The organism is Agarivorans sp. 1_MG-2023 (genome assembly GCF_030548385.1).
Taxonomy (GTDB): domain Bacteria; phylum Pseudomonadota; class Gammaproteobacteria; order Enterobacterales; family Celerinatantimonadaceae; genus Agarivorans.
The window spans coordinates 1-57671 of record NZ_JAUOSJ010000005.1 but is presented as its reverse complement, the minus strand read 5'-3'; the positions used below and the strand labels follow the sequence as shown (position 1 = coordinate 57671).

45 protein-coding genes (1 of these 45 running past the window's edge) are annotated in these 57671 nt (G+C 43.2%); 14 read left to right on the top strand and 31 right to left on the bottom strand.

Annotation, left to right across the window (positions count from 1 at the left end; all coding sequences use genetic code 11):
* On the bottom strand, positions 1-1300 hold the 5' portion of the coding sequence (gene cysI, locus Q4592_RS08510) for an assimilatory sulfite reductase (NADPH) hemoprotein subunit (protein WP_303511944.1). 404 nt of this gene lie to the left of the window's left edge; only the first 1300 of its 1704 coding nucleotides appear in the window; it begins with the start codon at positions 1298-1300; the stop codon falls past the left edge of the window.
* Positions 1300-3090 (bottom strand): assimilatory sulfite reductase (NADPH) flavoprotein subunit, encoded by a 1791-nt coding sequence (locus Q4592_RS08505; RefSeq protein WP_303511942.1) that lies wholly within the window; start codon positions 3088-3090, stop codon positions 1300-1302. Before Q4592_RS08505 ends, cysI begins: the two co-directional genes overlap by 1 nt.
* 215 nt (positions 3091-3305) lie before the next feature.
* On the opposite strand from Q4592_RS08505, the gene Q4592_RS08500 reads away from it, so the two are divergent.
* The 5 genes from Q4592_RS08500 (at position 3306) to Q4592_RS08480 (ending at position 9683) form a co-directional block, all read left to right on the top strand.
* Positions 3306-5111, top strand: a complete 1806-nt coding sequence (locus Q4592_RS08500; protein WP_303511940.1) for an ATP-binding protein — start codon at positions 3306-3308, stop codon at positions 5109-5111.
* A gap of 12 nt (positions 5112-5123) precedes the next feature.
* Positions 5124-6464 carry a sigma-54 dependent transcriptional regulator gene (locus Q4592_RS08495; protein ID WP_303511938.1) on the top strand — a complete coding sequence of 447 codons (1341 nt, stop codon included), beginning with the start codon at positions 5124-5126 and terminating at the stop codon, positions 6462-6464.
* A 199-nt stretch (positions 6465-6663) separates the two neighbouring features.
* The gene (locus Q4592_RS08490; RefSeq protein WP_303511936.1) at positions 6664-7644 is read left to right on the top strand and encodes a TRAP transporter substrate-binding protein; all 981 of its coding nucleotides are present in this window, start codon (positions 6664-6666) and stop codon (positions 7642-7644) included.
* A gap of 80 nt (positions 7645-7724) precedes the next feature.
* On the top strand, positions 7725-8261 hold the full coding sequence (locus tag Q4592_RS08485; RefSeq protein WP_303511934.1) for a TRAP transporter small permease: 537 nt from the start codon (positions 7725-7727) through the stop codon (positions 8259-8261).
* Positions 8262-8285: 24 nt separating this feature from the next.
* Positions 8286-9683, top strand: a complete 1398-nt coding sequence (locus Q4592_RS08480) for a TRAP transporter large permease (RefSeq protein ID WP_303511933.1) — start codon at positions 8286-8288, stop codon at positions 9681-9683.
* Between the two features lie 67 nt (positions 9684-9750).
* On the opposite strand, the gene Q4592_RS08475 is transcribed toward Q4592_RS08480, so the two are convergent.
* The 8 genes from Q4592_RS08475 to Q4592_RS08440 all read right to left on the bottom strand — a co-directional run bounded on the left by Q4592_RS08475 (position 9751) and on the right by Q4592_RS08440 (position 19375).
* Positions 9751-10197, bottom strand: a complete 447-nt coding sequence (locus Q4592_RS08475; RefSeq protein ID WP_303511931.1) for an acyl-CoA thioesterase — start codon at positions 10195-10197, stop codon at positions 9751-9753.
* A 67-nt stretch (positions 10198-10264) separates the two neighbouring features.
* Positions 10265-11611: a PEP-CTERM-box response regulator transcription factor gene (prsR, locus tag Q4592_RS08470; RefSeq protein WP_137673938.1), complete on the bottom strand. Its 1347-nt coding sequence runs from the start codon at positions 11609-11611 to the stop codon at positions 10265-10267.
* 41 nt (positions 11612-11652) lie between these two features.
* Positions 11653-13692, bottom strand: coding sequence for an XrtA/PEP-CTERM system histidine kinase PrsK (gene prsK, locus Q4592_RS08465; protein WP_303511929.1), 2040 nt, complete (start codon positions 13690-13692; stop codon positions 11653-11655).
* 54 nt (positions 13693-13746) lie between these two features.
* Positions 13747-14817, bottom strand: a complete 1071-nt coding sequence (locus Q4592_RS08460; RefSeq protein WP_303511928.1) for an XrtA/PEP-CTERM system-associated ATPase — start codon at positions 14815-14817, stop codon at positions 13747-13749.
* A 2-nt stretch (positions 14818-14819) separates the two neighbouring features.
* The gene (locus Q4592_RS08455; protein WP_303511926.1) at positions 14820-16289 is read right to left on the bottom strand and encodes a TIGR03016 family PEP-CTERM system-associated outer membrane protein; all 1470 of its coding nucleotides are present in this window, start codon (positions 16287-16289) and stop codon (positions 14820-14822) included.
* Positions 16261-17157 (bottom strand): XrtA-associated tyrosine autokinase, encoded by an 897-nt coding sequence (locus Q4592_RS08450; protein WP_303511924.1) that lies wholly within the window; start codon positions 17155-17157, stop codon positions 16261-16263. The genes Q4592_RS08455 and Q4592_RS08450 overlap by 29 nt, the downstream gene beginning before the upstream one ends.
* Positions 17154-18716 carry an XrtA system polysaccharide chain length determinant gene (locus Q4592_RS08445; protein WP_137673933.1) on the bottom strand — a complete coding sequence of 521 codons (1563 nt, stop codon included), beginning with the start codon at positions 18714-18716 and terminating at the stop codon, positions 17154-17156. Before Q4592_RS08445 ends, Q4592_RS08450 begins: the two co-directional genes overlap by 4 nt.
* Before the next feature lie 17 nt (positions 18717-18733).
* Positions 18734-19375 (bottom strand): XrtA/PEP-CTERM system exopolysaccharide export protein, encoded by a 642-nt coding sequence (locus Q4592_RS08440; protein WP_303511922.1) that lies wholly within the window; start codon positions 19373-19375, stop codon positions 18734-18736.
* A 280-nt stretch (positions 19376-19655) separates the two neighbouring features.
* Here Q4592_RS08440 and Q4592_RS08435 point away from each other — a divergent pair, with 280 nt between their 5' ends.
* Together Q4592_RS08435 and xrt are read left to right on the top strand one after the other, a co-directional pair.
* Complete coding sequence (locus tag Q4592_RS08435) at positions 19656-21059, top strand: TIGR03013 family XrtA/PEP-CTERM system glycosyltransferase (protein WP_137673931.1); 1404 nt, start codon at positions 19656-19658, stop codon at positions 21057-21059.
* 3 nt (positions 21060-21062) lie between these two features.
* The gene (gene xrt / locus Q4592_RS08430; RefSeq protein WP_303511919.1) at positions 21063-22499 is read left to right on the top strand and encodes an exosortase; all 1437 of its coding nucleotides are present in this window, start codon (positions 21063-21065) and stop codon (positions 22497-22499) included.
* On the opposite strand, the gene Q4592_RS08425 is transcribed toward xrt, so the two are convergent.
* The 9 genes from Q4592_RS08425 to Q4592_RS08385 all read right to left on the bottom strand — a co-directional run bounded on the left by Q4592_RS08425 (position 22476) and on the right by Q4592_RS08385 (position 32397).
* Complete coding sequence (locus Q4592_RS08425) at positions 22476-24014, bottom strand: hypothetical protein (RefSeq protein ID WP_303511917.1); 1539 nt, start codon at positions 24012-24014, stop codon at positions 22476-22478. The two genes, xrt and Q4592_RS08425, sit on opposite strands and share 24 nt — an antisense overlap.
* 92 nt (positions 24015-24106) lie before the next feature.
* Positions 24107-25114 carry a polysaccharide deacetylase family protein gene (locus tag Q4592_RS08420; RefSeq protein ID WP_303511915.1) on the bottom strand — a complete coding sequence of 336 codons (1008 nt, stop codon included), beginning with the start codon at positions 25112-25114 and terminating at the stop codon, positions 24107-24109.
* On the bottom strand, positions 25104-26312 hold the full coding sequence (locus Q4592_RS08415) for a hypothetical protein (RefSeq protein WP_303511914.1): 1209 nt from the start codon (positions 26310-26312) through the stop codon (positions 25104-25106). Before Q4592_RS08415 ends, Q4592_RS08420 begins: the two co-directional genes overlap by 11 nt.
* Positions 26291-27463: a glycosyltransferase family 2 protein gene (locus tag Q4592_RS08410; protein WP_303511913.1), complete on the bottom strand. Its 1173-nt coding sequence runs from the start codon at positions 27461-27463 to the stop codon at positions 26291-26293. The genes Q4592_RS08415 and Q4592_RS08410 overlap by 22 nt, the downstream gene beginning before the upstream one ends.
* Positions 27464-27465: 2 nt before the next feature.
* Positions 27466-27990 carry a serine O-acetyltransferase gene (locus Q4592_RS08405; RefSeq protein ID WP_303511912.1) on the bottom strand — a complete coding sequence of 175 codons (525 nt, stop codon included), beginning with the start codon at positions 27988-27990 and terminating at the stop codon, positions 27466-27468.
* Complete coding sequence (locus tag Q4592_RS08400; protein ID WP_303511910.1) at positions 27990-29195, bottom strand: glycosyltransferase family 4 protein; 1206 nt, start codon at positions 29193-29195, stop codon at positions 27990-27992. Before Q4592_RS08400 ends, Q4592_RS08405 begins: the two co-directional genes overlap by 1 nt.
* Before the next feature lie 6 nt (positions 29196-29201).
* A complete protein-coding gene (locus Q4592_RS08395) occupies positions 29202-29777 on the bottom strand; it encodes a polysaccharide deacetylase family protein (RefSeq protein ID WP_303511908.1) in 576 nt (191 codons plus the stop codon).
* A 156-nt stretch (positions 29778-29933) separates the two neighbouring features.
* Positions 29934-31061 (bottom strand): glycosyltransferase, encoded by a 1128-nt coding sequence (locus Q4592_RS08390; RefSeq protein ID WP_303511906.1) that lies wholly within the window; start codon positions 31059-31061, stop codon positions 29934-29936.
* Positions 31051-32397, bottom strand: coding sequence for a phenylacetate--CoA ligase family protein (locus tag Q4592_RS08385; protein WP_303511904.1), 1347 nt, complete (start codon positions 32395-32397; stop codon positions 31051-31053). The genes Q4592_RS08390 and Q4592_RS08385 overlap by 11 nt, the downstream gene beginning before the upstream one ends.
* A 293-nt stretch (positions 32398-32690) precedes the next feature.
* On the opposite strand from Q4592_RS08385, the gene Q4592_RS08380 reads away from it, so the two are divergent.
* A complete protein-coding gene (locus Q4592_RS08380) occupies positions 32691-33893 on the top strand; it encodes a hypothetical protein (RefSeq protein WP_303511902.1) in 1203 nt (400 codons plus the stop codon).
* A 30-nt stretch (positions 33894-33923) separates the two neighbouring features.
* Positions 33924-35369 (top strand): oligosaccharide flippase family protein, encoded by a 1446-nt coding sequence (locus tag Q4592_RS08375; protein WP_303511901.1) that lies wholly within the window; start codon positions 33924-33926, stop codon positions 35367-35369.
* Positions 35370-35376: 7 nt separating this feature from the next.
* On the opposite strand, the gene Q4592_RS08370 is transcribed toward Q4592_RS08375, so the two are convergent.
* The 6 genes from Q4592_RS08370 to tviB form a co-directional block, all read right to left on the bottom strand.
* A complete protein-coding gene (locus Q4592_RS08370; protein ID WP_303511899.1) occupies positions 35377-36282 on the bottom strand; it encodes a glycosyltransferase in 906 nt (301 codons plus the stop codon).
* 20 nt (positions 36283-36302) lie between these two features.
* Complete coding sequence (locus tag Q4592_RS08365; RefSeq protein WP_303511897.1) at positions 36303-37193, bottom strand: polysaccharide pyruvyl transferase family protein; 891 nt, start codon at positions 37191-37193, stop codon at positions 36303-36305.
* A gap of 34 nt (positions 37194-37227) precedes the next feature.
* A complete protein-coding gene (locus Q4592_RS08360; protein WP_303511896.1) occupies positions 37228-38637 on the bottom strand; it encodes an O-antigen ligase in 1410 nt (469 codons plus the stop codon).
* Positions 38595-39647 (bottom strand): GNAT family N-acetyltransferase, encoded by a 1053-nt coding sequence (locus tag Q4592_RS08355; protein ID WP_303511894.1) that lies wholly within the window; start codon positions 39645-39647, stop codon positions 38595-38597. The genes Q4592_RS08360 and Q4592_RS08355 overlap by 43 nt, the downstream gene beginning before the upstream one ends.
* A 198-nt stretch (positions 39648-39845) precedes the next feature.
* Positions 39846-40868, bottom strand: a complete 1023-nt coding sequence (locus Q4592_RS08350) for an SDR family oxidoreductase (RefSeq protein ID WP_303511893.1) — start codon at positions 40866-40868, stop codon at positions 39846-39848.
* 13 nt (positions 40869-40881) lie between these two features.
* Positions 40882-42150, bottom strand: a complete 1269-nt coding sequence (gene tviB, locus Q4592_RS08345; protein WP_303511892.1) for a Vi polysaccharide biosynthesis UDP-N-acetylglucosamine C-6 dehydrogenase TviB — start codon at positions 42148-42150, stop codon at positions 40882-40884.
* A 176-nt stretch (positions 42151-42326) separates the two neighbouring features.
* On the opposite strand from tviB, the gene prsT reads away from it, so the two are divergent.
* Both prsT and Q4592_RS08335 read left to right on the top strand, forming a co-directional pair.
* Positions 42327-44534 (top strand): XrtA/PEP-CTERM system TPR-repeat protein PrsT, encoded by a 2208-nt coding sequence (gene prsT, locus Q4592_RS08340; RefSeq protein ID WP_303511890.1) that lies wholly within the window; start codon positions 42327-42329, stop codon positions 44532-44534.
* Between the two features lie 87 nt (positions 44535-44621).
* Complete coding sequence (locus Q4592_RS08335) at positions 44622-45086, top strand: tetratricopeptide repeat protein (RefSeq protein ID WP_303511888.1); 465 nt, start codon at positions 44622-44624, stop codon at positions 45084-45086.
* 28 nt (positions 45087-45114) lie between these two features.
* On the opposite strand, the gene Q4592_RS08330 is transcribed toward Q4592_RS08335, so the two are convergent.
* From Q4592_RS08330 to Q4592_RS08315, 4 genes are all read right to left on the bottom strand, one after another.
* Entirely contained in the window at positions 45115-46074 is a 960-nt protein-coding gene (locus Q4592_RS08330; RefSeq protein WP_303511887.1) for a PEP-CTERM/exosortase system-associated acyltransferase, read from the bottom strand.
* A gap of 155 nt (positions 46075-46229) precedes the next feature.
* A complete protein-coding gene (locus tag Q4592_RS08325) occupies positions 46230-47150 on the bottom strand; it encodes a THxN family PEP-CTERM protein (RefSeq protein WP_303511886.1) in 921 nt (306 codons plus the stop codon).
* Between the two features lie 453 nt (positions 47151-47603).
* Positions 47604-48506 (bottom strand): THxN family PEP-CTERM protein, encoded by a 903-nt coding sequence (locus Q4592_RS08320; RefSeq protein WP_137673912.1) that lies wholly within the window; start codon positions 48504-48506, stop codon positions 47604-47606.
* A 154-nt stretch (positions 48507-48660) separates the two neighbouring features.
* A complete protein-coding gene (locus Q4592_RS08315) occupies positions 48661-49530 on the bottom strand; it encodes a ThiF family adenylyltransferase (RefSeq protein ID WP_303512481.1) in 870 nt (289 codons plus the stop codon).
* Between the two features lie 120 nt (positions 49531-49650).
* Between Q4592_RS08315 and Q4592_RS08310 the strand changes: the two genes are divergently transcribed.
* Positions 49651-50403 (top strand): serine protease, encoded by a 753-nt coding sequence (locus tag Q4592_RS08310; RefSeq protein ID WP_303511883.1) that lies wholly within the window; start codon positions 49651-49653, stop codon positions 50401-50403.
* Between the two features lie 76 nt (positions 50404-50479).
* Here the strand turns inward: Q4592_RS08310 and Q4592_RS08305 are convergent, their stop codons facing one another.
* Entirely contained in the window at positions 50480-51094 is a 615-nt protein-coding gene (locus tag Q4592_RS08305; protein ID WP_137675451.1) for a single-stranded DNA-binding protein, read from the bottom strand.
* Between the two features lie 52 nt (positions 51095-51146).
* A complete protein-coding gene (locus Q4592_RS08300) occupies positions 51147-52517 on the bottom strand; it encodes an MFS transporter (RefSeq protein ID WP_303511879.1) in 1371 nt (456 codons plus the stop codon).
* Between the two features lie 165 nt (positions 52518-52682).
* On the opposite strand from Q4592_RS08300, the gene uvrA reads away from it, so the two are divergent.
* Positions 52683-55511 carry an excinuclease ABC subunit UvrA gene (uvrA, locus tag Q4592_RS08295; protein WP_303511877.1) on the top strand — a complete coding sequence of 943 codons (2829 nt, stop codon included), beginning with the start codon at positions 52683-52685 and terminating at the stop codon, positions 55509-55511.
* A 45-nt stretch (positions 55512-55556) separates the two neighbouring features.
* Entirely contained in the window at positions 55557-57458 is a 1902-nt protein-coding gene (locus Q4592_RS08290; protein WP_303511875.1) for a PglL family O-oligosaccharyltransferase, read from the top strand.
* The last annotated feature ends 213 nt before the right edge of the window (positions 57459-57671 follow it).

Below are 57671 nucleotides of genomic sequence, written 5' to 3'. Positions count from 1 at the left end.
ATGCCACACAAGCCATTGAGTTGAAACGCTGAGGGCTATGACCATCGTCAATTAAACCATGTTGGCGAGCCAGTTTTTCAACTTTGGCTTTATCTTTAGCCGCAACGCCGGCCACAACCAAATTTTGGTTAGCGGTCATGCGGAAATCCCCTTTATGGATCTCAGCAATTTTCGCTACGCCTGTTTTTAAGGCTTTTTCTGGATAATCTAACAAGCGACCATTTTCAATAAATAGGGTTAAATGGTGTTTACCATCAATGCCTTCTACCCAACCAATACGATCACCACGAGAAGTAAACTCATAAGCACGGCTTTCTTCAAAGGTTATCCCGGCGCGCTTCTCCACTTCTTGCTTGAAGGTATCAATGCCTACTCTATCAAGGGTGTACTTGGTTTTAGCATTTTTACGGTTAACTCGGTTACCCCAGTCACGCTGAGTCGTCACTACTGCAGCAGCTACCTCTAAGGTTTTGTTTAAAGGCACAAAACCAAAATCATCAGCACGGCGCGGGTAAGTAGACTTATCGCCATGAGTCATGGCTAAGCCACCACCCACCAGCACGTTAAAGCCAACTAATTTACCATTGTCGGCAATGGCCACAAAGTTAAGATCGTTTGCGTGTACATCAATATCATTACTCGGCGGAATTACTACCGTGGTTTTAAATTTACGCGGTAAGTAATTCGAACCTAAAATTGGTTCTTCTTCGCCACCTTCTACTTTTTCGCCGTCTAACCAAATCTCTGCATAAGCGCGAGTTTTAGGCAATAAGTGCTCACTAATTTTAGTGGCCCACTCGTAAGCTTCTTGGTGCAGCTCAGACTCAACAGGGTTGCTGGTACATAGTACGTTTCGGTTAACATCACCGGCAGTAGCGATAGAATCAATGCCAATGCTGTTCAGCGTTTGGTGCATCAATTTAATGTTTGGCTTTAACACGCCGTGAAACTGAAAAGTTTGACGGGTGGTTAAGCGAATACTGCCATACATGGTGTGATCAGCGGCGAACTTATCAATCGCTAACCATTGTTTTGGCTGAATAATGCCACCCGGCATACGAGCCCGTAACATGACATTATGCAGCGGCTCTAATTTTTGTTTAGTACGCTCTGCTCGAATATCACGGTCATCTTGTTGGTACATGCCGTGAAAACGAATTAACTGGAAGTTATCAGCGGTGAATCCACCGGTAATGCGATCTCCAAGATCTGCTTCAATAGTGCCACGCAAAAGGTTACTTTCTCGCTTTAGGCGCTCATTATCTGACAACTTGCCTTCAACAATTAGATCCGAACTCATTAGTAAACATCCTTTTGGTAACGCTTAGCACTACGTAACTGTTTTAAATACTCTTCTGCTTGCTCTGGGCTTTTAGCACCCTGCTCTGCAATAATCTCTAAGAGGGCTTGGTGAACATCTTTCGCCATGCGATTTGCATCACCACAAATGTAGAGGTGCGCCCCCTCTTCTAGCCATTGATAAACCTCAACGGCATTTTCTTTCAAGCGGTCTTGAACGTAAACTTTCTCAGCTTGGTCACGCGAGAACGCCACATCTAACTTGGTTAACAAGCCAGACTTTAAGTAACCCTGCCATTCTGTTTGATACAAGAAATCTTGAGTAAAGGTTTGGTCACCAAACAACAACCAGTTTTTGCCTTCAGCATCGCTGGCGTCACGTTGTTGTAAAAATGCGCGGAACGGTGCAATACCTGTACCAGGCCCCACCATAATCACTGGGGTATCTGAGTTGCTCGGCAGGCGGAAGTTGTCATTGTGTTCAACAAACACTTTTACCTGTGCGCCTTCTTCTGCACGGGCGCCTAAAAAGCCTGATGCTCCGCCTAAGCGCTGCTCATCACCTTTTTGGTAGCTCACTACGCCCACCGTTAAATGTACTTCTTCTTCCACTTCGGCTTGGGCCGATGCAATAGAATACAAACGTGGCGTTAACTTGCGTAGCGCGTCTACAAAATCTTGAGCACTTACCTTGGCTTTTTTCTCTAGCAATACATCAATTACTTGATGATTAGCCGCATACTCACGTAGCTTATCTTTATCAGCAATCACTGTTTGCAATTTCTTGCTAGCAGACCAATTGGCCCATGCTTCTACAAAAGCACCGCTAGTTTGGGTAATTTCTAGTTTCTCAGCCAAGGCCTCAACCAGTGTGAGTTGCTGGTCATCAAGGCTAACCGTTTCATCGGCCGCCAAGCCAAGGCGAGCAATAATTTGTTCAACTAACAACTTATCATTTTCAAACCATACACCAAGTGCATCACCCGCTTGATATTGGATTCCTGACTCGCCCAAATCAATTTCTACATGGCGAACATCTTTAGCTGAATCTCTGCCAGTAATTTTTTGGCTTAAGCTTAACTCTGCGGCATAAGGATTCTTTTTATTGAACTGGCTGGCTGCAGGTGCATTCACAGGCAAACTAACTACCGAACCACTTGGCTCTGCACTTAAGGTTTGCTTAATCTCATCTAATGCTTTTAAGGTCCAAGCGTCGGCATCTTTGTCGTAATCAACATCACAATCAACACGCTCAGCGACACGCTCGGCACCTAAGGCGGCTAAACGTTCGTCAAAATCTTTACCGGTTTGGCAGAAAAACTCGTAACTAGAGTCACCTAACGCTAAAACGCTGTATTTTAGGTTATCTAGTTTTGGCGCTTTTTTAGAAGCTAAGAACTCATGAAACTCAATCGCGTCATCAGGTGGCTCGCCTTCGCCATTGGTGCTGGCAACAATCAATAAGTGAGTTTCATTTTTCAAGCTTTTCGCTTTGTAGTCAGCCACGTTAACTAGTTCAGCATTAATGTCTTTTGCTAGTGCAGCTGCCTTTAACTCTTCAGCAACACCTTTGGCATTACCCGTTTGCGAAGCATACAAAATAGTGAGTTTGCCAGCTGGTTGTGCTGAGGCCAACGGCGCAATTTGCCCGGCTGTTTGTCCAACACCGGCAAGGTAACCACTTACCCATGCCAGCTGAGTTACCGATAGCTCTGCCGTAGCCTGTTGCAGCAGGCTAACCTGTTGCTCAGACAGTGGGCTAGCCAATGACGAAAGTTCCTTTAACAACATTTTTTATCGCACCCTAGAATCACAATTGCAGCTAGTCTACCCAAGCTTGAGTCACCACAATAAAGAATAAAACGGGATTTTTTATAACCGTAGGTAATATACGGCCTTATTCAGCTGCCATTTTCGCTCACAATTTACACTATGTGACTGAACAATCAGCATTATGCTGAAATCTTTTATAAGCTAATGTTATTGAATGAGTGGATTGGCTTGCTATGGAACAGCGTCTGAAAAACGAACTCTCCTTAGGACAAAAGCTAGTATTGTTACTAGGCTGGCTAACCCTTATGCTGCTTGCTGGTGTTGCCGCTCAGTATCAAGCGAAACAACAACAGCAACGCCAATTACTCGAAGAAAGCCAGCGTTTGCAACGTAGTATTCAACACGAACTGGACCGTTTTAGAAACTTCCCTAAAGTACTTGCCATACAACAGCAGCTTATTGAGCCGCTAAGCCTTAATTTGAGTAGCCAACGCCGCCACGCTCTTAACCTTTATTTACAGCAGGTTAATCAGCTGCAAGGCAGCGATGTCACCTACTTATTAGACACTTCCGGTACCACGTTAGCCTCTAGCAACTGGCAAAGTGCCCGTTCTTTTGTGGGCAGTAGTTATAGCTACCGACCCTATTTTCAAACCGCTATTTTAGGCAAGTACGGTCAGTATTTTGCGCTTGGCTCTCGCTCTGGCGTACGTGGGTACTACTTCTCTGCACCGGTCATGCTTAAGCAGCGGGTCATTGGCGTATTGGTTGTGAAGGTCGCCCTCAATATCATTGATAAGAGTTGGCGAGACCCTAATTTCGAATACTTGCTTACCGACAAACACGGCGTGGTGTTTTATGCCTCCCAAACTCATTGGTTATACAACAGCATAAAACCGTTGCCGGAATCACTGCGCCAACAGCTTATTAACTCACGCCAGTACGGTGATAATAAGCTGCCAAACATGGCCGAGAGCTTACATGAAAACAGTATTAACTTGCCGGACTACAGCGGCCAACGGATAGACTACAACAGTATTACTCGAGTATTACCCACGGCCGGCTGGCGCTTATATGCCTTGTCGGAAGATAGAGGCTATAGCAGCGACATTGGCGAAGCACTGTTCTTAAGTTCGCTATTCTATTTGGGTTTGGTATTGCTTTATTTATACTGGCGTCAGCTGCAAGCTAGGCGCCAGTTACAAACTGAAATAAATCAAGAATTAGAAACCCGCGTTCAGCTTCGCACTGCAGAGCTCACCAGCAGTAACCGCCAATTACAACAGGCCATTGACGATTATCAACGCACCGCTAGCACGCTCAAGAAAACCGAAGATGAACTGGTGCAAGCGGCTAAGTTAGCTACCTTGGGAGAGCTTTCGGCGGGTATTAATCATGAATTAAACCAGCCACTCACCGCTATGCAAAGTTACGCCGAAAATGCTTTGCGCTTTCAAGAAAAACAGCAGCATCAGCAAGTCACCAACAATCTACAAGATATTCTTAAGCTCACCTTAATGATGAGCAAAATGATTGCTAAGTTTAAGATTTTCTCCCGTAAATCCCAAGGCCAAACCAGCGCAGTGTCTAGTGCGGTTTCCATTAACGCGGCCTTATCCATTTTGGCCAACCGAATTGTTTCCAATCAAATAAAAATTGAATTTAGCGGCCAAGACCAACAGTGGGTTAAAGCCGACGCCATTCAATTAGAGCAGGTGCTTATCAACCTCATCAACAATGCCATCGACGCCTTAGAAAATATTCAGCAGGCGCGCTTGGGGATCCGCCAATATCAAGAAGGTGACTGGCAATGCATTGCTATTTGGGACAATGGTCCAATGCTAAGCCATGAGCAACTCAAACGAATTTTTGAGCCTTTTTTCACCACCAAAAAGCAAGGCCTGGGTTTAGGCATGGCTATATCGAAACGATTAATTGAATCTTTTGATGGTGAGCTTAGCGTGCGTAACATACCAGGTATAGGCCCCGAGTTTGTCATCCGTTTGCGCGTTCAAACGCCGCCAGCTACTAATCAATAATAAGAGGTGAGAGTGTATACCCCAGTCATAATTATCGATGATGACCCAGATATTTTACGCTCGTTAAAGCAAACCTTAGAGCTAGAAGACTACGAATGCTTAAGCTTTGAAAGTGCCGAACAAGCACTAAGGCAAATAAAGCGTACTTGGCCAGGGGTTATTATCTCCGACATAAATATGCCTGGTTTGAGTGGGCTAGAGATGATGCAACGGGCTCATCAAATAGATGCCGATTTACCGATCATTTTGCTCACCGGTCATGGCGATATATCAATGGCTATCAAAGCCATACGTGATGGTGCCTACGACTTTTTAGAAAAACCCTTCTCCACTAGCCACCTATTAGAGGTGCTGCAACGGGCCCTAGAAAAACGCCGACTGACCCTAGAGAACCGCGAACTAAAAGCGGAGCTAGATGCGCAAAGTGGTCCAGGCCCGCGCATTTTGGGCTCTACCCCCTCGATAGTTCGGCTGCGTAAAATACTCAGTCATATTAAAGATACGCCCGCAGACGTATTAATTAATGGCGAAACAGGTACCGGCAAAGAGTTAATTGCGCGTTTTTTACATGACCACAGCGTTAGAGCCAAACACCCTTTTGTGGCCATTAACTGCGGGGCGATTCCCGAAACCATGATCGAAAGTGAGTTGTTTGGCCATGAAGCGGGGGCATTTACGGGCGCTCAAAAGAAACGGATAGGTAAGATTGCCTTTGCCAATAACGGCACGCTATTTCTCGACGAAATAGAAAGCATGCCAATGGCCTTGCAGATAAAGCTATTACGAGTGCTAGAAGAACGTAGTGTAGAGCCACTGGGCAGTAATCAAGCAACTCAGCTTAACTTGCGAGTCATTGCCGCCACCAAAAGTGATTTAAAAACCTTAGGTGAGCAAGGTGAATTTCGCAGCGATCTTTACTACCGACTCAATGTAGTAGAAGTGCAGATCCCACCGCTTAGGGAGCGTGGTGAAGATATTCCCTTATTGCTAGAGAATTTTCTACGGGTTGCCGCCGCACGCTACCAACTGAATAGTCCTGAAATAAGCCCACAACGGCTGTCTGAGCTAATTCACCATGATTGGCCAGGCAATGTGCGGGAATTAAGAAACCTCGCCGAGAGGTGGGTGCTTATGGGCGAAGATGCAGCATTTAACGAAGCTAACAATGATCAACAAAGTTTAAATCTTGCCGAACAGCTATTCCGTTTTGAACGCACCTTATTGCAAGACGCTTTGCAGCGCCATAAAGGCCAATTAAAAGTGGTTCAAGAAGAGCTACAAATAGGCCGAAAAACCCTGTATGAAAAGATGAAAAAATACCAACTTGATAAAGGCGATTATAAAGAAGATTAATGGGTCACTTTCCCCCCATTAGCTAAAATGCCTTGGGGGGATATCCCCCCACACTTTTAGTCATAAATACTCAGCCACCCGCTTACCCGCCAATTAACCATTACATATCAAATACTTAAATTCAGCATTCATTCTTGGCTTGAGCTTTGCTATGAGCTGTAGCGTTGTAAGCAATTTACCCTACACAAGGATGATAAAAATGAAATTATTGGCAAGCACGCTCACAGCATTAAGTTTAGCTTTGGCTAGCGTAGTAAATGCAGCGCCTATTGAGCTTAAGTTTTCACACGTAGTGGCAGAAAACACCCCCAAAGGCCAAATGGCCTTAAAGTTTAAAGAGTTAGTCGACCAACGTTTACCCGGTAAAGTAGAGGTGAAGGTTTACCCTAACTCGCAACTCTACGGTGATGGTAAAGAGCTAGAAGCCTTGTTGCTGGGCGATGTTGAACTCATCTCTCCTTCCTTATCAAAATTTAAAAAATATACCAAGAAGCTACAAGTATTTGACCTCCCATTCTTGTTCCAAGACATGGCTGCCGTTGAACGCTTTCAAGCCAGCGCTGAAGGCCAAGAATTATTGTCATCTTTGGAAAGCAAAGGCCTCATAGGCTTAGGTTACTTGCACAATGGCATGAAACAGTTATCGGCCAATGAACCGCTTTACACACCGGCAGATGCTAAGGGCAAGAAATTTAGAATTATGTCCTCAGATGTATTGGCAGCCCAATTTGAAGCAGTAGATGCCGTACCACTGAAAAAGCCTTTCTCGGAAGTATTTACCCTGTTACAAACCCGTGCCATTGATGGTCAGGAAAACACTTGGTCGAATATCTATTCGAAAAAATTCTTTGAAGTGCAAGCTAGCATTACCGAATCTAACCATGGGGTATTGGATTATCTGATCGTTACATCAGCCGAGTTTTGGCTTGAGTTACCTGACGATATTCGCACAGAGCTAAAAGCGGCGCTAGACGAAGCGGTGGCTCACGGTAACCAAATTGCGGCGCAAAAAGCGGATAAAGATAAGGCTAACATTATGGCCTCTAAACGCTCTGAAGTTATTTCTTTAAGCCCTGAACAACGCATGCAATGGGTAGAAGCTATGAAACCCGTTTGGCAGCAGTTTGAAGGTGAAATAGGCAAAAACATTATCGACGCTGCAGTAGCGGCTAACCAATAAAACGGCTTGCGCAGAGACCCCTCGCTCTGCGCCCTTCACCGTGTCCCCAAAAGTATTCGGTGTACTGATAAGGATATCCCATGAAGTTTGTGATTTGGTTTCGACGCTTTGAAGAAAACTTCATTGCTTTTTTGTTAGTGACTATGACCCTGCTGGTATTTGTTGAAGTGATTATGCGCTTTGTTTTCAACGCTGGCATTCACTGGGTACAAGAGGTCACTCTCTATTGCTCGGCTTGGTTAGTGCTGCTTGGCGCTAGCTGGGGTGTGCGTGAAGGCGCCCACATTGGCGTAGACGCCTTTGTAAAGGTATTGCCACCTACCCAACGAAAATGGCTCACCTTAGTCGCCCTAACCCTATGTTTATTTTACTGCTGCTTATTTATGTATGGCTCTTGGGTTTACCTCAGCAAGTTGCAGCGCATAGCCATTGAAATGGAAGATTTGCCCATAGAGAAATGGAAGACCATGAGTGTGTTGTTTATCGGCTTTGTGTTGCTACTGATCCGCTTTTTAGAAGTGGGATGGAAAGTTGTGACGAATCAGCAAGATGGTTTCCACCTCGCCGATGAGGCCAAAGAAAGTATGCAATTGGCCGACGAACTAAAAAAACAATAAGCGCTTGCGGCAAAGGAACTGACCATGACTACCTTCACCTTATTTATCTTACTGTTTGTATGCATGATTATTGGCATGCCCATCGCTATTGCGCTTGGTTTCGCCAGTATGACCACCATACTATTATTTTCTAACGATTCGTTAGCCTCGGTGGCGTTAAAACTATTTGAAGCCACTTCAGAGCACTACACCTTACTTGCTATCCCCTTCTTCATTTTATCTTCAGCATTTTTGTCTACTGGCGGGGTAGCTCGTAGGCTGATTAATTTCGCCATGGACAGTGTTGGCCACATTCGCGGCGGCTTAGCCATGGCTTCAGTGCTGGCCTGTATGTTGTTTGCTGCGGTATCTGGCTCAAGCCCAGCAACAGTGGCAGCGATTGGCTCTATTGTTATCGCGGGCATGGTGCGCTCAGGCTACCCTGAATCACTAGCAGCAGGTGTTATCGCCAACGCTGGCACTTTGGGCATTCTAATTCCGCCCTCTATTGTAATGCTGGTTTACGCAGCCGCTACCGAAGTATCGGCCTCGCGCATGTTTATGGCGGGTTTTATACCGGGCCTGATGATGGGCAGCATTTTAATGATAGCCATATACATTGTGGCCAGAATTAAAAACCTACCTGCTCAGGCTTACCCTGGTATTCGCCAATGGGGCATTTCTGCACTTAAAGCAACCGGCGGCTTAATGCTGATTGTTATTGTACTGGGTTCAATTTATGGCGGTGTTGCTAGCCCCACCGAAGCAGCCTCGGTGGCGGCTATTTATGCTTTTTTAGTATCGGTATTTGGCTATAGAGACATTGGGCCAATCAAAGAACAAGCTTGGCGAAATCAAGGCGAAAGCATAACGGCAGCCACAAGCCGTAACTTGATGTTGTTTCCTATCAGCATAATCAAGTCTGTGACCGACCCAGAAGTGCGCCAAGTGATCAAAGATGCGGCCAAAGTCAGCATTATGCTGCTATTCATTATTGCCAATGCGATGTTGTTTGCACACGTGCTTACTACCGAGCGCATCCCACACATGATTGCCGAATCGATTGTGGCTCATGGCCTACAACCTTGGGCATTTTTGATAGTTGTAAATATTTTACTGCTGATTGCCGGTAACTTTATGGAGCCGTCGGCGATATTGCTGATTATGGCGCCAATACTGTTCCCCATTGCTACTCAGTTGGGCATCGATCCCATTCACTTAGGGATTATTATGGTGGTAAATATGGAGATTGGAATGTTGACACCCCCTGTAGGGCTCAATTTGTTTGTGACCGCGGGCATTACTGGCAAAAGTATGGGTTGGGTGATTAAGGCTTGTTTACCTTGGCTTAGTTTACTGCTGTTCTTCCTGATATTGATTACCTATATTCCGCAAATCTCCTTGTTCTTGCCTGAATATTTCGACCGAATAAATGGATATTAGTGATTAATACCAAGCAAACAAAAAGGCCTGCTAATGCAGGCCTTTTCTTTCTCACTAGTAAAATTAATTACACCTTTTCCATTCGGCGCTGACGCCTGCGCAAGGCATCACTAAAGCGTCGTTTGGCGACTTCGGTTGCGGGCTTTAATGGTGGAACCTTCGCAGAGTTACCTTGGTCGTCTACAGCAACCATGGTAAAGAAACACGAATGTGTATGGCGAACGGTTTGTTCTTTTAGGTTTTTAGCTATTACCTTAATGCCAATTTCCATTGAGGTTCGACCGGTATAATTCACCGACGCAAGAAACGTTACAAACTCGCCAATTTCAACCGGGTTCTTAAATAGCACTTGGTCTACCGACAGCGTTACAGCGTAATTACCGCAATACTGAATGGCAGTGGTATAGGCCACTTCATCAAGCTTTTTCAACATGGCGCCACCATGCATTTTACCCGAGAAATTGGCCATTTCTGGAGTCACTAATATATTCATTTCTGTTTGCGAATTGTCCATCAGGGGCCCAATTGTTTGTTGCGATAAGGCTGCTTAGCAGCCTTTAGTGTTGATGTTATTTTATGAATTAGTCGGTTTTTAATCCGTACTTTTCTAATAAAGAATACAAGGTAGGTCGAGTTACGCCTAACAAGCCAGAGGTATTAGAAATGTTCCCATTACTTAAGGCTAATGCTTTATTAATGGCTTGTTTCTCGGCAGCCTCACGCACATGGCGTAAGTTTAAGGCGAGCTTGATTTGCTCTTCATCACCGATTGGCAAGGCTAAATCTTCCGCGGTGATTTGCTTGTTGTCTGCCATAATTACTGCTGATTTAATTTTGTTTTGCAGCTCTCGAATATTGCCTGGCCATCGGTGGCTGGTTAAAGCCGTAATGGCATCATCGCTAAAATTATTAATATTGCGCTGCATTTGTTTATTGTAGCTCTGCAAAAAAGCCCGCGCCAATAACACCACATCTTCTCCACGTTCTCGCAATGGCGGAATATTGATGGTGATTTCACTGATTCTGTAAAACAAATCTTCGCGGAACTCTTTTTGCTCAACCATGTTCTGCAAGTTTTGGTGGGTTGCACAAACAATTTTCACATCCACCGGGATCTCTTTACGCCCTCCAACTCGCTCTACAATTTTTTCTTGTAGGAAACGTAAAATTTTAGCTTGTAAGGGGTATGGCATATCACCAATTTCATCGAGAAATAAGGTGCCGCCGTTGGCACATTCAATCTTTCCTTCAGTGGTTTTATGTGCCCCAGTAAAGGCCCCTTTTTCAAAACCAAACAATTCACTTTCTAGCAGATTCTCTGGAATAGATGCACAGTTAATGGCAATAAATGGTTGGTCTTTACGAGGGCTTTGCTGATGAATAGCTCGCGCAAGAACTTCTTTACCGGTACCACTTTCACCTAACAACAAGGTAGTGACTTCGGTAGGAGCAATACGCTCTACCATACGGCACACTTTCTGCACCTCTGGCGAGTTACCCAAAAAGCCATTGTTATCTAAAGAAGCCCCTTTTAGCGCTTCATTCTCTAGCTCAATATTGGCAACCCAAAAGGCGCGAGCGATAATAACCGAGAGAGTATCGTCATCAATCGGCTTTTGATAAAAGTCATGCGCCCCCATAGCAATAGCGCTAAGCGCATTGTCTTTCTCTTCGTTGCCGGTAATCACAATGACTTTAAGCTTAGGGTTTAGCTCAAGCATTTCTTTGAGAGTTGCTAAACCCTCACTGGCGTTGGCTTCATCGGGCGGTAAACCAAGATCTAAGGTCACCACTTTAGGTTCGTAACGTCTTAATGCGGTGATCGCTTCTTTACGATCACCAGCAATAATCACTTGGTAGTCGCTAAAGCTCCATTTCAACTGTTTTTGAATACCTGGGTCGTCTTCAACAACCAGTAACGTTTCCATGTTTATTTCATCCGTTTACGCAAGCTCGCAGCAACTGCCAGCTAAATTTTATGAATTGGTAGAAACAAGCGGAATAAACTTCCCTCGCCTACATGACTCTTAACCTGTATATGCCCACCAAGTTCTTCAACAAAGCGTTTTGCATCATAGGCGCCTACACCCATGCCTGCATTACCCTTGGTGGTATCAAATGGCTTGAATAAGCGCGTATCAATAAACTCTACGCTCATCCCTTCGCCGTTATCTTCAACCTCTACGATGCAATCTTTGTCCTGAGAGCTCGCCTTAATCATGATCTCGCCAGAGGCTTGAGTAGCGTCTTGAGCATTTTGTACTAAATGAGAAAGCACATTAATAAAACGCTCTTGGTCGCCAACTAACTCAAAGTCGTCTTCTAAAGAAAAACGTAACTGCGGCTTAGGTTGGCCCATTGAACGCGATTCTACGACCTGCTGCAGTGCCTTTTTTAATAAAAAGGGAGCGACCACAGTATCTACCCGTTGCTTTTTACTTAAATGCGCCACCACTTTAGCTAAACGATTTGCCGCAGAATCTACGGTTTCGAATGCGTCATCAATAAACTCTGGATTGTGTTTATGTTTAATAGCGTTTTTAGACATTAACTGCAACTGCGCCAACACGTTCTTTAGATCGTGAACTAAATAAGCCGACATGCGATTAAAGGTATCAAACTGCTGACTTTCGGCTAGCGCTAAGTTAGAGCGATGCAAATTTAGGAATACTGCTAACTGGCGGCTAATCGCGCGCATTAAGTCTCGGTCTTCCCAGTTAACGCTGTGGATAGCGGTAGGTGATGACAATAGAATGACACCTTTAAACCCCTCACCAGTGCTAGTGGGAACCAAGTAACTAAACTTACTGACTTGTTGCAGCATCTCAGAGGAAACCGTAAACGGTACAACGCTAGAGTCTTCTTTCAATTCGTCTATATCAATGATCCATTGATGTTCAATCGCTTGGAAGGCCAAGTGCTCTAAACACAGTAAAACTTGTGGGTCATCATCTGCGACGTTATAGCAAGACTTCACCGTAAAACGACCGTTCTCGATAATTGCCAAACTAGCAAATTGGCAGTCAAATGGTTGGTTTATGGCCTTTAGTGCAATGTTATAAGGTGATACACCGTCTTCTTCCAGAACGGCGGCAAACTTCATCCATTCTTCGCGGTACTCATATTTATTAGCAAAGAAATGTTTAGTAATTTGCACCTTAAGCTGCTTACGCAAACGTTCAGATAGAAACAAACTCACCAGTATCAGGGCACTTAAAGCAAAGAAACCATTTTGCGCCATGCTTCCCCAATCACCACCCGCATAGCGAATGTAATAGCCCACAAGCGCCATCATGAGTAAGTAACCACCTGCCACCAGCAGTAAGGTACTGTGGTAGATAACATCACGAGAAACGTAAATCTTGGTAGACCAACGCTTAATTCTACGCGCGCTTAATAGCACTAATGGGGCAGCAAGAACCGCGACAAAACCACGCAAACTCCAAAAATCAAAAGAAATCCCTGATGTGATTAGTGCATTCGCATATAAGGCAAAATCAAAAGCAAACATGCCACCAAGGCCTAGGCACATTGGTTTAATGGTTGGGCGCGCGTTGACTTCAATCCTGCGGTAAAGCTGCTCTATTAGCCATAAACCAATAACGGTTTGCGCTAACTGAGTTACCAGCCAAAGCTGATTTAAAGGTAGGTTGCTAATCGCCACGAAGAGTTGCAAGCAAGCGGTAATGAGTAGCCCTAGAAGAACACCTTTTCTGCGCCATGGGCCGTTAAGCAAATTAGTTAGCTCAAAGCGAGGAGCTATGGTGGCGTAAAGCAGTAGAAACCATAAACCGTTACGGATAGTTTCAACCGCATAAAAGTAGCCTAAGGGGAAGGCGAACCGAATTTGACTAGCACCAACGGCGGCCCAAAGCAGAGTAAAAAATACCACCCAGCTGAGAGCTTTACGTTGAAAACCGCTTTGTACGGTCGTTAACAGCAGCAAACTAAACAGCAAATACACCACTGCAGCTATGCTGTATCCCAATAATCCAACAATAATACTCAAATGAGATCTTCCATGTATTAACTAGGGAGTATTTATAAAAGCGTGCGGCTTTGCCTAATTATTTTCGCTTAACTCAACGATTTCTTTGCGCTTCTTTTCGATCATTTTATCTAAGTAGCGAATGATTTTTATCTTTCGCAGCACCACTTCTTCAAGGTAACTAGACACGTCCAATAGGTTGGCTTTAATTTGATTGTCACTAAGTGCTGCACCGCGAGCCAGATTTTGCCCATCCATGGCGCTTTCATATTGGCGCCCGAGCACTTCGTCAATATCTGAAACACCCTGTTGTTCTGGCGTACCCTGTAGCGATCCAGAAAGCTCGCCCCCCATTTCTTCAATCACTGAAGCAACATCAGCATGCGAAATAGTATGGAGATCTTCAAGAAAAGCATACAAAAACAAGCGATCAGCAAAAATGTTAATTTTCCGCGGAATCCCTTTGGTAAAGTCTGCAATTTGCTGAAAAATATCGTCATCCAATTTTGGGTTTTCGTTCCAGCCGACTTGTTTTAAGCGATGCAGGATATAGCCTTGAGTTTGCTCCGCATCTAATGGCTGAAGGTGGCAAGAAGCAATAATTCGCTGCCTAAACTGCTCCATTTCAGGTAATTCAATAATCGGCTTAAGCTCTTCTTGCCCCAATAAAAAGCTTTGGAACAAGGGCTTATCATTGAGCTGAAAATTAGACAGCATTCGCAGCTCTTCTACTGTTTCAGCAGGCAGGTTTTGAGCTTCATCCACCACCAATAGAGCACGTTTGCCTTGTTTGTTTAGGGTTAATAAATATTGCTCAAAACGTTTAAGAATATCGGCCTTATTGAGCCCTTCTACGTCAATATTAAACTGTGCGGCAACTAAGCGTACTAACTCGTCTGGGTTAAGCTTGGTCGTGGCAATTTGCGCGGCAACAATCGAGTCATCAATTGAGGCCAATAAACTACGGGCGATGGTGGTTTTACCGGTACCAATTGGCCCGGTGACAACAATAAAGCCCTCTCCTTGCGAAAGGCCATAACGTAGATAAGACACTGCACGGTCATGGTGCGGGCTAGCAAAGAAAAATTTAGGGTCTGGGCTAAGCTTAAATGGTTTATCACTTAAGCCAAAAAAAGATTCATACATGCTTAAAACTGCTTAGTCGCGTTAATCGATACTCGGTTTTCGTCATAGTTTCTACCTGCAGTATTTGAGCTACGATGGGTATATTGGTAGCGGTACGTGAGAAAGAAACCCTCAATAAGGTCTTGATTTAAAGATAAATCATAGCGGCTATATTTATCAATTTGGTCAGTGCCGTTAAGGCGATCAAATGTATAGTGATCGTAATCAAACCCAAAGGCTATGGTCAAATTGCGACTAAGCTTGTGGTCAAGGCCAATACCGCCACCGTAGGTAATGTCTTTAATAAAGTCACTATCACTGCGCAAGCCTTCGCGAGTTTGATGACGCAATTCAACATCGATGCCTGACCGACGTAAATTTAAATCAGTGTTCCAGCGAAATGTTTTATCTAACTTTTGCTCTTCTACGCTATCACCTTCTACAAAGAAACGGCGATCAAAACTGGTTGGCTCTTCAATGTAGCTAATGTCTGTTGTTACGCGGCGCTTTTTGTGGTTAAAAGTGAACTCATAAGCGTTGCCGTAAAAACGTTTGCTGTACTCGAAAAACAACTTAGTTCGACGGTTAGGTTCCAAGTTTAGCGCGGTACCTACATAATCATCGTTTTTATCTTTATCTAAGGAAAAGTTATAGCTGAGTTCTAAGTAACTTAAGCGTGAGCGAAAGTAGCGAATAGCCGGGCCCCAGCTTTCAGATTCACCGACTTTTTCAGAAGAACTCACCCCTTCTAGGTAGCTTTCTGCGTAATAACGGATAAATGGGCTGAAGCCAGAACGCTGTTGCAGACCAAACTCACCTTTATACTTTACGTTTTCGGTTTCTTTAGAGTTACCGCGTGCCTCGCGTTTGATATAACTCGAATCCACTAACCAGAAAACAGTATTAACCTTTTGGCCATTCTTAAACAGCAAAGAGCCGTCAAAATCATTATTGTTACCACGGTCATCTTCGTAACGATATAAACTTGCACCCGCTCGAGCGCTCAAATCTATCCATTTACGGCGATTGGACTGGTAACTCAACCCTAAACCTAGCTCACTACCTTGAATCAAATCACCAGAGATAATATCTGTAATGGCATTACTGCTTACTTCTGCTGGCAAAATATCAATCGATGCAATCGCATCAACGCTAAAACCTGATTTACCTAATTTTTTGTCGGCAGCAAAATCCAACTCATGGTAGAGCTGGTTTTTGTTTGAGTCATAGGAATGGTAGGTTTGACGAGCTTGATAGTCTAAGGACATTTCTCCGTCTTTACCGATTACTTCAGATACGATGCCTGCAGACAAAATACCGATTTCGCCAGCTTCAGGAGACTCTTCACTTAAACCCGCATTGTCGGTATAAACTAACTCGGCACCAATCTCAGGGCGAAACTGCACTTCAGCAGCATAAGCTGAAGTAGGCAGTCCTAAAGCGATAGCAAGCGCAAGAACAACACTAGGCGCTGCGTTCTTCCTCATATCCATAGCCGTATCCGTAGCCATAACCGTAAGTCCCTGTTTTTCCGTGCACTGCTTTATTCAATACGTAACCAATCGCCAGCTCTTCACTAAACTGCGATACCGCTGATTTAATTGCCGCCATCTTGGTACTATCTTGCTCTACCACTACCACTGCCTGACCAATAAAGTTAGACAACACAACGGTTTCATTCACGCCTAATATTGGCGGGCTATCAAACAATACAACGCGATCCGAATAACGGCTATTCAGCTCTTGAGTCAGAGAGCGCATTTTTTCACTCGCTAACAATTCGTTGCTCAAGTGATGCGGCATGCCAGCAGGCATAATTCTTAAATTAGGAATATTGGTGTGATAAATCACATCAGCAACATCATTGGTTTGCCCTAGCAAATACTCCATTAAGCCCATGTGCTGGCCAATACCTAAGGTTTTACTCACCGTCGGTTTAAGCACATCGGAGTCAATTAACAACACCGTTTTATCTTTTTCTAAGGCTAAGCTAAGCGCTAGGTTAATTGAGGTGAAAGTTTTACCTTCACCTGGGTTAGCGCTAGTTACCATTATCAGGTTACTTTTGTTTTGTGGGATTAACCCCGGCTCAAAAGCATTTTTAAGCAGCTTACGCTTAATACCGCGATACTCGTCGCTAAGCATTCTGGTTTCGCGAGATCGAATGTCAGACAACATACCCAAACGTTTCAGTACTGCTGAATCTATTTGTAGAACCGGTTTATCTACTCTTTTGCTTGGAGTTGTCGCTGCCTCAGTTCCAGGAACTGCAGCTTGCTCTGCAGCAGGGACATCAATTGGTGCTTGATTGGCTTGGGCTTGCTTTGCTAGCTTACCCATTGCTTTTTCTATCGTGCTCATAGCAAACCTACTCCACCTAACCCTGCAATAATCTTATTGTGTAATCCGGGTAGCAAATTAATCACCATAAACCCTACAAAGCCACATAACAAAACGGTATTTGATAAAACAAATAGCCGCATTTTGCGTTTTTCTATTTTCATCAACCCAGAACTTTCAGTCGCCGAAACCACACCCAGCACTGGATAGCCAGTTTGTTGATATAACTGTTGTAGGCTTGATACCACAGGATTTATTTGGCTAAACGCAAACGACATACCACCGCCAACCGCGAGAGCAAAAATCAATACTCCGGCAATTAATAATGGTCGCTTCGGCCCAGAAGGAACAAGAGGTACGCGAGGTGCATCAATCACTCTAAACTTAATGTCATCGGTTGTTTTACCGGCGCTTTGTGAAATTTGCGCGCTCTCTCTACGAGACAAGAGATCTTCATATTTCGATTTAGTGATTTCGTAATTACGGTTTAGGCCGGTTAACTTCGCTTCAACATCAGGCACCTGACGCAGCTGTTCTTGCAAAGTATCTACTTTCTCGGCATGACGTTCTTCACGCACTTTTAGCGAAGCCACTTCATTCTCTAGCTGGCTCACCGTAATTTTTAAGTCTTGGTAAATGACCGACTCAGACGCGATAGCAGCAGGTGTTTTAGCTGTAGTAATCGCATTGTCTTTTTGCTTCTGCAAAGATTCAATCTGACGCTGAACCTCTACCACATCGGGGTGGCGCTCTGTATAGCGCAGCAGCAAATCATCTAAGCGCGTTTGCATTGAGATAATACGGTCATCAAACTCAGTACGAACTCTGGCTGTTTGCTGTGATGCTAACAACTCTTCGCTAGCCAATTGAGAACGTGCAGATACCAATTTGGTTTCAGCTTCACTTAGCTCCAAACGGGTTTCTTCAAGCAGCTTTTTAACCCCTTCCAAGTTACTATAATAAGTTGACTCTTTACCGGGTAAAAATGCAGTGTATTCTTGTTTGAATGACGCCAAGCGCTTTTCAGCTTCAATTAGGCGTGTTTCATATTCTTCAATTTGCTGATTAATAAACGAATTAGCGGTATCAGTATCTTGTCGCTTTTCTCCAAGAGTATTTTCAACAAAGACATCTAGCGCTGCTTGCACAACATCGCGTACATATTGGGGAGAATCGGCCACGAAAGTAATAGTATAAAGATTCTCTCGGCGGGTTTTATCGATGTCGATCTTTTCTTTCAAATTATCTAATAGCTCATCGTACTCAGCGCTATTGTTAACCCGAACGTCAGCATCACTCGCCCGAGCAATCTTCTCTAGGTTGTTACGACTCAGTAAAGTTTTAACAATCATCGCCAGTTCCTGACTAGGATCGGTCTGAATGGCTAAACCTTTCAACAGAGGTTGCAACAACGAACGAGTGTCTGCGTAGACCCTAGCCTCAGCAGTATATTGATTTGGCATCAATGTTACCGCTATCCAACCAATTGGGCAGATGACCCACAAAGCGATTAAAATATAACGGCGTTTTAACCATACCCCTCGCAGGTATTGCAAAAAATCCTCAATTAACTCTTGCATTTAAACGACTACTCCGACTAAAACCAAGCTTCTGGGATAATAATAATATCGCCAGGAAGAACATCTACATTGGCTTCAATCTCACCATCTTGTATTAGTTTGCCTACACGCACGTTATAAGAGCGCTGCTCTCCACTTACTACTCGAACCAAACGAGCATTATCACCATCGGCGTACTCGGTTAAACCGCCCACCTGAATCATTACATCAAGCAGTGTCATGTCTTCGCGGTAGTTAATGGCTTGCGGTTCAAAGGCTTCACCAATAACGCGAACTTGCTCGCTAAACGGCCCAATAAAACCTTCTACCGTTACCGTTACAATCGGGTCACGAATAAATTCGGCCAATTCAGATTCGATAAGGCGGGCTAGTTCAGTCGGCGTTTTACCCGACACTTCTAGGTCTTCCACTAAAGAGGTTGAAACCATACCGTCTGGGCGAACAATAAAAGTGCCTGAAATTTCAGGGTTTCGCCATACAAAGATATTTAGTTCATCACCCGGTCCAATCAAGTATTTATAATCGGCGGGGTTTTCGGTGAGCGAAGGGTTAACCGACGCACTAGGTAAGGTGGGTAAATTGTTTGAACATGCGCTAAGGAAAAGCCCTAACGCCATTACCGAGAGTAGTTTAACTACCGCTTGATTTAGTTTTTTCATAGCACTATCCATTACGCTGAGTGTCCATCAAATAACATTGATTGAGAAAGTCCTTTTTCCCATGATAGTGTGCGGGGACGCATGTTGTAAATCTCTTGAGCTAAATAGTTTTAATATATCGATATTTATCTTCAGGCCGTTGTAAATGTAAAGCTAAGGTAACAATTCTGCTGTTAACTAAAGGCGCACAAGTAGAACCGATTTTTTGTGGCTCTGTGTTTAAATCTCGGTATACTGGTCAATCTTAAAATTTAAATTTAAATTGTTTCAAGGAAGAAGCGTGGCTGGTTCGAAATTTCACAATCTAGATCCTGGTAGTAGAGCAATTATTCTCGCCGAATTTTTATTGCTCATTGGGGTTTTTGTCATCGGCGTTGAGCTTCTTCGCTTCAGCGGTTTTGAAGGTATTCCTGCCTACGGTGAGGGTATCTTATTGATGCACTGCCTAGCATTTACTTTTCCTATTCAACTCTCCATCCTTTCTGTTGGCTTATACAACCAAAAAATACGTGAAACCTTTCGAGGAGTTATTCGTCGACTGCTGGTGAGTATTGCTTTAGGTTACTTTATCTCATCAGTTGTATATGTATTAACGCCGCTTGATGTATTGCCGGGTAATTTCCGCGAATTACTTTACGCAGCCGTAATGATGGGCCTGACTACAATTCGTTATTTCGCCTTGAAAATGCAATACGAGCATATGGGCAGAAAACGCATTTTAGTTTTAGGTGCAGGTGAGCGCGCGAGCATTATTGAAAAGAGAATGCGCCGTAAGTCTGACCGAGTTAGCTTTGAGATGGCAGGTTTCATCAGTATGCCTGGTGACTCTGAAGACGGCATTAAACGTGAAACCATCCTTGAACTCGACCAACCGCTTGAATCTTATGTTCTCGCAAACGGTATTGAAGAGATAGTGATTGCCGCAGATGAGCGACGCGCTAACTTGCCAGTGGACAGCTTGTTTCTATGTAAGCTTCGCGGCGTAGAAATTACCGATATCATTGACTTTATCGAGCGTGAATCAGGGCAAATTGCGGTAAACCTTATTTACCCATCTTGGGTTATTTATAGTAACGGTTTCCACTCTACCAACTACTTACGTAGTTCTTTAGACTGGGTGTGTAATACCTTTTTAGGCTTAATCGTATTGTCTCTAACTTGGCCGCTGATGCTAATTACTGTCATTATGATCAAGCTAGAAGAAGGCATTAAAGCCCCGGTCCTGTATTCGCAAGAGCGAATTGGCCTAAATGGTCAGCCATTTAATATTTTTAAGTTCCGCAGTATGCGTACCGACGCAGAAAAAGACGGCGCTAAATGGGCTCAGAAAGAAGACCCTCGTGTAACAAAAGTAGGCAACTTCATTCGCAAATACCGCATTGATGAATTACCACAAATTTACAATGTATTGATCGGAGATATGGGCTTTGTAGGTCCTCGTCCGGAACGCCCAGCGTTTGTAAAAGAATTAGTGTTATCGATTCCTTATTACAATCAACGTCACAATGTAAAACCTGGCTTAACCGGTTGGGCACAGCTTAAGTATCCATATGGAAGCACTGAAGCCGATGCCTTAGAAAAGTTAAAGTTTGACCTGTATTACATTAAGCACCGCAGCTTCTTACTGGATTTATTGATTCTAGTAAGAACCGCAGAGATCATCTTGTTTGGTAAAGGGCGCTAATTTTTGGAGCCAGATAATGTAGAGCAAGGGCACGCTAACAGCGGTAATCTTCAAGCTATAATGGTCTTAGTGGTTACCGCATCAGTTGCTTTGCTATTTTGGCCAGTGCTATTGGATGTTTGGCGCTACAGTTTTGATGACGGCACCTACTCACATGCCTTTCTCATTCCTTTAGTAGCACTTTATGTGCTTTATGATTGTCGACAAGAACTACAGTTTCGCCAAGCTCCTAGTCTTTGGCTAATCCCTCTGATTCTTTGCCTAGCTTTAGAGCTGCTGCTGTATTTGAGCCAAATTAGTCTACCGGTGCGCGCCCTACTCCCTTTCGTATTACTGTTTAGCTTATTGAGCGTATTTAAACATCACAAAAGTTTATATGTGTACGCTCTAGTCATGTTATTTGCTACACCAATTTGGGGGATTCTATCCCCACCACTGCAGACACTGTCTACCAATGTTGTAGAAATGGTGATGGCCTATACCCACGTACCGAGCTTTTTTGAAGGCAATGTGGTGTCTATTCCTTCAGGTCGTTTTGAGATAGCGAATGGCTGTAGTGGCTTGCGCTACTTTATTACTTCGTTGTTTTTATGTTTGTTGTATATCTATTTTAATATTCGAGGCGCACGTAAAGCTGCTACCTTTTTTGTTGTGTGTATGGTCGGCGCGTTATTGGTTAACTGGGTACGTATCATCATTATTATTCTGGTTGGTCACGAAACCCAAATGCAAAGTGACTTAATTCACGACCATAATAATCTAGGTTGGTATTTATACATTCCTTACTTGCTGTTTGCTTTTTATGTCGGCGGTAAACTCGCTCAAGATCCTTTACCACGAGCGAAACCTGTTGAAGTAAGCCAGCCTTCACCAAAAGTATTTGCGTACTTCATTCTCGCTCTATTGGTTTTCTCTCCAAGCTTATTGGATTGGCCAGTGGTTGATGCGAATCAGCTAAACAGTCAGCAGACACCATCAGAAGTCCTCTACCATCGCTCTCTCCAAGTGAGCCAATACCAATCGGTAGAGCATCAAACGCTTTCTGTAGATGATATAGAGCTACAGCAATGGGTGTATTTATTTAGTGGCCTTGGCTTAGACAATAAAGCATCATTTTATTTAAATGAAGTGGTGCCAGAAAGTATGCGAGTGAATAAGACTGAGAATACTCCTCGCACAAACTTTGTATACTTTCGCTCAAGAGCTAATCAACCAGCCTTATTAGCCTACAGTTATGCAGGCGCTAACGGCTTAGTGGCCAATAGAGGCGCACTTAGGTCTCAGCGCTTTTCTGAGGTACTAGCAGGCAAGCGTAAGAGTGCTATTGTAGCCGCTTCAGTCTTATGCGCTGACGCTAGCTGTAATCGCGAAAGAGCGGCGCTAGAACAGCAATTAGGTTTGTTTGAAAACACCGAGTTATTGTTTCAAGATCCAAGTTAACGAACCGTTACTGGCAAACCACCAATTAAACTTTCTTAGTGGTTTTAAGGCCCAAGCCGGTTGGCCAGCAGCGGTTTTACCTTTTTTATTCATCGTTCCATCGCACGTTTTTAGCAGTTCCTGCCCAAGCAAGTCTAATAAAAACTCGTCTTCGCCACGCTCACGCTTCAAATATACAGCTTTATAAACCATACCCACTACGTCACAAGCATGTTGCCGCTCGGTCCAAGAATTACGGTCTTGAAAAATAGATTTTTTAAAGAACACTAAATAATCTGGGATATAAAGAGTCTTACCTTTGTATTCCACAGTATATAGCCCTTGTTGAAGCAGCATTTCTGCAAAATCTACAATCAATTGAGCCGCTTGCTGATCGTTAGTTAACCAAAAATAACGCCACAACTGTTCTACTACCAAAGCACTCATCCATGGGGAACACACCATCTCTTGACTGTTTTTATTAGAGTGAGCCTTTAGGCTATGCTTTAAACAGCCGCCCTGTCCGGGAGCAGGTACCCATAGGTTTTGTTTAATTCCGCTGACTAGCTGCTCAATCCTGCTTAACGATTGCGCAGTGCTATCGAGCTCCCATTGATTTAGTGCCAAACCGAGCGCTACCGACAAATGCCGCTCGGTCCAAAACCCGAGTTTGGTGCTGTAAGTTGCTGGCCACTTAAGCCCTTTCGGCGTCATAGTCTCAATCGCTAGCTTGGTAGACAGCTTAGGGTAAAACAAATAATCAATTAGCAGCCCAGCACTTAGCATGTACTTAAGATCTGCTGAGCCCTTCAAGGAAAAGTCTCCATTAGAATCTAACTGACTGATAAAAAACTGTGCTTTTTGGTGAGCCGTTTTTTTCCAACGAGAGTCGGCGGTTTTAAAATACAGTTGATAAAAAGTATATGGCCTATCATATAGCCATGGTGCTGCGCTGTTACTGGGGAGCGTCGTTTTCTTCGCTGGGTCTTTGGGTTTACTAAGCTCAGCGATAAGAGCCTCATCACCGCTATAAGCAGCATAACGCCAATACGCGTTATCAAACCAACCCCAATCGATGTTATTTGCGTTGTAGATAAGTGGTGAGTAAAGCGCTGAGTTTAACCATTTTTCAGTAAAATTAGCCTCAACCAATAGGGCTTCTTCTAGTTTTACCCCATCATTTGGTTTTGTGAGATTTTTTCCCCAGCGAATTTCAAGCTCACCAGTATCTAAACCTTCGACTTTAAATAGTACGCCTCTATAAAACTTAGCGCCTCCTGCTTGCGGCCAACTAAGATGTGCCGAAGCGCTAAAATCGAGTATTTTCCCAGATTGGCTGAGTTCAAAGCCCTGCTGATTTGAAATAGTGAAGTTGGGAACCGGTAACACAAAGTAATGGTAAGGTTTGCTGCTTGGTATTGATGAGATGTTTGCTTGAACTAAACCCTCTTCTGTTGCCGAGACGTTTAGCGTTAACAATAAAAACAGCATCAAGGCTGGAAAGTAGCTTGACGATTTATTAAGGGATTTGCACATTTCTACCATTCCTGATTATGACTAAACGAGACCAAGAAAAACGGTCGCTCATCAAGTAAAGTGCAAATCAAGAAAGTCGGCAAGTTAGCCCGCTAACGCGCTAACTTGTCATGCAACGCCATCACTTGAACTTTAAGCGAGTCTACGGATTTATTACCATCAACTGAAATACGTTTTAGTGAGTACGCACTTTGTTCTGTCAGCTTAGTGTTAATCCCGTTCATAAAAGAAAATGCGAGACGATAGCCGCATTGCTTAGCCATCTCTTGGGTCTGCTCAGTAAAGCTATCCGTTCTGCCAACGGGATACGCTAACATACTCACTGAGTTGCTCAACTGGTCTTGAATAAAGATACGCGACTCATGCAATTCTATACGTTGTTGCTGCGGCGTTAAGTGAGCCAAAATGGGGTGGCTTTGAGTATGCGACCCTATCGTCATACCCGCGTCTGCCATTTCTTTAAGCTGCTGCCAATTAGCAAATAAACTGTTGGAGCCGGGCAAAACGGGCGCTTTGCATATCACTCTAAGTTGAGCTAACTTTTCATCCATCGAAAACTGCTGATCAGCTTTAAAGGCATATAGCACTTTACGAATATTTTGAGTTTCATTTTTGCCAGTTAAATCAACCGCATCAGGCCAATGTTCTAGTTTTAACAGGCTAAGCTGGCAATGCTTAACCAGCCAAGCAACTTCATCCCACCAGGCAAAGCTTCCGCCATCGGTATATTCAGTCACCACAAAAAACACAGCGCTTAAATCATGCTTTTTAAGCAAAGGGAAAGCATGCTGGTAACTGTCGATATAGCCATCATCAAAGGTAATCAATGCATAAGGCTTGGTAATCGGTTTATTGGAATCTAGAAGGTTGAGTAGCTCAGATTCATTTACTACCGTGAACTCTTGTTTGTAGAAACGTAAATGCTGCTCAAACTGTTCTGATGTGCAGCTAAAAACATTGGGGTCAAACTCGCTAAAGCGAGCATCGCCAATCCGGTGATAATTAAATACATACACCCCTGGTGAACGCTGCTGCCAGCGCTTATCAGAAACGGTACGTGCGCCAAATAAGAACTGCCTTATTTTGGCTCTACTCAGCATCGGCATGCTCTTCTAAGGTTTTATAGTGTGGCGCTTTAACCACATAATCCCTATAAAGGTGCGGGTTGCCTGTTTCACCAGCTTCTGCCGCTTTAGCCATGTTATACATCTCTCTCGCTGACACATAATGCAATACGTAGTTGCTACCGTCATTGTACTTGCTCTCTAGGTAGCTACACATGTCATCGAAAGGTTTACCTAATAAGGTTGGCATGTCTGCTTCTTGAGTACCATGAGTATGGATCTTGATGAAACGCCATTCTGGCCGTCCCTCAACATGAATATTGGCATTGACCCATAAATCTACACGGTCTTTGGTCGGCATCATGCTGGTACGGATATCGGAATTTTCAATTTGCGGGAAAATTCCCTTTTTGCGGGCTTTCCAGTTCAAATCTAAGGGGCCGTTAATCAACATCAAATCACCCCAAGTTTCACCACCTACTTTCACCATTTTGCCGGTATTGTGAGATTTAGGCGCATGTGGGTCATCTTTAGCGTAGTAAATAGCATTAACCGTTGCAGGTTGCGTAACACTCGGTGCAGATGGGAAAGTGTAATCAACAAAACACCCGGTTTCTCTTAGTACAATTAGCTCATCATTTACCCCACAAAGCTTTCCGTCGGGGTGAGAGTTATCCAAGGTCCAGTTTCCGTGAATAAAGGCATACTGTAACTTGCCAGTGGATTCACAACGAACAAAAGCCCCATGTTTCTCATGTAATAATTCAGTGAAACCTTCTAGGGTTTTACGCAGATTATCACTGGTATCATCATCATGATGTAAGTGAATTTCAATCTCACCAAAGCCTCGTGCACATAAATCGGCTACTTTGGCTAAATGTTCAAATCGGTACTCTTCTTCTGGGTAGAAAAAGGAATGCTTAGGAAAGCAACCGTCTGCATCTTGGTGTTTGCCTGCAACTTCTGGGTACTCGTTAAACCACCGGTCAACCCTAGCTCGTTCTTGTTCCAAGCTAATATTCTTGCCCCACTGCGGCTCGTAGTGGTCAACAAAACAGAACAAAACATGCGTTGGCCCTTCAAAATGAGCTTTCGGCCTAAACTTTTGCTTTAAGTAATGAGACAGCCACAAATGCATGTGTTTTTTGCGAATAATAAGGGTTACCAATGCAGCCCCAAGCAGCGCCAGCAATAAGAAAATAGAAAAGATGATCACCGTGAAGTCCTTTGCCATGTGCCTTGCACATTTTTAAACAAGAATGAGTAAAAGCCTTTTAATAAAGCCATGTTCATTGATACAAAAAAAGTTAAAAAAGCGATACTACCGGGTAGGCTTTTTCCCTGCTTACTCAGGCTATTTCCCCACGCAGCGACTAAGTAGCCGGCGATTTGAATGGCCAATAGGCCGGCGTACCATGCTTCTTTGACTAAAAGTACATTAGAGGCAAGCGCCACTAGCATTAAATGTGGAGTAAACCAGCGCAACACCTTATGACTAAGGTAAGAAAAGAAACGCGCACCTTGTAAAGGGTTTAGCGCCCACAAACAGCGTGTGAAAGCTTGATAGTTACCAGTACCAATTCGAATACGACGCTTTTCTTCGTCATGAAGTGAAGGAGCTACTTCTTCGTAAGCCACTGCGTTTGGCTCATATAAGACCCTTTTGCCTACTTTAGATACGTTCATAACAATCATAAAGTCATCAACAATCGTGTTGGCTGGCAGGGCTTGATAGAGCGGTTTAGCAATCGCATAAATAGCGCCATTCGCTCCAAGTAACGCGCCAAGACGGGACTCATGAAACTTAAGCATTTGCTCATAACGCCAGTATATACCGTCTTTGTTATCTTTTGATTCAGAGTCGACTAAATGCAACTCACCACATACCGCTCCAATATCGTCGCTATCGAAATGACGGACCAAATTCTCAATCGCATCGGCTTCAAAATGTGTGTTTGCATCAGACATCACCAAAATCGAATCTTCGGCCAGTTCAACGAGATCATTAAGCACATTTATTTTGCCGCGGTTTTGCTCAAAAATATGGGCCTTAAAGTGGCTAGCGTCCACTGCCGTTAAAATATCGGCGCTAGAATCAGTACTGCCATCAGAACCAATATGAATGGTTAGTTTATCTTTAGGGTAATTAAGCTGCAGTAAGTTATCGATGCGCTGTTGTAGGCATTTCTCTTCGTTGTAGGCGGCAATAATAATTGATACTGAAGGCCAGCTTTCAGGCTCATCAGAACGACGTTCATGACGACGCCACAAATAGCGAGTATCCCGAATAGCTTGTTTAATACCGCTCACAACCAGCAATACTAAGGGGTAAATGACATAGCTATAAGCGATGAGAGCAACCGCAATCCAAAAAATTAGCTCCATGATTATTGCTCCGCTTGTTCGGTTGTTCGCTGATAAGGACGAGCAGGAATCCCCAGCATGGTCGCGCCCTCTTCTGCCGATTTAGTGAGTACAGCATTGGCACCAATTTTCACCTTATCAGCAACGTGTAAATCACCAATTATTTTAGCGCCAGCGCCGACAAAAATATTCGAGCCTAGGCGCGGAGATTTGCCTTTTTCATCACCAATGACCACTCCACTTTCTAAAGTGATGTTCGCTTCACCTTGAACCTTAGAATTAATCACAATGCCTACCGGATGCATAATTACAAAACCAGGGCCAAACTCAGCTCCGCTGCCAATAACACAGCCATTGATATACTTATTCAAGCATTGAAAAAAGTACGCTACTAAACCTAAACGATGAGCGGCAAACCAGCGCATACAGCGATAAAGGATATTGGCACTTGAACCGTCAGCCATCACTATTCGCAACATGCTCACATCAGCACCGTCTTCCTTAAAGATTTCTTGTTTTCGGCGGAAATCAGCTTTCAATCGTTCCATCATTTCACCAATGTTAATAGTTGTTCAGCGTTGTGGCGCCATTGCCTTTCGCGCTCTATATAAGCGCGCGCTTGTTCGCCCACTAACTGTTGTTGATCTGGCTGCGCAGATAAGGCTAATACTTTCTCAACACAAGCTTCACGGTCATTGGCTTTAAATAACCAACTGGTTTCGCCGTCTGCCACTACTTCATCAATAGGGGTAAAATCTGGTGCTACCATACCTTTACCCATAGCCATAAATTCAAACAACTTCATCGGCGAACCATAATCATTTGAGTCGGGTAAAATACCAAAATCCATCGCCGACAAGTACGTGGGTACTTGGTCATGAGCGACTCGCCCTGGCATAATAATTTGCGATTCAGCCTCAGCACTAGCAATGCGTTGCTTAATACTGTCGTAACAGGCCCCATCACCCACCAGCAACAGCACTATATTGGGATAATCTTTAAGGCGCTCTGCTATCAGGTCAACAAACCAATCAATGCCGTGCCAATGCACAAATGCCCCCACATACCCAACAACGACCTTGTCTTCTACCTTAAGCTTTTCGCGTAGTTGTTGGGCGGCGGGTTTATCTATTACAAACTGGTCTAAGTCAGCGGCATTCGGCGAAATAACCGAGGGTGCTATATCTGGGTAGGCATCTTGCGCGACTTGCTGGAAACGGCTAGAAATAAATACTAACCCAGTCGCATTGCTAAAGATCCAACGCTCTACCGAGCGGGCAAAGCGTTGAAAAAACAGCTCTCGCACACGATGTACCAAACAAGAGTCATTAATCTCCAACACGATAGGAATATTGTGTCTTTTAGCCCACCACACACTAGCAAACATAAACAACGAATAGCGCTCGTAAATAAGCTCGATATTTTGCTGCTTAACCGTTTTACGTAAACGCCACCATGCGAGTAGATTAAAAGCCAACTCAAATAATTCGAATACAAACTCGGGGGTATATTTGGTTAACTCCGTTAAACGAGAAAACAGCCCTTTCTTTACAGGAGGCTTCGCCGCGCTGCTGGGCTGCGCAGATGCTTCTTTTGGCCCTGGAGTGGTAGGTAGCTCTTCTTCTGGGTCAGCACCGGGTAACGACAGAATACTCACTTTATGACCTAATTCTCTCAGCCCTTTTACCACCCCGCGAATATGTACGCCTTCGGCACCTCTGCCACGTGTACGATGGTGGAATAAAATATTCATTTTAACTTAGCTCTCCAGTGCTTTAAGTTCAAAACCTTGTGCTTGCCATTGCGGAATAAGCACCGCTAATGCGTCTATGCACAAGTTATTGTCATCATGAAACAAAATTATATCGCCAGCAGTAACCGGCTGGTCGTTAAAACGTTTTATCAATTGCTCGGTAGGTTCTTTTTTATAATCAAGAGAATCACGGCTCCAATGCACAGCGGTAATACCACGGCGAATCAAATAACGGAGTAAAGAAGAATCCCAACGGCCTTGCGGCGAACGAAATAAGCGACAATCAGTATTAGTTAGCTGCTTAATCGCGTTGTTAGTTTTTTCAATTTGCTGATTACGTTCAGTAATAGAGATATGGTCAAAACGTGGATGATTGTAGGAGTGATTCGCGAGGGCGTGACCCTCTTGAACAATACGTAATCCCAAACTAGGACAACGCTCGAGCCTGATTCCCATAGAAAAAAAGGTTGCTTTTGCTTTATGTGCGTTTAACAGTTCCAGAAGCTCACCAGTAAACTCGGGGTGAGGACCATCGTCGAAGGTGAGATATAAAGTCGGCTGTTGCGCGCTTTTTTTTATCAAAAACCATCGGTCTGGTAAAACTTTATCTCGTATAAGATATTTGATCTTACTTAACATCAACTACAAATCCGTTTGAGCCAATCACATCACGTTAAAACAAGCTGTTAAGTGTAACAAAATACCAGCTTAGCCCCAGCAATTCATTAACTTATCTTTTTAAGCTTCGCCATTTTTCAACATGCTTAAAAACTGCTGCTGATTAACCTGCCAAGAAAAACGACTTGCATGCTGTTTTATGGCTTGTTTGTCCCAATCGCTGGTGAGTATTTTAGTAATTCCCACCGCTACCGCCGTGGCATCTTTAGGAGGGATCAACACCCCGCATTGAGATGCATCCATCACCTCAGGGATCCCACCTACAGTAGTTGCTAAAACTGGGGTACCGCAAGCCATTGCTTCTAATACTACGTTAGGCACTCCCTCAGCATAACTAGGCAGCGCTAACAATTGGGCATGGCTAATCCACGCAGGTAACAGCGCATGTTGCACAGAACCCAAAAAGTGAACACGTTCTGCCAAACCATCGGCCTTGGCCTGTTGCTCAATAGTGGCTTTCATTGCCCCGGTGCCCGCATAGACTAATTGTAACTCAAGATGTTGATCAGCTACTTCAGCAAAACCCTGATACAGCTCCACCACCCCTTTATCTACTTTTAGATTACCCACATAAAGTAAGTAATTTTGTTCAAAAGGTCTTTTGGTATCCACACCAAACTTTTGATGGTCAACACCATTGTAAATCACCGATACCTTGTCTTGGTTAATGCCCAAGCTTGCCATTTCTTTGGCTAGCGCTTGAGAGACAGACAATATACCCAAAGCATTTTGACTAGCATATTTAATCTGTTGGGCTCGAGCGGGGTCTTTGGCCAGTTGGTTTATATCACTACCATGAACCTTAAAGAAAAAACGCGCGCCAAACAGCTTAGCCAACCAACTGCTTGCCACCGCCTCAGGAAATGCCCAGCTAGCCATAATAATCTTAGCTTGCTTGCGCTTTAACCAAAAACCACTGTGAATTAACAGCGACAAAAACATCATAACGCTATAAAAACGGCGGCCTATTTTAGGTGTATAAAAGTACGGTAGGTAACGTACTGCGTCACTTTGAGTAATCTGCTTGCGGTGTTTTAACCATTCGGGAAACGCTACCGGCACCAAAATGCTTAATGCGTATTCGGATTTAAGCAGTTCAAACTGTTGATGATTAAACTTAGCTCGATTGGGTTCCCATGGCAGAGGGTACAAGTTGGTAATGATCACCATTGCAGGATTAGACTTCACAGATGGTAACCCTATGTTTGCCGCTGGCAGTAAGCGGAATATCGTCCACTAGTTCGAAGTGTAAAGTCAGCTCTCCGTGACTGTATTTATTGATCTCTTCAATAATCATTGCTTTGTCGCTATCACCAAATTGTTCGTTAGCCACAATTTTCATGGTCACTTGATCAATCTGTTGCTGAATGATTTGGAAGCGCGAAATACCCGCAAACTCTTTAAACAAATGCGGAAACAATTCCCCGGGAATACTTCCACCCGATGGGGTTTTAATAATATCGAGTTTGCGGCCATCAATACTCGCCATAATAGGCAAAGGATTACCACAACGACATGCGTCCTCCACCAGCGTAGCTCTGTCACCGTTGACATAGCGAATCAAAGGCATCCCATAATTGTATAAATCGGTTACCAGTAAATCACCGCTGCTACCTGTAATAGCCTGCCCTTCGCTATCAATGGTCTCCACTACCAAGTGGTCCACATTAATATGCAAGTTACGCTGCTCTTGGCAATCGGCCGCCATTAGCATGAACTCGCGACAACCAAAGGTGTTATAAACCGGCGTATTAAATGCCCGTTCTATTTCTTCGCGCTGAAAATCATGCAATGGTTCTGCGCCAGTTAAAATAGTGCTCGGCTTCCACACTTTAATGTTGTTGTCGTTAATGTAACGCGCCAACTCAAACAAGGGGTTTACATAAGACACCATTGCTGTAGGTTTGTAGGCGTCAATGTCATCTACATATTGCTGCTTGTTATTGTTATTCATAGCAAATGAATTAAGCATTTTACGGTTATAAAAGCCGTGGTATAGCGCATTTTTGATTAACTTAAAGCGTGAGGGTTGACCTAAATCAGCTCCCCAAAGATAGAGCGTTTTTTGTCCCAAACCTGCGCCTAACCAACCATAACCACGCCACATCACCGCTTCTCGGCGAGTATTGCTATTCAGGTCTAATTCAAAATGAAACGGCTGACCGGTAGAGCCCCCGGTAGATTTGCGGATGTTGTTAGGATGCAGATCAGATACAAATTCAGCATAGTGCTGTTTTATATCGTTTTTGGTCACTATCGGCAGCTGCTGAAAATCGCTTAGGCTGGCAATATCTCTAAGATCGTTAATGCCCGCTTCAGCCCACACTTTTGGGTAATATTGAGTATGCTGATAAGCATGAGCCAACAGCTTTTGTAACTCTTGCCATTGATGCGCTAACAACTGTTCTTTAGACCATGTTAGCCGTTGTTCATAGCCGTTTAGGTGATTGAGTAATTGTTTACCTTTAATTGCCTCATAGCTGGGCATTAAAATCTTACGTAAAAAAGATGGGTAAATGGCCATCAGTGACTTCCATATCCGTATGTTGAACAATCGCTAAGATTTAGCACGCGAAAACAAAAAGGCGCTTATTATGTCCATAATCAATCGCTTGCTGTTTGGCCACTAGCCTAACATTTAAGCGACGTACAAGCACCCTATATACAGTGCAACTCTGTTGCTCCAACTCTGTACATCGGCGACATTTTGGCGCTAAAGCGCAAAAATTTAAACGCTTCGCTTACTACTAATTTAAACATAGATACGTTAGCCTAAGTCTCAAATAAGGGATTCTCTCGTGTTAAGGAAAACGCTGTATGGACATTAGTCCAGTTTCAATTGCCTCAAAAGAGGGTGCGATTGTTTATCAGGTTAATTTTGACCTACGCGGTCAGGCTCAGCAACTATGGTTCGAAGTTAGTCATTTTGGCAATCTTAGCCTCTCAACTAGCGCCGATACTGCCTTAGTCTCATTATTGCTACCTGCAATGTTAGCTAACGAGAATATTCATATTGCAGGCGCTATTTCAGAACAATTGCTGTTTAATCTAAACGGCGCTTATCAAACTCTAGTGATCCAACAAATCCCCCAATTAAATAGAATTAAAATTAGCGCCGAGAAAACCTCTAGTCAATCAAGCCGAGCCAAGGGTGTGATTACAGGGTTTTCTGCGGGCGTAGATTCATTTTGCACTCTTACCGACTACTTTACTGAATCAACACCCTCCGCTCGTAAAGTGACACATTTGTTGTATAACAATGTTGGTTCTCACGGGAAAGGTAAGGAGCGTTTGTTTAAAGAGCGTTACGCGCAACTAAAGCAATCGGCTGATAATTGGCAACTGCCTTTTATCATGGTGAATTCAAACATGAATGATTTTTATGGTAGGGCACTAGACTTTCAACTTACCCATACCATTCGTAACGCAGCTATTCCAATGTTGTTACAGGAACACATCGGTCATTTTCTCTATTCATCCGCTTATAGTTATAAAGATCTGTTCGTCGGCTCAAGTTACGACATGGCCTACAGTGATGTGTTTAGTCTACCGCTTTTATCTACAGAGTCTTTGCAAAGCCACTCTGTAGGTAGCGAATACACCAGAGTTGAAAAAACTGCAGTGGTGGCTAAAAATCCAGAGTCATACAAAGTGTTAGATGTTTGTGTGAAGGGAGACCAAGCTGAAAACTGCTCCTACTGTGATAAATGCTTACGCACAATCCTAACCCTTGAGATAGCCAACAAGCTTTCTTTATATGAAGACTGTTTTAATATAAAAGTATATCTTAAGCACAAAGACGCATTTATTAGCGCTATGTTAGTGAGCGATGATCCCTTGCTAAAGGAAATAGTCGTTTGGGCAAAACAACGCAACCATTATTTTTCAATTAGACACTATTTCTTTTCCGCTACTATCGTAATAAAGCGTTCAATAAAGTGGAGCCTAAAAACATTCAAAAAACCAGTTAAATATATTCTCGCCAAACTGGGTTTATATCATCCAAAGCAATACAGCTAAACTATCTAGAATACATAAAGCATTTATTCAATGACACATAATACTAATCTAAAAAGTCAGGTTTTATCGTCCTTAAAATGGGTCGCTATGGGTAAAATAGTCACCCAACTATTACGCTGGGCGATGACTTTTTGGGTAATCCGCCTGCTAAGCCCTGATGACTATGGCCTAGTAGCAATGTCAGACGTATTATTCGGCTTCTTGAACCTGTTATTGGCGTCTTTGTTTACCTCCTCAATAATTCAAGAGAAAAATCTAACTAAACAAAGTCTTAAGCAGCTGTTTGGCGCTATCATACTTAGTCATATCGGATTCTTTGCGCTGCAGTATTCTTTAGCTGATGTAGCAGGTAGCTATTATCAATCTGAAGTGGTTAGCAAAATTCTCAAGGTTAATGCGTGGTGTTTTATCATTCTAGCTTTAGAGGTGATACCTGCCGCTTTACTTGCGAAAAACATGGAGTTTAAACGGGTATCAATTATCGCTGCCGTTGCGAACATCGTGGCGGCCGTATCCACCCTAGCGATGGCTTTTATGGGATATGGTTTTTGGGCTTTAGTAATAGGAGAGATTATATTTATAGGCCTGCGAGCCAGTTTAACCTTCGCTGCTAAACCAATTAACTTCTTACCCAGTTTTAAAATTAGCGATATCACTCCTATGCTAAAATTTGGAGGAATGCTTTCGATTCAGGCTGTATGTTATTACGTATTTATGCACATGGATGTCGCTATTGCTGGACGTATAATGACGCCGACAGAGGTAGGGCTATATGCTATTGGTTTACAAGTAGCCTTAATGCCTCAAAAAAAGATAATGCCGTTGCTACGCCAAGTAGCATTTCCAGCATTTTCAAAAATACAAGATCAGCCACAATTGATTTCTAGTTATGTATTAAAAGCCCAGCGCCTATGCATTAGTCTTACGCTGCCTATTTTCTGGGGGCTGGCATCAGTGACTGATTTGGTAATACCGCTACTATTGGGTGAAAAATGGATCGGTGCAATTATCCCTACTACAATAATCTTAATGATTATGCCGTTAAGGTTCAGTGAAGAGCTATTTACTCCCGCACTAAAAAGCTTAAAAAAGGTTAACCACACTCTTATAAACATATCATTTATGCTAGTTATCATGTTTATTAGTATAATAGTTGCTGCTAATCATGGTGCAATAGGGTTAGCTTTGGCATGGCTAGGTGGCTTCCCTCTCGCTTACCTGATTGTTGCGTGGCGTAATAGCCGTATTTTTGCTACTCCCCTATCTCGATTCTTAAAACTGTTAGTAGCACCAATGATATCTGGTGCTTGCATGTTTGCTGTGGTGTTTGTGTCCAAGTCAATGCTAGACACTTCTGTATTGCTAAAACTTACAATACAAATAGGGTTGGGAGGAATAACTTACTTAGGGTTAATGTTACTGCTAGACAGAGCTTCAATAGAAGAAATCGCAACGATGCTAAAGAAAAAAAAATAAGGCAGCTTTAGTTTTTGTTTCTAGGTTTTAAAAACTCTATCCCCCCTTTTAACAAAGCTTTGACCATCAGCCAAATAACTGTTGAGCCACCTTTCAATAGCAATGATTTAAATAACTTATTTAGGGCAGAAAGAATTTGCTTATTCCACAACAAATCCTTTCCCCAATCTAAATAAATTTTAGCTTTCACTTTCTTAGCTAAACTTCGCCACCGTTCTGGCTTAGCCGTTTGTCGAGCAAGAAACGCATCAACCACCGTTAAGTTATCTTGATAAGACGATAACAAACTTCCCAAGCTTCCTTCTATATCGGCCTTCCACACTAAGCTTTTTTGCACTTGGCCAATAATGCCATTCTCTGCAACTCGCAAATATAAGTCAATGTCTTCCGCCGTCTCTAAGCGTTCATCAAACAAACCCACTTGGCTTAATGTTTCTCGTTTAACCATAAACGACGACGTCACTAAATACGGATGTAAAAAAACTTGCTCAAGATTTTTAGCCACTAACGTAGCGTTTTGCTTATCTTTAGTTAGACCTTGTTCTTCATCGGCTTTATATGAGGTTTCGCTGTAACACGCTACCCAATCGTTGTTTTCTCGCATCGCTTTCACTTGCAGTTCCAACTTTTGGCTTCGCCATAAATCGTCAGAATCGAGGAAAGCAACAAACTCACCCGTGGCAGCTTGTATACCGGTATTTCTAGCCTTAGAAGCTCCCCCATTGGCTTGTGAGATGATGGTAATCGTCTCCCCATAAGCTTGTAAGACCTCAACGGTATTATCTTTAGAACCATCATCTACCACGATAATTTGATAATCACTAAAGCTTTGGCCAAGGATCGAGTCGATGGCTTTACCAATAAACGCGGCGGAGTTATAAGCGGGAATAATTATGCTAACAGCTGCTGTCATGAGTTATGCCTTGTTAATTACTACTGAGACTGCAGCGCATCTAAGCACTGATTAAGGCGAGTAATGAGTTGGTTTTGAACAAGCTCACCACTTAGCTCGCCCTGAGCATTATTGGCAATTGCTGTTAACCCTTTGCATACCTCAGAACGCGTTTTATCGCTAGAGTTGCGCGGTTTAGGTTTATACCAGTTTTTACCCAAACCAAGCCCTTGCAACTGCCGCTTAAGTTCATCTTTAATAGCGCTAACAGGGCTATTAGCAGCGCTATAAAAGTAATTGGGAACAGACTCCGGCTGATACTGCATTTCTACGGTAGATAACCAATCCTGCCATTTCACTTGGTTTACGTGGTCACCTAATATCACCGCTTTCCAGGGTAAACGTAGTGCATCAGCAACAATCGCCCCGTGCATTGCTTCAGTAAGCATTAGCTTACACTGCGCCATTTCGGCGAATACTTTATCTACTGACCACTCAGGTGAAATAAACCTAAACCCACAGGCTTCGGCAATGCTTTCCCAATTGGCGCTGCGACAGCTAAGGTAATGCGGCATAAAGCCAATATCACCATTTTCTTTATGAGTAGGTTCCATTACATTTCGAAGTAATAAGGCTGAATCTGTTACAACAGTACTTGGATCTAAATCCAGCATTTTGGCGCTGTAAGGCCCTCTTACCGCATGTACTTTCCAATTATCTGTCACTTCAGGTAATTGACCATACCCCACGCCAGACCCCACTATGTGCAAAGTTTTATCATTAGGTAAACGATGGTTAAGCAAAGTGCCTATTCCAACCAATAATTCTGATTCATCGTCATTAAAGAAACCCGGCAGTAACTGCGGCCATAACCAAGGATTTAAGTCATCCCCAAAATTGCCCACTTCATCCTGGTAGTAAAATAGTTGCATTTTTACCTAATTATTAATTCGCTTTTGTAGACCGTCATAAGCCTACTTTCAAAGTCATATATACAGCAAAAATTACTGCCCAACTATAACCCATGCAACGCCATACCATCTTAGGTGCAAACATTTCGCTCAAATCTGGCCTCATTTTCATTAACCGTAGATGACTGGCTGTTTGCATTCCCATAAAAATAAACATTAATAGTGTAAATTGACGACTCAAGAAAAATGCTGTGACCATAAAGCCCACCATTGAATAAAAAAGGGTTTTATTCAAGTTAACTTCTTCTTGGTATAATTTAGAGGTTTCTTCATCTATTTCTTTTTTTGCAAGCTCTTCTCCACTTGAGTAGTGATTAAAACGTTTTAAGATCAAATAACCCACTAGCATGTTAAGTACTAAAGCTCCTCCCCAAAGGCTATAACCAGGTATCCCAAGCTCACCAGCCACATGCACATAGGAGTTGTGAGCCACTTTACCGTGCTCCTCCATAAAGTTACCCATCCCTACCCCGAATACTGGGTTATGAATAAGCATTTGAATTCCATCGTACCAAGCATCTAGCCTCCCCGCTGCCGAAGACTCAGTGGAAGAGATCCCTCCGAAAGAGGCTAGCAAAGTTGCTGCAATAGGTGCACTCAAACAAATGAATAAAACTAAACGAGCCCCTGCATTACTAATAAGAAAATAGATCCCAATTACTGCGACAGAACCCAACAACGTTCCTCTAGAGCCGGTCATAAATACGCCGTAACCTAAAGCCACAAATATCGCCAGCATCAGTATTTTTGTTAATCCTCCGCCACGACCATAGAAATAAGCCACAAATGGTATATTCATCACCAAAAACATACCTAAGTCATTTGGGTCACTAAAAAAGCCTAAGTAACTGATGCGCATTTCTTCACGACCAACGGTAATACTGTCACCAATACCGATACCAAACTTCCCATTAAATGATGCTTGCTGAATGTGACCGTTATAAACCATGGTTAATGCGGCGAGTATACAAATAAACATAAGTATTCGTTGCCTGCCAGCTGTACAAACTAAAGCACTGTATAGAAAAAATGGAATAATGGAACTAACGAACAAACGTTGAGCCTGGAAAATCCCCCCGGTACCCCAACCATTCAAAAATGCTGAAGCCATAATAAATGGCACTAAGCCCAATAATAAATAGTGCTGGGGATACAGTTTCAGTGGCCGTAGGGTGAGTAATGTCAACCCAAACGACAAAATCGCAAAAACTTTAATGATTATAAAATCAGCCGTCGTTAGCGAAAACTCATGAGGCCTAACTAAAACCGCAATGGTGTATAAGAATAAAAAGAAAAATGCCAAGGGCGCATTTTTTTCCCTAATAGGGAGTTCTCTCCTCCCTAGCCGAGAGCTTTTAACTTCTAAAGGATTTTGTTGACGAGCTTGAATAGTCTTATCCTCCAAGGAGAGTTAATAAAATAAAGATTAGCCATACTAGTTTCTTCAGATGAAAATTTGGCTTTATAGCTCTCGCTTTGTGCACCCATCATAAAATCATAACGCGTAACCGGGTTGTTAATAATGCTCCAAACATGCAAAGCAAAGCCAGGCGAATAACGAGAGTAAGTTTGCTCATCCCAACCAGATTGATAAAAGTACAAATTATTTTGGTCAAGTAAGTAGTAATTTAAGGCTATTGCTTTACCTGCAATGAAGACCCCGCTCATTGCTACATTTTCCGGGCAACCTTTAGCAAACTGCTCATGGAAAGCAATAAAACGAGAATCGGCGAAGGCACCTGCTTTACCTTTCTGTTTCCATCTAGCTTGGTGAAAAGCAATTAATGCTGGCCACTGCAGGTTAACCTCATCGCTGTTAAGCCAAGTAAACTCAGCTTTCTGCTGCTTTAAGGCCTTATCCGCTCGTCGCCATTGCGAACGCCCGTTGCGGCTAAGTTGATTGATTGACCACCCCTCAGAGCTCAACGAATAGCCTCTAGCGCTATTCACAATCAGCTTTGGCTGACTCGCTAAAAGCTCATACAACACACTACTTTGTTTCAAGGCTCGGCAATAAAACACATCTACCTTAAGCTGTGTGAACCATTCTAATATTGCCGGCTGAGCTATGCCCTTATATACAGGGTTAACCAAAACATCTGGATACTCAGAGGCCAGTTCAGCACGCTCTTCTTCCCCTTGAGCCATTACTGATAGCCGTTGCAATTTTAGCCAGCGGCCTTCAACTTGAGAGTAAAATGGGGCCAGAGCAACTAAGGTCTCACCATCAAATCCAGCTAAACAGCTCAAACAACATCCTGAATGCCAGAACTGCTCAGCCCATTGTTTCACCCAACTGCATTGGCTAAACAAACTCGCGCTGCACGTTAATGCTAATTGGTTCCATTGTTGCTCTAAAGAAAACAACTCATCCAAGGTTTCCACGGTTTGCCAACGTAGCTTTGCAGCGCTCATTATTGGCTAACTCGCAGAGCAATCTCTGAGCCTTTGATAATGCACCATGCGTTAAACAATAAAGACAAAAACCAGCGATTATTTTGCCGCTGGTTTATTGCTTGGGTCTCTCTTTCATTCCTTGAAAGGGTCATAGTACTGCTTCAACTCTTTACGCTTTCATAGGCTGTAAGCCAACAGCACCAATCTAATCAAATTTTAGAGAGTAGACTGATTAATGTACCAAGGCATCGCAAGTGCTAAACCTTGTCCAATAGTAAAAGCAGGATCATAGCCAAGCAGTTGATTAGCTTTACTGATATCTGCTCTCGAATGCCTAACATCTCCGGCTCTAAAATCACGATACTCAGGTTTCGCTTCACGCTGTACACCGTGCTGAGCGAGGTTCTCTTTTAGCAAGTCGTATAACTGGGTCAAACTAGTTTGATCATTTAAAGCAACATTAAAGACTTCACTGCTAGATAAACCTGCAGTTGCAGCCAAAATATTCATTTGCACAACGTTGTCGATGAAACAAAAATCTCGACTGGTTTCGCCATCACCATTAATAAACACTTGCTCTTGATCGATCAAGGCCGCTGTCCACTTAGGAATAACTGCGGCATAAGCGCCGTTAGGATCTTGGCGAGGGCCAAACACATTAAAATAACGCAAACCAATAGATGGAAAAGCATAAGTACGCTCAAACACCGAGCTGTATAGCTCATTCACGTACTTGGTCACCGCGTAAGGAGATAAAGGATTACCGATTTTATCTTCAACTTTAGGCAAATCAGGGTGGTCACCATAAGTTGAGCTAGACGCCGCATAAACAAAGGCTGACACCTGTTGCTCTTTGGCGGCCACCAACATGTTTAAGTAACCAGAGATATTCACTTCATTAGTGGTAATGGGATCGTTGATTGAACGAGGAACTGACCCTAATGCAGCTTGATGCAACACGTAATCGGCACCACTAACAAATTGCTTGCAGGTCTCAGGGCTTCGAATATCGCCTTCAATAAATTGAAACTGTTGCCATTGCTGCTCGCTAACTAAACCTTTCACTTCATCAAGGTTATGTTGGTGCCCCGTAGCAAAATTATCTAAGCCAATAACTTTTTGGTTCAGCTTGAGCAAGGCCTCTAACAAGTTAGAGCCTATAAAACCTGCTACACCAGAAATGGCCCATACTTTAGGTTGCGCCTGTAATTGCTCACAAACTTGTTGAAAACGTGTCACTGTTTAGCTCCAATTACAAACGTAAATCGCTAGCATCTGCTGGCAATAGATATTTAAGATCGTAAAGCACGTGCTCAGGCTTACCAAAGGCTCGAATGTCTTCAACTGTCATATCTTTAAACTGCTGATGAGCAACCGCAAGAATAATCGAGTCGTAGCTTCCCGCTACTGGAGACTCAACTAAATCAATACCGTATTCGTCATGACATTCTTGTTTGTCGGCCCATGGGTCATAGGTGTCTACCTGCACACCATAATCTGCAAACTCATGCACAATATCGATAACTTTGGTGTTACGAATATCAGGACAGTTTTCTTTAAACGTTAAGCCCAAAATAAGAATTTTGCTGTTTACTACCGAAATATTGCGTTTAACCATCGCTTTTATACATTGCGATACCACATAACGGCCCATGTTATCGTTGATACGACGTCCCGCTAAAATAACTTCAGGGCGATACCCAATTGATTCAGCTTTATGGGTTAAGTAATACGGATCTACGCCAATACAGTGACCGCCAACTAAACCTGGGCGGAATGGTAAAAAGTTCCATTTGGTGCCGGCGGCTTCCAATACAGCTTCAGTATCAATATCTAAACGATTAAAGATAAGTGCTAATTCATTGATTAAGGCAATGTTTACATCACGCTGAGTGTTTTCAATCACCTTTGCGGCTTCAGCGACTTTAATGCTACTCGCTTTGTGGGTGCCCACAACAACAATCTCGCCATACAAGTTATCTACGATAGTGGCTATTTCTGGAGTAGAACCTGAAGTGATTTTTTTGATGGTAGATACACGGTGGGTTTTATCGCCTGGGTTAATTCGCTCAGGGCTGTAGCCTACATAAAAATCTTTGTTAAATACCAAGCCTGAATTTTTCTCAAGTACCGGTACACACTGCTCTTCAGTTGCGCCTGGGTAAACAGTAGATTCGTAAATAACAATATCGTTAGGCTTTAGTACTTTGGCCACGGTTTCGCTAGCACGTACTAAGGGCGTAAGATCAGGCTGTTTATGCTCGGTGATTGGCGTCGGTACCGTAACGATGAAAACATTACATGCTGCCAAATCTTCAATTTGACAGCTGTACGACATATTGCCTGCAACTTCTTGCAATTCGTCATTGCTAACTTCTTGTGTTAGGTCAACACCTTGTTGTAACTCAGATACCCGCCCGTGGTTAATATCAAAGCCAACTACGCTGCGTTTTTTGGCAAACTCAATAGCTAAAGGCAAGCCAACATAACCTAGACCAATTACGGCAATACTTACGTCCATGTATACATCCATTTAATTTGAAAAACAGTTTTCTAATGCTAATTAAACCGCATATTGAAACAGAAAGTAAGAGCCTTCCTTCAGATAGCAACAAATCACCCCACAAAGTAGGACATAAGCTTAATTAAGCTGTATGATTTTAACGTAATTTATCAATCCAACAAACAGGGAATAATATGAGCAATCATAGGTTTGGAATGAAGAAAATTCTGGCTGCCACAGCCTTAACCATGGCATTAACTGCGTGCGGTGGGGATTCTGCAGAACAGCATTTATCTAAGGCGTCTGGCTATCTAGCTGAGAACAATCAAAACGCCGCTATCATCGAATTAAAAAATGCCATTAAAAAAGATGCGGCCTTGGCTCAAGCTCGTTTAACGCTTGGCGAAATATATTTAGAACGCGGCAACTATTTAGCTGCCGAAAAAGAACTAAATCGCGCTTTAGAACTCAATGCAGAAAAAGAGCAAGTCATTCCGCTTTTGGCCAGAACTTACCTAAATCAAGGTCAACCCGATGAAATAGGTAGCCTGCTGTCAGATAACCGTCCTTTCAAACTAGAAACAGAAACTGAATTACTGGCTATTCATGCTTTAGCACTATTTAGAAACGGACAAATTGATCAAGCGAGAACCACCTTAAGCCAAGCGCAAGAGTTAGGCATTGAAGGCACTTACTCCAAAATGGTGAAAGCCAGTATTTCCGCAGCAGACCAACAACTGGCGAGTGCTAACGAAACCATTAATCAGTTAAGTGAAGAAGCACCCAATAATACCGATGTATGGTTACTTAAAGGTCATTTAGCTTCTCTAGCCGATGATAACACAACCGCAGTACTGGCCTACCAAAAAGCCGTAGAACTGGCACCAGAAGCGGTTCAATTTACTTTGTACTTAGCCCAAGCGATGGTTAAAAACAAACAATTTGATGAAGCTGAACCTTATTTGAATAATATTCTTAAGGTTGCACCTAACCATATGTTAAGTAACCAGTTAAAAGCTTACATTCGCTTTCAGGCAGAAGACTTCGATGCTGCTTTTGAGCTATCAACCAAAGCGCTACAAAATGGTTCACACAACACCGCTACCCAAATTGTGGCCGGCATTTCAGCTTATAAGTTGCAAAAGTATGAACAAGCCCTTACTCAGTTAGAAAGAGTGATCAACAAAGATCCCAACAATGCGTTAGCGCAACGGCTATATGTAACAACTCAGTTTCGAATAGGCCAGCTAGATAGCGCGTTTAACCAACTCAACCAACCCTCTATTGCCGCAGCACAAGATAGCGACTTTTTAAGCACGGTAAGTTTGCAATTAAACCGCTTAGGCAGAACCGAGGAAGCCATTCAAATTGCTGAGAAAGCGGCTCAATCTGGTGGTTTAGCAGAAAAAGCTAAACTTGGTTTACTTAAGTTAAAGCAAAATGATCTCGATGGTATAGAAATTCTCAATGAAGTACTCGCTGAGCAACCTAACCACGCTCAAGCATTTTTAGGATTGCAAACCTATAGCTACCAACAAGGCAATACGGAAGAAGTGCTTAAAGCCCTGAACCAATGGATTGCAGAGCATCCTGCAGATCAAAGCGTTAAGTTATTCAAAGGCGCGATTTTAGAGCAACAAGAGCGTTACGACGAAGCTCTTAACGCCTATCAAGCAATCCTCAAAGATCAGCCTAACGATGTAGCGGCTAAACTATTTAGTTCATCGGTATATGTACAAAAAGGTGAAATTGATAAAGCTTATCAATTAGTTTACGAGGTAAAAGTTGAGCAGCCTGAAAACTTAAGAGCCTTTGAGTTCTTAATGAGCCACGCTTCGCAGATTGATAAGATTGAAGAAGTAAAAAGCTTAATTGATGAACAGCTAGCCACTGCTCCCGAGTCGACCTTGCTGACTGAGCAACTAGGGCGCTATTACTTATTTAAAAAAGATTTTCCCCAGGCAATTACCACCTTTGAGAAAATCGACCCAATGCTAAGAGACGATAGAGTTTGGCAATTAATTGGTGATTTATACCTTCAAGCTGAACAACAAGATAAAGCTGTAGCCACTTTTAAAGAATGGTTAGAGAACTCACCATTGTCATTAGTGGCCTACGTTAAAAACATTAATATTTTAGAAGCAGCGGGAAAACTGAAAGAAGCGGTAAGCCTTAGTACCCAAGCAATGAAGCTGTTTAAAACCAATCAAAAGATCATTTTTGTAAATTCAGTCCTGCAACTAAAAGCTGGAGACGCTGTCGCCAGTCAAGATGCGCTCGATCAACTTGAACCTTTTCAGCTTGAAACGCCAGCAGCTTTGCAACAACAAGGTTACATCTACTTAGTACAAGAAAACTGGCCAGCAGCAATCGAAACATTCGATGCACTTTATAAAAAATAACCTAGCACTCAAACCGCTAATCTACTGATTAAATCCTATAAAAATGCAGGAAACATCGATCAGGCAATTAGCTTTATAAAGTCAGCTATGGAGCAACATAAAGAAGCAGCTCAACCGCTACAACTTCAGCTAGCGGAGCTACAAATGCAAGCTGAGCCAAACGAAGCGTTAGCTCAATATCACGTCATTATTGAAAAAGAACCTGAGAACGTTATTGCATTAAATAACTTGGCTTGGGTTTATCATGAAATGGGCAAACCTGTTGAAGCTTTACTGTATGCTGAAAAAGCCCACATTTTAAAGCCCGACATTCCACAAGTTACCGATACCTACGGTTACATGTTGCTAAAAGCGGGCAAAGTTCAACAAGCCACTGTTGCACTTGAACAAAGCTATCAACAGCAAGCCAGTAACGAGATAGCGCTTCACTACGTAGAAGCACTCATTGCGGACCAACAGACAAAGAAAGCGAAAGGTGTACTGGACAGCCTCAGGAACCTAGAACCTGAACTTACAGATAAAAAAGCTGAACTAGAAGCTCAGCTAAAATAAAGTAGGAATAAGTAGCTGCTAAGTGCGGCTAGCGCGGAAGATAAAGGCCGCTAGACTCAGACCAATTAAAATTCTCCCGCATGGAAATGTTGGGAGATTTTTTTTGTTCAAAAAAAGACGATGAATACATTCTCTTGATGTACTCGTCATTGTCATCATTGTTTCGTGCAGCCAAACACCCTTTCTCTACTTCTTTATCAATGTTATTCATTAATACCTGAAAACCAACAGGTAAGCTGCGAGTTAACATGCCAGTGCTAATGTAGTAAGGCGCACGTAGGCCATGGTAATCAACAGCTGGGCCTAATTGCTCAAACTTAATACCCAAGAAGCTCATACTGCGAGCTAATCGAGGCTCCATCATAACAAAGGCATGGTGAGTGCCAGCTCGCACAGCTAGAGCTGCAATGGACAAATACAAACCAATTGCTAAAAAAGGAAAGCAACGTAACTCTTCCTCAGAATAGGTTTGCTCGTTAATAGCACCAGAAGCGGCACCCTCAAAATTATCAGCCTTACGACGGCGAAATTGAGGGCGAACAGCCAAACGAGAAATTTCACAAATCTCGCTTCGGTCAAACTGGGAGGGATGAACCTTAGCGTTTTTAATAGCTTCAGAACAAAATGTTTCAATCGGTAACAATTCACTTTTACTCGTTGGAGAAACTATTCGCACACAACCGGCGAAGTTAGAACTAGGTTTGTGTTCAATGAGGCAAAAGCGGGAGTAATCGTCAAATTCATCTTGTTCCATACCGTCATCACGAACGGGCTCAAAATTGAGTTCTTCGCAATATACGTCGTGACGAATTTTAAAAGCTTCGTTAACTATATCTGGTTTAAAGGCAACAACGGGGCGGAGGAACTCAGCAAAATGTTCGGCGATAAGTTTAGCTTCACGCTTCACCAACATCGAAATCCCACCTCTTACAGCTGCCCCCAAAATCGGCATAGTGGATAGTTTTTTCACATATTTGTTACGGATCATATCGGGCTCTCTAAGCTGTTTAATTATCTATTTACAACACTTAAGCCTTAGAAAAATTATGAATTGAATTAAAGCAGGCTTGAAAAAAACAAAGCGCAGAACTAGGCTGCGCTTTGGGTATTCAATGCTAATAGTTAGCGACTTTTAAATAAGCATTATGCACGGCGACGAACTGACGCCAAACCTAACAAGCCTAGACCAAAGATAGCTAAAGTGCCTGGCTCTGTTACTTGAGCAGCAGAGATAGCGAAACCAGCTTTTAATTCATTGGTTTTATCTTCTTCTGTTAGGAAGCCGATACAAGTAGCATTTGGACCACAATCAATATCACCCAACACTTCTAAACCTTGAAGGCGAGTAGTAAGCGTGTATACGTAGTCATCGTAGCCAGGGATTGGCAATACAAAGCTGTTTTGAAGGTAGATATCATCACCAACTTCAGTGTAGGTAACATCTGGGCCTAGCACTAAAGTGAATAAATCTGAACAACCTTCTTGGTTAATACCTACTGCACCAACTAGTTGGGTAGGTTCGTACTTACAGATGTCGTTCGTAGGAGTGTTATAAGTTTCTTCGAAGATAACACCAAATTGTAGTACTGGTGCTGGCGCTAGTGGGAAAGCAACTGGCGCTGTAGGCGCTAGGAACAAACCATCAAATAAGGTAGCCGCAACTAAAGTATCACCGGTAACGCCCCAGTTTTCATGTACAAGACCAGTACCTTCAGAGAATACCAATGCACCAACACCGTCGACAACACTAGTAGTAACAGTACCTTCTTTAGCTTCTTCAATCGCTAAAGCGCTTTTCTTCAAATCTGGGTTTTCAGCACCGTAAGGTACACCCCATTCAAGCGTTTTAGGTAATTCACCACCAAACAAACCAACTGGATCAAATTCGTCACGAGTAGCACCAGAAGCATCAATTCCGGTAGGGTCAATAGAACCGGCATCTGAAGTCCACTGGTCAAAACCAGCATCATTTAAATAGTCCCAATCAGTAATAAGAGCAGAATTTGCAGCAACGCTTGCAAAACTTAAGCTAGCTGCCAAGCATGTTAGTTTTAATTTGTTCATGTCACCCATCCATTTGGTTAGTACGATTCAAGATACAACCTGTACATAGCAATCTAAGTGCCAGTTTTAAAAACCCTTTTAAAACAATATTTTAACAAAAACAAAACCCATTGATAAAACGTTGATGTAAAGATTACTGACATAAAAAACTAAAGCATTTATTGAATAAAGTACTCATAGGATCCCTAATTCCACTGCCACTTTCACGGGCTAACGTCGTTTTCGCCAAAAGCTTTTAAGTGCTTGCTTACAGGCATGTCAGTTAAACCATGAGCAATTCATTAACGTTTAGTTAACCGTTAACAATGTACGATAAGCCTTGAGGATAAAAAGGTGACTTGTAGTAAAGGGGAACCAAATAGCTTGGTACAGTTTCTTATTGCAGGAGCGGTATTGGAAGGAAAACAAGCAACTACTGCTACTAGCAGCAGTTGCTTTAAACACTAGCAGTGATTAAGCGCGGCGACGAACAGATGCCAAACCTAATAAGCCCAAACCAAAGATGGCTAAAGTGCCTGGCTCTGTTACTTTTGCAGCAGAGATAGCAAAAGCAGCTTCTAGTTGGTTGGTTTGGTTTTCTTCAGTCAAGAAACCAATACAAGTAGCATCAGGCCCACAATCTAAACCATCTAGTACTTCTAAGCCCTGTAAGCGAGTCGTTAACGTATAAACATAATCATCAAAACCAGGGATTGGTAATATGAAACTGTTTTGAAGGTAGATATCTCCACCAACTTCAGAAAAAGTAACGCCGTCATCCAACACTAAAGTGAATAGATCTGAACAACCGGCTTCATTAACACCCGCCTCACCTACTTTAGTATCACCGTATTTACACACGTTATTTGTTGGTGTGTTATAGGTTTCTTCAAATAGCACATCAAATTCAAGTACTGGCGCAGGAAGTGCAGGGCCTACAAAAGGTGCTAGAGGCTGCAAGAACAAACCATCAAACAAAACCGCTGACGATAAAGTATTACCTGTTACGCCCCAGTTTTCGTGAGTAAGACCGGTGCCTGTTACAAAATCTAAAGATGCTACATCACCTGGCGCGCTGGTGTTTACTTGGCCAGACTGAGCATCATCGATCACAAGAGAACTCTTTTGCAATAAAGGATTCACTGCACCATATGGGTCACCCCACGCTAAGCTCTTAGGAAGCTCGCCACCAAAAAGAACATCAAAATCATCTAGTGTTGCACCGTCGGTGTCTATACCAACTTGGCCAGCACGAGAACTCCACTCTTTAAAACCCGCATCATTTGCGTAGTTCCATTCAGTAATCAGTTCCGCACTAGCAGAAATACTTGCTAATCCTAAGCTAACTGCTAAGCAAGCATGTTTCAGTTTGTTCATGTAACCCATCCGTTTGGTAAAATCGTTTATAAATAACGGTGGGCTTAAAGCAATAAGTAAGCCAAGATTAAAAATCAAATATTTACAACAACTTAAACTATATTAATACAAATATAGATAACATTTTGTAAAACTTACTGACACCAAGTCACAGTTAAGCACCGCCACTCAATACTATTTTTTTCGCCACACCAAATACAATACGCTGCAGTGGGTTGCGGTTACCCATTGGCCGCCAAGTTTTTTTGAAACGATTTCGGTAGGCATCAAAGTGCAAACCGTAAGGAGCAGTAATTAACTCACCTCTATTCAATAATATTTTGAGCACATAAGTGCCGGCAATTCCCCCACACATTTTCACAGCCATAGGCATCGACGGGCCTTTTTTAGCGTGGAAGTCCGCTTTACTAGGGTCAACTAAGTATGGTCGCTGTAACATAGCGGGCGAAAGTCCAATCAAGAATTTAATGTATTGCTCATTTTCACTGCTTGCATCCTCAAAGCGAAAATACTCTTCATAGGTCATTCCTCCCGGCATAAAGCAAAGAAATGCGCAGCCCATACCCAAAGGAGCTGCGGTTACTAGCGGTATATTTTTTTCCAAACACTTTTGAAAAACCAACTTACGCGCCGATAGCGCAAAAAAATCTAAGCTATCTACATATACATCAATGCCATCTAAAAATTCATCAACATTATGTTCGAAAATACCTTCAGGGAAAGACTTCACTTCCGCTTCTGGATTAATATCCAAGCAAACTTGTTCCATCACTTTAACTTTATCTTGGCCCACCGTAGACATAAACGCCCCAGCCTGGCGGTTAAAGTTATGGACTTCATATTCATCAAAATCAGAGATATGAAACTTGCCAACCCCCAACCTTGCTAACGTCACTATGTGTTCACTACCCACGCCCCCGGCTCCAGCCATAGCCACACGCTTACCACGCAGTATCTGTTGCTCTGCATCTGTAACCCAGCCAATATTTCTGGAGAACGCATCTTCGTAATTAAAACTCATCATCATTTGGCCTTTTTCGCTTCACAGTATTACGCACTACACAAACCTAGTCGCTTTTATACTAACTTGCTCTAGTACCGAGTAAAAATTAAGATGAAATAGTCTCTCAAGGAAGAATATAGTATGAAACTAGCCTTCATTATTGCCATCGCTTCATTTTTATCGATGTTTAGCGCTGGCGCGTTAAGCGATCTTGCTGACACTATAGAAAGAATTAAACCTTCTGTAGTTGGCGTTGGCACCTACAACAAGCTTAACTCACCGCGTGCAAACCTTAGAGGAACAGGGTTTGTGGTTGGACCTCATTTAATTGCTACTAATGCTCATGTCATTCCCAAAAGCCTAAATCAACAGCAGAATGAAAAACTCGTAGTATTTGTTGGGCAAGGTCGTTCGCCTGAAATACGAATAGCCAGTTTGGTGGCAAGCAATCAGAAACATGATTTAGCGCTGCTAAAAATTGAAGGTAAAGCCCTAAAAGCGATGGGCCTGTCTAATAAAAAGGTGCGCGAAGGAGAACTATATGCCTTCACTGGGTTTCCTATTGGTGCGGTATTGGGACTTTACCCCGTTACTCACCGCGGTATTATTTCGAGTATAACGCCAGTGGTGATACCCGCCCGAAATGCCAGCGAGCTAAACTTAGCACAACTTAAAAGACTTAAGTCACCGTATAACATCTATCAATTAGACGCTACCGCCTACCCGGGTAACAGCGGCAGCCCTTTATATCACCCTGAAACGGGTGCAGTAATCGCAATCATTAACAAGGTGTTTGTGAAAACGACTAAAGAGGCAGTGCTGGCTGACCCTAGTGCTATTAGTTATGCCATTCCAGTCACTCACCTAAAGCAGTTAATCAATTCACTTAAATAGTGAGTACAACTAAATAAGCTATAGATACTAAAAAGCCTCAATTTCTTGAGGCTTTTTATTTTTAGCTCTTAGCAGCCTAGAACGGGATATCGTCGTCAAAATCCATTGGCGGCTCGTTAAACTGTGGTGCAGCTTGTTGAGGCGCTTGTTGCGGAGCAGCAGGCTTAGCTTGTTGCTGATAGCCACCTTGCTGAGGCGCAGCCTGTTGTTGCGGCGCTTGCTGCTGGAAACCACCTTGTTGTGCGGTAGGAGCAGCCTGTGGAGCTGCTTGCTGTTGGCCACCCCAGTTATTTTGCTGCTGTGGCGCTCCACCCATGCTTTGACCTTGACCACCGCCTTGGCGACCACCTAGCATTTGCATTACGCCATTAAAGCCTTGAACAACTACCTCTGTTGAGTAGCGGTCTTGACCATTTTGGTCTTGCCACTTACGCGTTTGTAATTGGCCTTCAATATAAACCTGTGAACCTTTTTTAAGATATTCACCAGCTACTTCGGCCAGTTTGCCAAACAACACTACGCGGTGCCATTCTGTGCGTTCTTTCTGTTCACCACTTTGCTTGTCTCTCCAGCTTTCTGAAGTAGCAATAGTAATATTGGCGACGGCCCCGCCGTTTGGCATAAAACGTACTTCAGGATCTTGTCCTAAGTTACCAACCAAAATTACTTTATTAATGCCCCGAGTGGCCATGTATATCGCTCCTATATTCTATCTGTTGTGGCGAGGAAGACCCGCTATCATACTAGGCTGCTCGCACCAAATCCAATGCTCTAGCCAATTCAAATTCTTTTGTTTTCACTTTGAGGTAGACAGTACGGTCACTGGAAATCACTACCGCTTCTACAACCCCAGGTAATACCTGCAGTTTTGCCAATAAACTCGCTGGTTGGTCGGCAGATGATATCGCCAACGAATAACTTTTTATGCCACTTTGCGCACGCATTCCTAAACTAACAACTAACCAAATAAGCAGCAAAGCAATAGCAAACAGGCTTACTCCATACGCACCTGCTGCCATATACAAGGCTCCAGCACTAGAACCGCCAATAAACGCCCCTAGAAATTGACTGGTAGAAAACACCCCTAAAGCAGCGCCTTTATTACCTGGAGGCGCTAGATTAGAAATAAGCGCAGGTAAGCTCGCTTCTAAATAATTAAAGCCGATAAAAAAAATCGCTAAAATTGCGCCTAACAACCAAATAGACGATACATCAACTAACAGTAGTGCATTAGCCAATAGCAATAAGCTAATTGCAAACAAAAAGTAACCACGTTGCTGATTACGTTTAGCGGCAATAATAAGTAACGGCACCATTAATACGAACGACACTAATACTGCAGGTAAATACACTTGCCAATGACTGGCGGCTTCTAGTCCTGCATCCACCAAACGTAGTGGCATCACCACAAATAGTGCGGTCAATACTAGGTGTAGCGTAAATACCCCCCAATCTAAACGCAGTAATTGAGGGTGTTTGAGTAGTTTGAACATTTGAGCAGAGTTAGCACTCACTTCACCACTAGGGGCTTTAGAGTGAGCATTTGGCACAGCAAATTGCACCACCAACATAGCCGCTAACGATAAGCCAGCAATTAACCAAAACAACCCCGATAAACCTAGCAGTGCAGACACTATAGGCCCAAGCACTAAAGATGCTGCAAAAGATAAACCAATGCTTACCCCAATAAACGCCATCACCTTGGCACGCTGGGTCTCTCGGCTTAAGTCTGCGGCCAGCGCCATAACCGTACTCGCAATTGCCCCCATGCCTTGCAAAGCTCGCCCAATAGCAACGCCATGAATCGATTCCGCCATAGCGGCCACCACTGAGCCTAATGCAAAAATGCTCAAACCTAAAAAGATAACCGGTTTTCTACCAATGCGGTCCGATAGCCACCCCATAGGGATTTGAAACATAGCTTGAGTTAAGCCATAAGCGCCAATAGATAAGCCAACCCAAAGCGGCGAAAAACCTTTTAACTCTTGACCATACACAGCCAAAACCGGCATTAACATAAACAAGCCAGCCATGCGCAAAGCAAACAACAGCGCAAGCGAATAAGCACCGCGTTTTTCAGTAGGATTTAAACCTTCTTCCACAGCTATAACCATAAAAAATTCGTCAATTGAGAACCGGCAATGCTAACACAGGCACTTGGCTGCAAACCAGCTTAAGATTGCGGCCTTACTATTACTTCATCCACACCAGCAGAACGGCGCATTTCAATAAATAATGTGTAATACTGGGCGATTTACTGCAGCAATGATCAGGTAACAATGGACAGTATCGATATTAGAGGTGCACGCACCCACAACCTCAAGAACATTTCGCTTACCCTCCCGCGCGACAAGCTTATTGTTATTACTGGGCTCTCTGGTTCGGGGAAGTCATCGCTAGCATTTGATACCCTCTACGCTGAAGGTCAGCGCCGTTATGTAGAATCTCTTTCAGCTTATGCGCGTCAATTTTTGTCATTGATGGAAAAGCCCGATGTTGACCATATTGAAGGTTTATCTCCGGCAATCTCCATTGAACAAAAATCTACCTCACATAATCCGCGCTCTACTGTTGGTACGATTACTGAAATTTATGATTACTTAAGATTATTGTATGCGCGAGTGGGCGAGCCACGCTGCCCGCATCACCATCAACCCTTGGCTGCACAAACCATTAGTCAAATGGTAGACAAAGTGTTTGAAGAGCCAGAGAACAGCAAACTGATGTTGCTGGCGCCCATTGTTCGAGACCGTAAAGGCGAACATGTAAAAACCCTAGAAAACCTTGCTGCTCAAGGCTTTATTCGTGCACGAATAGATGGCGAAGTCTGTGACTTAAGCGATCCTCCAGAGCTAGAGCTGCATAAAAAACACAATATTGAAGTGGTTATCGACCGTTTTAAAGTACGCGCTAGCGATGACTTATCTCAACGCTTAGCCGAGTCATTCGAAACGGCGCTAGAACTTGCTGAAGGCACAGCCATTTTGGTAGATATGGATAGTGGTGAAACCCGCCAGCTATTTTCCGCCAACTTTGCCTGTCCAGTATGTGGTTACAGCATGACAGAGCTAGAGCCTCGGATCTTTTCGTTTAATAACCCTGCTGGCGCTTGTCAAACCTGTGATGGCTTAGGTGTAGATCAGTTTTTTGATGATAACAAAGTCATCGTAAATTCGAGTTTGAGCCTGTCGGGCGGAGCCATACGCGGCTGGGACAAACGCAACTTTTACTATTACCAAATGCTTAAATCTTTAGCAGCTCACTTTGAGTTCGACTTAGAAACTGCCTTTGAAGAACTCAGTGAAAAACACCAAAAAGTCGTTTTGCATGGTTCAGGTCGTACTAGCATTGAATTTAAGTACATGAATGATCGCGGCGACGTAACCGTGCGCAAACATCCCTTTGAAGGGATAATCCCCAATATGCGTCGCCGTTACAAAGAAACAGAGTCTAATGCCGTACGGGAAGAACTAGCGAAGTTCATTAGTAATCAAAACTGTCCAAGCTGTAACGGTAGTCGCCTACGCGAAGAAGCCAGAAATGTGTTTATTGGCACTACCAACCTGCCAGAAGTCAGCTGTAAATCCATTGGCGAAGCCATGGAGTTTTTTGACTCACTCAGCCTGACCGGACAACGCGCACAAATTGCCGACAAAATTCTCAAGGAAATCTGTGAACGCTTAAACTTCTTAATTAACGTTGGCCTAGATTACCTTTCATTAGATCGCAGCGCAGATACTTTATCAGGCGGTGAAGCTCAGCGCATTCGACTTGCCAGCCAAATTGGGGCGGGCCTTGTTGGCGTAATGTACGTACTTGATGAACCTTCGATTGGTTTACACCAGCGTGATAACGAAAGATTACTCGCTACCCTCAATCATCTACGGGATTTGGGCAATACCGTAATAGTGGTTGAACACGATGAAGATGCCATTCGCGCCGCCGATTATATTGTTGATATTGGTCCTGGAGCAGGTGTGCATGGTGGCGAAATTGTTGCTCAAGGTACTTATCAACAAGTCATAGACACCCCCGATTCACTCACCGGACAATATTTGTCGGGCGTTAAGGCAATAGATGTTCCCGCAAAACGGCATCCTGTAGGTAAAGACTGGTTAAAGGTGCTTGGCGCAAGTGGCAATAACCTCAAAGACGTTGATCTAGCGATTCCACTAGGCTTGTTAACCTGTGTTACAGGCGTATCAGGCAGCGGAAAATCTACCTTAATTAATGACACCTTATATAAAATTGCCCAGAAAGAGCTCAACGGTGCCGCCGGTGAAGACATCGCCCCACACAAAGCCGTTGAGGGCCTAGACAAGCTCGACAAAGTTGTCGATATTGACCAGAGTCCGATTGGCCGAACACCTCGTTCTAACCCAGCAACTTACACAGGTATTTTCACACCCATTCGCGAGTTATTTGCTGCGACTCAAGAATCACGTTCTCGCGGCTACAAACCTGGCCGATTTAGCTTTAACGTAAAAGGCGGTCGCTGTGAAGCGTGTCAAGGTGACGGCGTAATAAAAGTTGAAATGCACTTTTTACCCGACGTTTATGTGCCCTGTGATGTATGTAAAAGCAAACGCTACAACCGCGAAACACTAGAGATAAAATACAAAGGTAAAAGTATTCACCAGATCTTGGATATGACTGTTGAAGAAGCTCGCCCATTCTTTGATGCTGTGCCAGCGATCGCTAGGAAATTACAAACGCTGATTGATGTTGGTTTAACGTACATAAAGCTAGGCCAATCAGCGACCACCTTATCCGGCGGTGAAGCTCAGCGAGTAAAACTGGCTCGAGAACTCAGCAAACGAGACACCGGCCAAACCTTGTATATATTAGATGAGCCAACCACTGGTTTGCACTTCCACGATATTGAATTGCTGTTAGAAGTGATTCACCGCTTACGCGACCACGGAAACACCATTGTAGTAATTGAACACAACTTAGATGTGGTGAAAACCGCAGACTGGGTGGTAGATCTTGGCCCTGAAGGTGGTAAAGGCGGAGGAGAAATCCTGATAGCTGGAACACCAGAAGATATAGTAAAAGAACAACGCTCTCATACCGCTCGCTTCTTAAAGCCAATGTTAAACAAATAGTGATTGAAAGGGCACTTGATGCTCGCATTTTTCAAAGGAAATGATATGTCAGCCAAGTTGACACTAGAACGTTGTTTTATTTATGTATTTGCCGTGATGATGCTTGTAGGTATGCATTACTTCCAACATAACCAAGGTGGTACCGGCCTCGCGCTTCCATTTAACTTAGTAGTATGGATGTTCGCTTCAGTGCTTATTGGCATTGGTCTTATTAAAGTTAGTGCTGCAGAGCAACTACGATACAACCAACCTTTAATTGTTCTTCTCGCTGGTGTTGGCCTTCTTTGGATTCCGTTGTTTTATCCAAATGCTGAGTTCGGCGAGTTCGCCTTAGATAGACTAATCGGATTATCCGCGGGCCTTTTGCTTATTTTTGCGTTTATGCAGTTAGAACTAACACGTAAAGACTGGCACCTATTGCTGTTTCTAATTGTCGCGGGGGCCTTAATCGAAAGTGCTTACGCTTTATCTCAGATGTACCTGCTCACTGAAGGTAATTGGGTTGGCTTTAATGTCAATTCCACCCGTGCGGCCGGAATTTTTCAGCAACCCAACGTACTAGGTACCTTTGTCTTATTTGGACCTTTAGCGTCTGCATGGTTAATTTCTGATAAAGCGATAACGACCAAAGCCCAGCTTACTCTAGTGGCTGTAACCAGCTTTCTAGCGGCCTGGGTATGTTTCTTATCAGGATCAAGAACCACTACCCTCTCCTTGTTTTTAATTTTGCCGCTACTAGCTCCTTATCTATTTAAAACCTCAAAAAAGAAAGAATTGAGAGTATGGTTATGCTGCATTGCTCTGGGTGTAGTAGCTTCAAGTATTCCCGAAATGCTCGGTGAATCAGTTGCACGTGACGCCATAGGTGGTGTTACAACAGCCTACCGAATCACCATGTTAGAAGTAAGCTGGGAATTATTTAAACAACAACCTTTACTTGGTTGGGGTTATGGCGGATATGATGGGGTATATCATGAAGCGCAGGCTCTGTTAAACCAGCAAAACATTATAGATGGCTATCATTTCAATGTTGCTCACCCTCATAACGAACTAGCTTATTGGGCCGTCGAAGGCGGAATACTTCCTATTCTAGTATTGCTGACATTGGCCGGATACTGCTTAAAACTTTGGTTTACCAAAGGCTGGCAGAAAGGTCTCTTCTACTTTGCTATTCTATTGCCAAGCTTATTGCATAGCATGACCGAGCTTCCGTTTTATCACTCATCAATACTGTGGGTTTTGTTTTGTATAGTGCTAGCTAAAACATTTATGGAAAGTGGCAAAATCATCGTCATAGGTTTCCCTGCTAAATTTGCTCCAAAAATATTCGGCGTGTTAATACCATTATTCACGGTGATCTTCATGGTCTCCGGTTTACAAAGTATTAAGCTCAACAAGGACTATGAACGTACTGGCAGTGTAGATGTAACTTACTTAGAGAAAGTAAGCAATCCCTTACCAATTCAAACACGTTACGAGTTTAACGCCATGGTATTTAGACTAAAAGCAGCGATTGGTTTAGGTTTGCCAGAAGAACTACATGGCTATCTAGCATGGTCAGAGAAATTGATGCGCCGCCAAACACGTACTGAGCAATTCTATAATCATCACCTAGCCTTAACAGCTCTTAATAGGAATGATGAAGCTGACGCACTGTATCAACACGCCTTAAAGATTTACCCTGATAATCAACGAGTTTCATACCGCTATATCCATGCCTATAACTATGGTGAAGAAGCTTTAGAGGAGTATGTTAAATGGAACAACTCACTTAGCGCTGACGAATTATCACCTGAATTATTCGTACACAAAATAAATGCACTAGTACAGCTGGATAAAATCAAGCTGGCTGTTGATGCTCTTATTGCTGGGCAAACACAGTTTCCTCAAGAGTTAAATCTTAATAGTGTCCCTAGACTTAAACCTTATGTGCGTATTGAAGGTTAGCGTTAACTACTAGAGGGAGTTTATCTCCCTCTAAAAACCGCTTTATACAGCTCAGCACTAAATCACCACAGATACCTTCCTTTAAACTAAATAAAATGTGCATGCCGGCATGCACATTTTATTGGGCACCTCGGTAGCGATGACTTTATAGTGATTTTTACCCGACAAGGCTGGCAACCGTCGGTACTGCAATTGCTCAATCAGTTTGATTCT

What these genes read in the sequence shown, in the direction of transcription:
- uvrA (WP_303511877.1), top strand. Translation starts at nt 52,683, where the DNA reads ATGGACAGTATCGATATTAGAGGTGCACGCACCCACAACCTCAAGAAC.
- Q4592_RS08415 (WP_303511914.1), bottom strand. Translation starts at nt 26,312, where the DNA reads ATGGCAAAGGACTTCACGGTGATCATCTTTTCTATTTTCTTATTGCTG.
- Q4592_RS08385 (WP_303511904.1), bottom strand. Translation starts at nt 32,397, where the DNA reads ATGGCCATTTACCCATCTTTTTTACGTAAGATTTTAATGCCCAGCTAT.
- Q4592_RS08305 (WP_137675451.1), bottom strand. Translation starts at nt 51,094, where the DNA reads ATGGCCACTCGGGGCATTAATAAAGTAATTTTGGTTGGTAACTTAGGA.
- tviB (WP_303511892.1), bottom strand. Translation starts at nt 42,150, where the DNA reads ATGGACGTAAGTATTGCCGTAATTGGTCTAGGTTATGTTGGCTTGCCT.
- Q4592_RS08490 (WP_303511936.1), top strand. Translation starts at nt 6,664, where the DNA reads ATGAAATTATTGGCAAGCACGCTCACAGCATTAAGTTTAGCTTTGGCT.
- Q4592_RS08310 (WP_303511883.1), top strand. Translation starts at nt 49,651, where the DNA reads ATGAAACTAGCCTTCATTATTGCCATCGCTTCATTTTTATCGATGTTT.
- Q4592_RS08425 (WP_303511917.1), bottom strand. Translation starts at nt 24,014, where the DNA reads ATGTGCAAATCCCTTAATAAATCGTCAAGCTACTTTCCAGCCTTGATG.
- Q4592_RS08355 (WP_303511894.1), bottom strand. Translation starts at nt 39,647, where the DNA reads ATGAGCGCTGCAAAGCTACGTTGGCAAACCGTGGAAACCTTGGATGAG.
- Q4592_RS08335 (WP_303511888.1), top strand. Translation starts at nt 44,622, where the DNA reads ATGGAGCAACATAAAGAAGCAGCTCAACCGCTACAACTTCAGCTAGCG.
- Q4592_RS08365 (WP_303511897.1), bottom strand. Translation starts at nt 37,193, where the DNA reads ATGCAACTATTTTACTACCAGGATGAAGTGGGCAATTTTGGGGATGAC.
- Q4592_RS08485 (WP_303511934.1), top strand. Translation starts at nt 7,725, where the DNA reads ATGAAGTTTGTGATTTGGTTTCGACGCTTTGAAGAAAACTTCATTGCT.
- Q4592_RS08330 (WP_303511887.1), bottom strand. Translation starts at nt 46,074, where the DNA reads ATGATCCGTAACAAATATGTGAAAAAACTATCCACTATGCCGATTTTG.
- Q4592_RS08400 (WP_303511910.1), bottom strand. Translation starts at nt 29,195, where the DNA reads ATGAATATTTTATTCCACCATCGTACACGTGGCAGAGGTGCCGAAGGC.
- Q4592_RS08410 (WP_303511913.1), bottom strand. Translation starts at nt 27,463, where the DNA reads ATGGAGCTAATTTTTTGGATTGCGGTTGCTCTCATCGCTTATAGCTAT.
- prsR (WP_137673938.1), bottom strand. Translation starts at nt 11,611, where the DNA reads ATGGAAACGTTACTGGTTGTTGAAGACGACCCAGGTATTCAAAAACAG.
- Q4592_RS08380 (WP_303511902.1), top strand. Translation starts at nt 32,691, where the DNA reads ATGGACATTAGTCCAGTTTCAATTGCCTCAAAAGAGGGTGCGATTGTT.
- Q4592_RS08460 (WP_303511928.1), bottom strand. Translation starts at nt 14,817, where the DNA reads ATGTATGAATCTTTTTTTGGCTTAAGTGATAAACCATTTAAGCTTAGC.
- Q4592_RS08315 (WP_303512481.1), bottom strand. Translation starts at nt 49,530, where the DNA reads ATGATGAGTTTTAATTACGAAGATGCGTTCTCCAGAAATATTGGCTGG.
- Q4592_RS08320 (WP_137673912.1), bottom strand. Translation starts at nt 48,506, where the DNA reads ATGAACAAACTGAAACATGCTTGCTTAGCAGTTAGCTTAGGATTAGCA.
- Q4592_RS08290 (WP_303511875.1), top strand. Translation starts at nt 55,557, where the DNA reads ATGTCAGCCAAGTTGACACTAGAACGTTGTTTTATTTATGTATTTGCC.
- Q4592_RS08475 (WP_303511931.1), bottom strand. Translation starts at nt 10,197, where the DNA reads ATGGACAATTCGCAAACAGAAATGAATATATTAGTGACTCCAGAAATG.
- Q4592_RS08440 (WP_303511922.1), bottom strand. Translation starts at nt 19,375, where the DNA reads ATGAAAAAACTAAATCAAGCGGTAGTTAAACTACTCTCGGTAATGGCG.
- Q4592_RS08300 (WP_303511879.1), bottom strand. Translation starts at nt 52,517, where the DNA reads ATGGTTATAGCTGTGGAAGAAGGTTTAAATCCTACTGAAAAACGCGGT.
- Q4592_RS08450 (WP_303511924.1), bottom strand. Translation starts at nt 17,157, where the DNA reads ATGAGCACGATAGAAAAAGCAATGGGTAAGCTAGCAAAGCAAGCCCAA.
- Q4592_RS08480 (WP_303511933.1), top strand. Translation starts at nt 8,286, where the DNA reads ATGACTACCTTCACCTTATTTATCTTACTGTTTGTATGCATGATTATT.
- Q4592_RS08500 (WP_303511940.1), top strand. Translation starts at nt 3,306, where the DNA reads ATGGAACAGCGTCTGAAAAACGAACTCTCCTTAGGACAAAAGCTAGTA.
- Q4592_RS08420 (WP_303511915.1), bottom strand. Translation starts at nt 25,114, where the DNA reads ATGCTGAGTAGAGCCAAAATAAGGCAGTTCTTATTTGGCGCACGTACC.
- Q4592_RS08455 (WP_303511926.1), bottom strand. Translation starts at nt 16,289, where the DNA reads ATGGATATGAGGAAGAACGCAGCGCCTAGTGTTGTTCTTGCGCTTGCT.
- Q4592_RS08445 (WP_137673933.1), bottom strand. Translation starts at nt 18,716, where the DNA reads ATGCAAGAGTTAATTGAGGATTTTTTGCAATACCTGCGAGGGGTATGG.
- Q4592_RS08505 (WP_303511942.1), bottom strand. Translation starts at nt 3,090, where the DNA reads ATGTTGTTAAAGGAACTTTCGTCATTGGCTAGCCCACTGTCTGAGCAA.
- Q4592_RS08325 (WP_303511886.1), bottom strand. Translation starts at nt 47,150, where the DNA reads ATGAACAAATTAAAACTAACATGCTTGGCAGCTAGCTTAAGTTTTGCA.
- Q4592_RS08405 (WP_303511912.1), bottom strand. Translation starts at nt 27,990, where the DNA reads ATGGAACGATTGAAAGCTGATTTCCGCCGAAAACAAGAAATCTTTAAG.
- Q4592_RS08370 (WP_303511899.1), bottom strand. Translation starts at nt 36,282, where the DNA reads ATGACAGCAGCTGTTAGCATAATTATTCCCGCTTATAACTCCGCCGCG.
- prsT (WP_303511890.1), top strand. Translation starts at nt 42,327, where the DNA reads ATGAGCAATCATAGGTTTGGAATGAAGAAAATTCTGGCTGCCACAGCC.
- Q4592_RS08375 (WP_303511901.1), top strand. Translation starts at nt 33,924, where the DNA reads ATGACACATAATACTAATCTAAAAAGTCAGGTTTTATCGTCCTTAAAA.